This window comes from Arthrobacter sp. Ld5, assembly GCF_051172775.1.
Lineage (GTDB): Bacteria > Actinomycetota > Actinomycetes > Actinomycetales > Micrococcaceae > Arthrobacter_D.
In genome coordinates this window covers 1-57,532 of the sequence record NZ_JBPKBO010000019.1, presented here as the reverse complement: position 1 = coordinate 57,532, position 57,532 = coordinate 1, and the positions used below count along the sequence as shown (strand labels likewise).

The window sequence follows — 57,532 nt, the reverse complement described above, 5'->3', positions numbered from 1 at the left end:
GCCACGGCCACCGGCGTGGACTGGCAGGATCTCGCCGCCGATCAGATCGCCCTGTTCCGCGAGGACATGGAGGCCCTCAACGTCCTGCCACCGGACCACTACGTCGGAGCCGTCGAGTCGATCGACCTGATCGTCCCGATCGTCGAGAAGCTGGTGGGGCGCGACCTCGCCTACACCGTGCCGGGGCAGGGCGGGGAGCCCGACGGGGACGTCTACTTCTCCCTCGACGCGGCGGCCGCCCTCGACCGGGACGACGCCGCCCGCTGGTTCCTCGGGCAGGTCTCCCAGCTCGACGTCGACACGATGCTCGCATTGTCGGCCGAGCGCGGCGGCGACCCCGGGCGGCCCTCCAAGCGCAACGCCCTCGACCCGCTCCTCTGGCGCGTCGCACGGCCGGGCGAGCCGAGCTGGCCCGCCGGCTCGCTCGGCGAGGGCAGGCCGGGCTGGCACATCGAGTGTGCCGTGATCGCCCAGCAGTTCCTGCCGTCCCCGTTCACCGTGCAGGGCGGCGGCTCGGACCTCGTCTTCCCCCACCACGAGATGAGCGCGTCCCACGCGTGGGCCGCCAGCGGGACGCCCCTCGCCCGGCACTACGCCCACGCCGGGATGGTCGGCTACGACGGGGAGAAGATGAGCAAGTCGCGGGGGAACCTGGTCCTCGTGTCGAAGCTGCGCCAGGCGGGCGTCGACCCTGCGGCCATCAGGCTCGCGATCCTCGCCCACCACTACCGGGCGGACTGGTCCTGGACGGACGGTGTCCTCGACGAGGCAGTCCGCCGGCTCGCTGCGTGGCGCGACGCCGCGCGGTCCGCGACGGACGACGACGTCGCCGGGCTCCGTGACCAGGTGCGGGCGCATCTGGCGGACGACCTCGACGCGCCGTCCGCGCTTGCCGCGGTCGACGCGTGGGTGGCGTCGCCGCGCCCCGCCGGGACCGGCGGGCGGGCGCTGGCCGACGTCGTCGACGCCCTGCTCGGCGTCCGCCTCTAGGGCAGGGGCAGCCGGGCTACTGCTCGCGCCGGCGCTTCTTCAGGTACCGCTCGAACTCCCGCGCGATCGATTCGCCGCTGGCCTCCGGGAGGTCCACGGTGTCCTTCGCCTCCTCGAGCTGGCGGACGTAGGCGGCCACCTCGGGGTCCTCCGTGGCGAGCTCGTCCACCCCGCGTTCCCAGGCCTCCGACTCCTCCGTGAGCACGTGCGTGTCCACGGCGATCTGCAGGATCTCCTCGAGCTTGTTCAGGAGCGCGAGCTGCGCCTTCGGGGAGGGCGACTGCCCCACGTAGTGCGGCACGGCCGCCCAGAGTGACATCGTCGGAATGTCCGCGAGGAGCCCCATCTCGGCCAGCACCCCCACGATCCCGATCGGGCCCTCGTACGTGGACGGCTCGACGTCGAGGCTCTGCCGGACGACGTCGTCGTCCGACGTGACCGTCACCGGGATGGGGCGCGAGTGTGGCACATCGGCCAGCAGCGCGCCGACCAGGACGATGCAGTCGACGTCGAGCTCCTTCGCCAGCGCGACCAGCTCCGCGGTGTAGGCGCGCCACTTGTAGGACGGTTCGACGCCGTTGACGAGGATCAGGTCGACGTTCGAGTGGGGCACGACGGTCTTGCTGATGCGGGTGTTCGGCCACTTGATCCGGCGCTGTCCCGCCGCGTTCCGCTTGATCATGGGTCGCGTGAACTGGAAGTCGTAGAACTCGTCGGCGTCGATCGTGGAGATGCGCTCACTGCCGAAGAAGCGCCCCATGTACTTCAGCGCGTCGCTGGCCGCCTCGCCGGCGTCGTTCCAGCCCTCGAAGGCCGCGAGCATGATCGTGATCCTGCGCTCGGGCTCGTCGGCGTCCTGGAACAGGTCCTGCACGCCGGTCGGCTGGTTGTCCTCGAAGCTCTTCACGCTCTCACCCTAAACCCCGCTGCGCGGCCATGTCAGGCGGACCCCCGCCGCCGCCGGGGGCCACGGCGGGCAGGCCGGCCCGGGCGCCACCGTAGACTTGGAGGCATGGCGACCCACCCCACCGGCAGCATGCACCTCCTTGCCCGCGACGCGATCGACGACGCGCGATCCGCCGGGAACTCCGGCGGCCTGCGGGGCGTGCTCTGGGACATGGACGGAACCATCGTGGACACCGAGCCCTACTGGATCCGGGCCGAGACGGAACTCGTCGAAGCGCACGGCGGGACGTGGACGGACGAGCAGGCCACCATGCTCGTCGGCCAGGCCCTCGAGTTCTCCGCGGGGCAGCTCCAGCAGGCCGGGGTGGACCTCGGGATCCGCGACATCATCGACCACCTGATCGGGCGCGTGGCGGCCGACGTGAGCAGGGCCGTCCCCTGGCGTCCGGGGGCGCGGGAACTGCTCGCCGCGCTGCACGCCGAGGGGGTTCCCTGCGCGATGGTCACCATGTCCGAGACGCTCCTCGCCGAGGCGGTCGCAGGCCACCTGCCCGAGGGGACGTTCTCCCACCTCGTCACCGGAGACCGCGTGAGCGCGGGCAAACCCGACCCGGAGGCCTACCAGCTGGGGTTCGACCTGCTGGCCGCGGACCACCCGGGACTGGACAAGGACGGCGTGGTCGCGATCGAGGACTCCCTGCCCGGGGTGACCGCCGCCCTCGCCGCCGGGCTGACCACCCTCGCCGTACCGCACTTCGTCCCGCTCCCTCCCGATGCGCGCCGCACCGACTGGGACACGCTCGCCGGGCGCACGCCCGCGGATCTCGCGGCCCTGCTGCCCGGGGCCGCCGGCGACGCGCTGGACGCCTTCGACGACGGCGAGAACGTCGCGTGAGCGCTCCCAACGACGCACCGCAGCGGGAGACCACCCCCGGCCTGCCGCTCGGCAGGATCGCCGGGGTCCCCGTGGTCCTCGCCTGGTCCTGGTTCGTGATCACCGCGTTCATCGTGCTGGTCTTCGGGCCGCGCGTGGGCCAGGTGATCCCCGGGATCGGCGTCGGCGCGTACGTCGTGGCGCTCGGCTACGCCCTGCTCCTCGCGGTGTCCGTGCTCATCCACGAGCTGGCACACGCCCTCACCGCCCGCGCCTTCGGCTGGCCCACCACGCGGATCGTGCTCAACCTGTGGGGCGGGCACACGCAGTTCGCGAGCTTCAGCGCGTCCCCGGGACGGTCCCTCCTCGTCGCTCTCGCGGGACCCGCCGCCAACTTCGTGCTCGCCGGCCTCGGCTGGGTGATCCTGCAGGCGGTGGAGCCGGGCGGCGTCGCCTTCCTCCTGACGACCATCCTCGTCTGGGCCAACCTGCTCGTCGCGGTCTTCAACGTCCTGCCGGGGCTGCCCCTGGACGGCGGCCGCCTCGTGGAGAGCGCCGTCTGGCGGGCCACCGGGAGCCAGGAGAAGGGCACCGTCGCGGCGGGCTGGGCCGGCCGCGCCCTCGTCGTCGTGCTGCTGGGCCTCGTGGTGGCGGTGCCGCTGGTCCAGGGCCGCGGCCCCGACCTGACGTTCATCGTCATCGCCGTGATCATGGGCGCCTTCCTGTGGATGGGCGCGACGTCCGCCATCACGAACGCCCGGATGCGCCTACGCCTTCCCGCGATCAGCGCGGGGCGCCTGCAGAGGCCGGCGGTCGGCCTGCCCGCGGGCACGAGCGTCCTCGCCGTGCGCCGCATCCTCCGGGAGAATCCGGACGCCGCCGTCATCCTGACCGGACCGTCCGGCGTCCCCGAGGCCGTGGTGGACGAGGGTGCGCTGCTGGCCGTCCCGGAGGACGCCGCGGCCGCCACGACGGCCGACGCCACCGCACGGCGCCTCGGCGCCGGCGCGTACGTCCCGGAGTGGGCGGAGGGCCAGGAACTCGTGCAGTTCCTCGCACGGCTGGCGGGCAACGAGTACGCCGTCGTGAACCGCTCCGGCGCGGTCACCGGCCTGCTCCACCAGCGGACGGTGGTGCAGGCCATCACGGGCAAGGGCGCCGCGCCGACCCCGCCCGACGCCTGACCGACGGCCGCGTCCCGTGCGGCCCACCTCCTCCCGCTCCCTCCCGCCTCATTCATGCCGGCACCGCCGGCCCACGCCGAAGGACCACCCATGAGCACCACCCCCACACCCGAAGCACCCGCCGCGCCGCACGGCGCCGCAGCCCGTCGGGGCCCGTTCCGCGCCGGCGAACGCGTCCAGCTGACCGACGAGAAGGGCCGGATGAACACCATCACCCTCACGCCCGGCGGCGCCTTCCACACCCACAAGGGCTTCCTCCAGCACGACTCGCTCATCGGCGCCACCGAGGGCACCATCCTCGAGAACACCACCGGTCAGCTCTACCAGGCCCTGCGGCCCCTCCTGTCCGACTTCGTCCTGTCCATGCCGCGCGGCGCGGCCGTGGTGTACCCGAAGGACGCCGGGCAGATCGTGACGATGGCCGACATCTACCCGGGGTCGCGCGTCGTCGAGGCCGGCGTGGGCTCCGGGGCGCTGTCCATCTCGCTGCTGCGGGCCGTCGGCGACAACGGATACCTGCACTCCTTCGAGCGCCGCGAGGAGTTCGCGGACATCGCCCGCGGCAACGTCGAGACGATCTTCGGCGGCCCGCACCCGGCCTGGCAGATCACCCTGGGCGATTTCCAGGAGCAGGTCCTCGCCCAGGAAGCGCCCGGTTCCGTGGACCGCGTGGTCCTGGACATGCTCGCGCCCTGGGAGTGCCTCGACGCCGTCGCGACGGTCCTGGCCCCGGGGGGCGTGTGGATCAGCTACGTGGCCACGGTCACGCAGCTCTCCCGCATCGCCGAGGCCATCCGCGCGGACGGCCGCTTCACCGAGCCCGAGGCCTGGGAGTCCATGGTGCGCGGCTGGCACCTCGAGGGCCTCGCCGTGCGTCCGGACCACCGCATGGTCGCCCACACCGGGTTCCTGCTCACCACCCGCCGGCTGGCCGAAGGGGCCACCGGCTTCACCCCGAAGCGGCGCCCGTCCAAGACAGGGTTCAGCGAGGAGGACCTCAACGCCTGGACGCCGCAGGCGGTGGGGGAGCGCGACGTCTCCGACAAGCGGCTGCGCCGCGTCGCGCGGGACGCGGCGTCGACCATCCAGCGCGGCTCCCTGCCCGCCGAGGAGGCCCAGGCGCGCCGGGACGCGATCGCCGACGGCGGCACCGTCGAGTAGGTCGGCGGACCCCCGCCGACGGGAAGAGGTCGGCGGCCCCCGGGCGTTAACACAGGGCAGCACCAGTGCGTAAAGCGGACGGACGTCTGCGCTAAGGTCGAAAGACAGCCGAAGGTCGAACCGAAGGTGGCGAACCGAAATGCCGGAACCCGATGACCACGCTCCCGCCGCCGGATCGCGCGAGCCGACGTCCCCGCTCGTCGACAATTCCGCCGCGCAGCGCCAGCTGAACGTCCTGCGGGACAAGCTGCGCCACATCGACCGCCAGCTGGGGGCGGCCACGCAGAACAACGGCAAGCTCGTCGCCGCCCTCGAAGCCGCGCGCACCGAGATCGTGCGGCTGAAGGCCGCCCTTGAGAAGGAGGGCGCGGCCCCGTTCAGCTTCGCCACGGTCATGCAGGTCAACCCGAGACGCCCGTCCGAGCCCGGCGTCACCACCGATGCCACCGTGCAGGACACCGCGGACATCCTGCAGTCCGGCCGGAAGCTGCGCGTCACCGTCAGCCCGCTCATCAACGTCCGCCAGCTCGCCCCCGGCCAGGAGGTGCTCCTCAACGAGTCCCTGACCATCGTGGCCGCCCTCGGCTACGAGCGGGCCGGGGAGATCGTCACCGTCAAGGAACTCCTGGGCAGCGATCGCGCCCTGGTGGTGGGCCGCACGGACGACGAACGCGTCATCAGGCTCAGCGGGCCCCTGCAGGCCGACAGGATCCGGGTGGGCGACGCCCTCGCCGTCGACACGAAGTCCGGCTACGGCCTCGAGAAGGTGCCGCGCAGCGAGGTGGAGAACCTCGTGCTCGAGGAGGTCCCGGACATCGCGTACGGGGACATCGGCGGGCTCGGCCCGCAGATCGAGCAGATCCGCGACGCCGTCGAGCTGCCCTTCCTGCACCCCGACCTCTACCGGGAGCACGGGCTCAAGCCGCCCAAGGGCATCCTCCTGTACGGGCCGCCGGGCTGCGGCAAGACCCTCATCGCCAAGGCCGTCGCCAACTCGCTGGCCGCCCGCGCAGCCGAACGCGCCGGCGTGGAACAGATCCGCAGCTACTTCCTCAACATCAAGGGCCCGGAACTGCTCGACAAGTACGTGGGGGAGACCGAGCGCCACATCCGGCTCATCTTCGCCCGCGCACGGGAGAAGGCCTCGGACGGGAGCCCCGTCGTCGTGTTCTTCGACGAGATGGACTCCCTGTTCCGAACCCGTGGCACCGGCGTCTCCTCGGACGTCGAGACGACGATCGTGCCGCAGCTGCTCAGCGAGATCGACGGCGTTGAGAAGCTCGAGAACGTGATCGTCATCGGCGCGTCCAACCGCGAGGACATGATCGACCCCGCCATCCTGCGGCCGGGCCGGCTGGACGTGAAGATCAAGATCCAGCGGCCCGACGCCGAGGGCGCCGCCGAGATCTTCGCGAAGTACGTCACGGCGGATCTGCCCCTGCACGCGGACGACCTCGCCGAGAACGGCAACGACCCGCAGACCACCATCGCCGAGATGATCCGGCGCACGGTCGAGCAGATGTACTCGACGGACAAGTCCAACGAGTACCTGGAGGTGACCTACGCCAACGGGGACACCGAGATGCTCTACTTCAAAGACTTCAACTCCGGCGCGGTCATCCAGAACGTGGTGGACCGGGCGAAGAAGTACGCCATCAAGGACCTCCTCCTCGACGGCAGCAAGGGCCTGCGCATCGAGCACCTGATGCGCGCGGTGGTGGACGAGTTCCGCGAGCACGAGGACATGCCCAACACCACGAATCCCGACGACTGGGCACGGATCTCCGGGAAGAAGGGTGAGCGCATCACGTACATCCGCACCATCGTGCAGGGCAAGGCCGGCCAGGAACCGGGCAAGTCGATCGAGACGACGGCGAACACGGGCCAGTATCTGTGATCGCCACGGGGGGAACACCGGCCGGCCGGCCGGGGGCGCTGCCCCCCGTCGGTGAGGGGATCTCCGTCCACCGCGTCATGGGGACGGAGACCGAGTACGGCATCATCGCGCCGGCCCTGCCGTCCGCGAATCCCACACTGCTGTCCTCGCAGGTGGTCAACGCCTACGCCGCCACGCTGCGCGAGGGGCTGGGCAACCTCGCCGGCACCCGCTGGGACTACACCGACGAGACGCCCCTCACCGACGCGCGCGGCTTCAGGATGGACCGCGCCGTCGCCCACCCGAGCCAGCTGACGGACGAGCCGGTGGAACTCACCGCCGAGCAGATCGCACTCGAGCGCGGGGAGCCCGCCGAAGCCGCGGTGCTCATGAACCTCGTCCTCACCAACGGCGCCCGGCTCTACGTGGACCACGCCCACCCCGAGTACTCCTCGCCCGAGGTCACCAGCCCCCTCGACGCCGTGCTCTGGGACCGCGCCGGGGACCACGTGGCCGTCGCCGCTATGGACCGCATCGGCAGCACGCCCGGCTTCTCACCCGTGATCCTCTACAAGAACAACACGGACAACAAGAGCGTCTCCTACGGCTCCCACGAGAACTACCTCGTTCCCCGGAGCGTGCCCTTCTCGAAGCTCGCAGAGGCGCTCATCCCCTTCTTCGTCTCGCGCCAGGTCATCTGCGGTGCCGGGCGCGTGGGCCGCGGACCCCTCAACCAGGACCCCGGCTTCCAGATCAGCCAGCGGGCCGACTTCTTCGAGAACGAGATCGGCCTCGAGACGACGGTCCGCCGCCCCATCATCAACACGCGCGACGAGCCCCACGCCGTCGCGGAGAAGTACCGGCGGCTGCACGTCATCATCGGCGACGCCAACCTGAACGAGGTGTCGAACTACCTGAAGGTGGGCACCACCGCCCTCGTCCTCTCCCTCATCGAGCAGGGCCGCGCCCCCGTGCCCGAACTCGAGGACCCGGTCGAGGCGCTCCGCGCCATCAGCCACGACCCCTCGCTGACGGTGGAGGTCCGGCTGAGGGACGGGCGGAGCCTGACCGGGCTCCAGCTGCAGGAACTCTACTGCGGCGCGGTCCTGGCCGCGCTGCCGGCCGACGCCGACCCGCAGACCCGCGACGTCGTCGACCGCTGGCAGTCGCTGCTGGCCACCCTGCGGCGCGATCCGATGGCGGCGGCCCGCGAGGTCGACTGGGTGGCGAAGCTCAAGGTCCTGGAGGCGTACCGGGCACGCGACGGCCTCGCGTGGACGGATCCCCGGCTCGCCCTCGTGGATCTGCAGTACGCCGACCTGCGGCCCGAGAAGGGCATCTACCAGCGACTGGCCCGCCGGGGCGACGTCGAGCTGCTCGTCGATCCCGCGGACGTCGCGCGGGCGGCCGTCGAACCGCCACGCGACACACGCGCCTACTTCCGCGGCCGGTGCATCGCCGAGTACCCCGCCGAAGTGGTGGGCGCGAGCTGGGACTCGCTGATCTTCGAGCTCCCCGGGGAACGCAGGCTGCAGCGTGTCCAGACACGCGAACCGCTGCGGGGCACCGCGGCGCTCACCGGAGCGTTGTTCGATGCAGCCACGGACGCCGAGGATTTCCTTGCCCGATTGTTGAGTGACCCGGATCGGCGCGTGGCACCATAGGAACCGGATCCCCACACTGATCACGACGACGGAAAGGGTGGACACCGTGGCGACACAGGACCGCAGAAACACCGGTGGCTCGTCCTCCGCGGAGGACGAGGAACTCCCCGATCCGGCCCCCGCAGCCCCCGCGGCCGCGCAGGACTCCGGCCAGACCGAGGGCGTCGACGACCTGCTCGACGAGATCGACGGCGTCCTCGAGTCGAACGCCGAGGAATTCGTCCGCGGCTTCGTGCAGAAGGGCGGCCAGTAGCGGATGCTCCCGGATGATGCCGCGGCAGCGGTCCCACGGGCCGCCTCGACGTCCTTCGCCGACTACCTGGGCGCGCACCATCCGCACATGCTGCCGTCGAACCGGACGCTCGGGCCGGTCACGGCCGCCTCCGACGCGTCCCGTCTCGCCCCGCACGCGACGACGATCGTCGCGCTCACCTTCCCCGGCGGCGTGCTCATGGCGGGCGACCGCCGGGCCACGATGGGCAACGTGATCGCCAGCCGACACATCGAGAAGGTGTTCCCCGCGGATCACTCCTCGGTGCTGGGGATCGCCGGCAGCGCCGGCATCGGCGTCGACCTGGCTCGGCTCTTCCAGGTGGAGCTGGAGCACTACGAGAAGATCGAGGCGACCATGATGAGCCTGGACGGCAAGGCCAACCGTCTTGCCGCGATGGTCCGGCAGAACCTCCCGATGGCCATGCAGGGACTCGCCGTCGTGCCGCTCTTCGCCGGATTCGACACCGACCGGCATCTCGGGCGCCTGTTCTCGTTCGACGTCACGGGAGGCCGCTACGAGGAACACGAACACCACTCCGTCGGATCCGGTTCGGTCTTCGCCCGGGGCTCCCTGAAGAAGCTCTGGAACCCCGGCCTCGACGAGGCGTCCGCCGTCCGCGTGGCCGTCGAGGCCCTCTACGACGCGGCCGACGACGACTCCGCGACCGGCGGGCCGGATACCGTACGCGCCCTGTGGCCCGTGGTCTACGTCGTGGACGCGGCCGGCACGCGCCGCATCCCCGAGCGGGACCTCGAAGCCGTGGCCCACACCATCATCGACGCCCGATCGTCCGCGGGCCGGGAGGCATAGGCCATGACCCAGCAGTTCTACGTCTCGCCCGAGCAGCTGATGAAGGATCGCGCCGACTTCGCGCGCAAGGGCATCGGGCGCGGCCGGTCGGTGGTGGTGATGAGCTGCCGCGACGGCATCGCCCTCGTGGCCCAGAACGCGTCGCCCTCCCTCCACAAGCTCGGTGAGATCTACGACCGCATCGCGTTCGCGGCGGTCGGCAAGTACAACGAGTTCGAGAGCCTCCGCCAGGCCGGGGTCCGCTACGCCGACGTCCGCGGCTACTCCTACGCACGCGAGGACGTCACGGCGCGCGGCCTGGCCAGCGTGTACGCCCAGAGCCTCGGCGCCGTGTTCACGGCCGAGAGCAAGCCCTTCGAGGTGGAGCTCGTCGTGGCCGAGGTGGGCCGCGTCCAGGACGCCGACCACCTGTACCGGCTCACCTTCGACGGCTCCATCGCCGACGAGGCCGGCTTCGTGGTCATGGGCGGGGCCGCCGACGCCGTCGTCGGCGCCCTCTGCGGCAGCTGGTCCGCGGACGTCAGCCTGACCGGGGGCGTCCGGGCCGCGGCGCGGGCCCTCGCGAGCGCCGCCACCCCGGCGGCGGCCGACGGCGACCGGCCGGAGACGCCCGCCCTCGACCCCTCCGTCCTCGAGGTCGCGTTCCTGGAGCGGGACCCGGACATCCTGCGCGGGAGCCACCGCGCGTTCCGCCGGATCGGCGGACCCGAACTCGAGACCATGCTCCAGGGCGGACAGGACAGCTGATGGACCGGCGCATCTTCGGTGTCGAGACCGAGTTCGGGATCTCCTACTCGGGGCCCGACTCCCGCCCGCTGTCCCCCGAGGAGGTCGCCCGCTACCTCTTCCGGAAGGTCGTGAGCTGGGGCAGGTCCTCCAACGTCTTCCTCACCAACGGGTCGCGGCTGTACCTCGATGTCGGGTCCCACCCCGAGTACGCGACGGCGGAGTGCGACGACCTCGCGCAGCTCGTCGCCCACGACCGCGCCGGCGAGCTGATCCTGGAGGACCTCGTCTCCGAGGCGCAGCGCAAGCTGTCGCAGGAGGGCTACGACGGCCGGATCTACCTGTTCAAGAACAACACCGACTCCGCAGGCAACTCCTACGGCAGCCACGAGAACTACCTCATCCCGCGCAGGCTCGAGTTCGCCCGGCTCGCCGACATCCTCATCCCCTTCCTCGTGACGCGCCAGCTGCTGGTGGGTGCCGGCAAGGTCCTCAAGACGCAGACCGGGTCCATCTACGCCTTCTCCCAGCGCGCGGACCACCTGTGGGAGGGCATCTCCTCCGCTACCACCCGCTCCCGCCCCATCATCAACACCAGGGACGAACCGCACGCCGACGCCGAGCACTACCGCCGGCTCCACGTCATCGCCGGGGACTCGAACATGTCCGAGACCACCACGCTGCTCAAGATCGGCTCGGTGGACCTGCTGCTGCGGATGGTCGAGGCGGGCGAGCTGATGCGCGACTACCGCCTCGAGAACCCCATCCGCAGCATCCGTGAGATCTCCCACGACCTCACGGGCCGCCACCTCCTCAAGCTCGCCAACGGCCGCCACATCACGGCGCTGGAGATGCAGCGCGAGTACCTGGCGAAGGCGACGGCGTTCGTCCAGCAGCACGGCGCCCACAACCGGCACGTACCCGCCATCCTGGACCTGTGGGAGCGCGTACTCGACGCGGTGGAGACGGGGGACACCTCGCAGATCGACCGGGAGGTCGACTGGGCGATCAAGAAGAAGCTGATCGACCGCTACCTCGCCCGGTCGGGGGGCGACCTCGACTCGGCGAAGGCGGCCCAGCTCGACCTCACCTACCACGACATCTCCCGCACGCGGGGACTGTTCTTCCTCCTGCAGGCCAGGGGCGAGGCCGCGCGCGTCATCGACGAGACGGCGGTCAAGGAGGCGGTGGACGTGCCGCCGCAGACCACGCGGGCGAGGCTCCGCGGCGAGTTCGTGCGGCGGGCCAAGGAGGCCAACCGCGACTACACGGTCGACTGGGTGCACCTCAAACTCAACGACAGGGCGCAGCAGACCATCCTCTGCAAGGACCCCTTCGCGTCCGTCGACGAGCGGGTCGAGGCGCTCCTGCAGCAGCTGTGACGGGGACTGCGGTCCCGGATGCCGTTACGCTGGTCGGGGCCCATTGTTCAGCGGGCACCCTGGACCGGACACCGAACCGAAAGTAGCTTCGTGCGAAAAGTACTCACAACCTCCGTAGCGCTCACGCTGTTCGTCTCAGCCTGTGGCGGGCCCATGACGGACGACCTGACCGGGGATCCGGCCGGGACGTCGGCGGGCGCCGCCGAGATCCTCGAGTCCGTGGAGGTGTCGGGCGGCACCGACGAGGAGGCACCCACGGTCGAGTTCGACGAGCCGCTCGACATCACCGGCGTGGCCGCGAAGACCGTCGTGGAGGGCGAAGGGGACGCCATCGAAGCCGGCGAGCAGGTCCGCTACCAGCTCGTGTCGCTCAACGCGGAGGACGGCGAGGTCCTCGGGGACACCTACAGCCAGGGCGAGCCCCAGGTCCTCCCGGTCGACGACATGCTCAAGGAGCAGGACGCCGAACTCTACGAGGTCCTCACCGGGTCGAAGGTCGGCGCGCAGGTGGCCTACACCCGCCCCGCACCCGAACCCACCGAGGGCCAGCAGGCCATCCCCGAGCAGCTGATCGTCCTGAAGGTCATCTCCGCCGAGCAGCCTCCGCCCGAGCCGGAGGTGCTCTCGCCCGAGGAGGTCGAGAAGCTCGACGAGGCGGGCGAACTGCCCACGTTCACCTTCGGTGAGGAGGGCGCCCCCGAGGTCACCATCCCCGACAACGAGCCCTCCGACGATCTCGTGGTGAAGGTGCTCAAGGAGGGCACCGGCGAGGAAGTCACCGAAGCCGACACCATCACGGCCAAGTACGCCGGCTGGCGCTGGGAGGACGGCGAGCAGTTCGACTCCAGCTACGAGCGCGGCGAACCCGCCGAGTTCCCGCTCACCGGTGTGATCGAGGGTTGGACCAAGGGCCTCGCCGGCCAGAAGGTCGGATCCCAGGTGCTCCTCGTCATCCCGGGCCAGATGGGTTACGGGGACCCGGCGCCCGAGGGGCGTCCCTCCGGCACCCTCGTGTTCTTCGTCGAGATCACCGGCAAGACCGCCGCCGAGTAGTCCCGGCCGGCCCACTACCAATCCACCGATCCCAAGGAGTACCCATGTCATTCGGACACCGCGAATTCGACCGCCAGAAGCCGGAGATCGACTTCCCCGCCCACGACGTCCCCACCGACCTCGTCATCGAGGACATCATCACGGGCACCGGCGACGAGGCGAAGCCGGGCAACACCGTCTCCACCCACTACGTGGGTGTCGCGTTCTCGACGGGCGAGGAGTTCGACGCCTCCTGGAACCGGGGCACCCCGCTCGACTTCAAGGTCGGCGTCGGCCAGGTCATCCAGGGCTGGGACCAGGGGCTCCTCGGCATGAAGGTCGGCGGCCGCCGACGCCTCGAGATCCCGTCCCACCTCGCCTACGGCCCGAGCGGTGCCGGCTCGGCGATCGGCCCGAACGAGGCGCTGATCTTCGTCGTCGACCTGCTCGGGGTCCGCTAGGACCACCCGGCCGGCCGCGGCTCCGCGGCTGCCCACGCACCGCAGCACGGAGGGGACGTACGTCGACCACGGTCGGTGTGCGTCCCTTCCGTCACCCCCGTGAAGGTAGGGTTTCACCGTGTCCGCAAAACGTACCGAACGCCTCCTCACCCTCGTGATCATGCTCCTGTCGAGTCGCCGCGGGTTCACGAAGGAGGAACTGTTCGAGGAGATCGACCTGTACCGCGAGGCGACGTCCGTCGCGGCCCGCGAGAAGCTCTTCGACCGCGACAAGGCGGCCCTGCGCGAGCAGGGCATCCCGCTGGAGGCCTTCAGCGAGGACGCCCTGTTCGACAACGACAACACCGTGCAGCGGTACCGCATCAGCGCCGAGGACTACCGGCTCGGCGGCGTGAGCTTCCAGCCCGAGGAGTACGCCGTCCTGAACCTCGCCGCAGGCGTCTGGGACCAGGGCTCGCTCGACTCCGCGGCGTCCCGCGCCCTGCGCAAGCTCAGCTCCCGCAGCACCGACGGCGGGATCGAACTCACGCCGCTCATCCAGCCCCGCATCACCACGGACGCACCCTACTGGGACACCGTGTGGCAGGCCCTGACCTCCCGCACCCCCCTCCGCTTCCCGTACCGGGCCGCGAGCACCGGCCGCGAGGAGGTGCGCACGGTCCACCCCTGGGGCATGGGCGCGCGCTTCGGCCACTGGTACCTGGTCGGCTTCGACACCACACGCCAGGCCGAGCGGTTCTTCCGCCTCTCGCGCATGACCGGCGAGCCGGTCATCCTGCAGGGGACCGTCGAGGTCCCGCCGGCCTTCGACATGAACCGGACGCTCTCCTCCCTGTCCCGCAGCGAGCCCGACCGGACCGCCGTCGTCGCGGCACGTCCCGGCTCCTGCCAGGTGCTGCGCGTCCGGAAGGACGCCGAGATCCTGCAGACGGGGGAGGAGTGGGACGTCCTCCGGGTGCCGTACGCGGCGTCGAGCCCCATGGCAGCGACCATCGCGGGCCTGGGCACCAATGCCAGGGTCGAGGAGCCGCCGGAGCTGGCCGCGGAGGTCGTCCGGCTCCTCGACGAGGCCCACAGCGCGGCCCTCGCCGCACCCGACCACCTGGAGATCACCGGGCGCGCGCGCCCCGCGCCCCGGCGCAAGTCCTCCTCCCAGGACCACCTGCTGCGGCTGCTCGATCTCGTCCCGTACCTCCTCGCGCATCCCGGGGCGGACGTGGGGGAGACGGCCCGCCGCTTCGACGTCACCGAGAGCCAGCTCACCAAGGACCTCGACCTGCTGTTCGTCAGTGGACCGCGTCACTACCCCGACGGCCTGATGGACGTGAACATCGAGGACGACAGGATCTACCTCACGAACGCGCGCGACCTCGCGGAGCCCGTGAAGCTCAGCATGGACGAGGCCTGCTCCCTGATCCTGGGGCTGCAGGCCCTCCGGGAACTGCCGGGCATGAGGAACAACGAGGCGATCGTCAGCGCGCAGACCAAGCTGACCGCCGCGACCGGCGACGCGGCGCGCATCGGGACGGCGGTGGCCACCAAGCTCACCGAGGACGACGTCGACCCGACGCTCGAGGTGCTGCAGGCCGCCCTGCACTCGAAGGTGCGCGTGGACGTGGACTACTTCGTGCCGACACGCGACGAGATCACGCGCCGCCTCCTCGAACCGGTCCGCATCTTCCTGCACCAGGACACGTGGTACCTGGAGGCCTGGAGCGTCGACTCCGACGGGCTGCGGAACTTCCGGCTGGACCGCATCCAGCGCGCCACCCTGACGGACCAGCCGGCTTCCGCGGACCTGGACGAGGACGCGCTCGCCCGGGACCGGCAGAGTGTCCTGCCGTACCGGTCCGGGGCGACCGATCTTGCCGTCACGCTCCTGCTCGAGCCGCGTGCCCGGTGGATCGCGGCGCAGTACAACGCCGATGCCGTCGAGGAGCTGGGCGAGGACCGGCTGGCGGCCCGGCTCAAGGTGGCGTCCAGCACCTGGATCCCGGGGCTGGTGGCCGGCCTCGGAGGGTCGGCGGCGGTCGTGGCGCCGGCCGGTCTGCGCGAGGAGACCCTCCGCTGGCTCGAGGCGGCCCGTGCCCACCAGGCACTGGCCTAGACTGGGATCATGCTCTGGTGGATGTGGATCGTGCTGTGGGTCGCGCTGGTGGCCGTCAGCGTCATCTTCCTCGTCGTCGTCGGCTTCCGCGTCTTCCGGCGCGGAATGCGAACACTCGGTGAATTCGGGGCGGCGATGGACCGCCTCCAGGTGGACGTCCCCGCCGCCGGCAGCGAGGACGACGCCGCGGGAGCCGCCCGCTCCGGAGCGCCGGGAATTCCCGTCCCGGCCGTGTTCTCGCCTCCGGCCACGGTCCGCGCGGCCCGTGACCTGGCACGGACCCGCCGCATCGACGACCGGCGGGCGCGCCGCATCGCGAAGCGCGCCGAGCGGGAACAGCCGCAGCTCCTGCAGGACATGCCCCACCTGTGAACTAAACTCGAGGGTGAACCAACGAGAGGAAATGGGCATGAGGCTCGAAGGCTGGCACATCGTCATCATCATCGTTCTTGCGATCGTCCTGTTCGGTGCGCCGAAGCTGCCCGGGCTCGCCCGCAGCGTGGGACAGTCCCTGCGGATCTTCAAGTCCGAGGTGAAGCAGATGAAGGACGAGAACAACACGGGTGAGGCCGGCGCCGATCCTGTGGAGGGCCGGGTCGTGAACACTTCGGCGCCCCAGACGTACACGCCGACCTACCAGTCGCCGGTGCCGTCGCAAGGCTCGGCGCAGCAGCCCCACGGCACCTCCCCGGGCGCCGGGACGCCCGTCCCGGGCGCAGACGACCGGGGTTCCACCGGTCCGTCGGGGCAGAGCGGTAGCTCGCACACCAGCCAGTAGGCAGGATCTCCTCCGTGTCACCCGCATCGGCGCGCAAGCGCGGCAGGAAGGCCAACCCCGAGGGGCGCATGGCCCTGAAGGAGCATCTGCGCGAGGCCCGGAACCGCCTGTTCAAGTCCGCGATCGCGGTCATCGCCGCGACCGTGGTCGGCTTCTTCGTCTACGAGCCCGTCCTGCGCGCGCTGGCGGCGCCGATCATCGCCATCAACGAGCAGGACGGCCGCACGGCGTCGCTGAACTTCGACAGCGCGGCCTCCCCGTTCGACCTGCTGATCCAGGTCTCCGTGTTCCTGGGCCTGGTGCTCTCCAGCCCGGTCTGGCTGTACCAGTTGTGGGCGTTCATCACACCGGGGCTGAAGACCAAGGAGCGCCGGATCGCGCTGGCGTTCATCGCGGTCGCGTTCCCGCTGTTCCTCGCGGGCATCTGGCTGGCCTGGCTGATCCTGCCGAACGCGGTGCGGGTGCTGACCGAGTTCACCCCGGAGGACTTCTCCAACTACATCAGCGTGTCCGTGTACTTCGCGTTCGTGCTGCGGCTGATGCTGGCCTTCGGGATCGCCTTCCTGCTCCCCGTGGTCCTCGTGGGGCTGAACATGGTCGGGCTGGTCACCGGCCGGCAGATCCTCAAGGCCTGGCGCATCACCGTGTTCCTGGTGTGCCTGTTCGCCGCGATGGCGGCGCCGGGCGGGGACGCCCTGAGCATGTTCTACCTCGCGGTTCCCCTCCTGCTGCTCTTCTTCGTCGCGATCGGGCTGTGCCTGCTCAACGACCGGCGCCGCGCCCGCCGCACCGCGGCCCGCGAGGCCGCCGTCGACGCCACCGCCGGCGCCGCCACCCCCCTCGACGCCATCTGACCGGAGGCACGTCGCGACGCCGTCCCGCAAGGGCGGACCGCACCCGGGCCCGCCGCGGCCCGGCCGTGTGCCGGGCACCGGCGAAGCGTCTAGGGTGGAACGATGACCACCCCCGCGGAGAGATACGCCGCTGCACGGGCCCGCACGAACCACTCCCGGACCCAGCTGTCCCATTTCGAGCAGACCCTCGAGTTCGAGCTCGATCCCTTCCAGCGGGAAGCGTGTACCGCCCTCGAAGGCGGCAGGGGAGTGCTCGTCGCAGCACCCACCGGGGCCGGCAAGACGGTGGTCGGCGAGTTCGCGGTCTTCCTGGCGCTGCAGCACGGCCTCAAGGCCTTCTACACCACGCCCATCAAGGCGCTCAGCAACCAGAAGTACTCCGAGCTGGCCGCCGTGCACGGCAGCGAGCGCGTCGGCCTCCTGACCGGTGACACGAGCATCAACGGCGACGCCGACGTGATCGTGATGACCACCGAGGTGCTGCGCAACATGCTCTACGCCAATTCGGACGCCCTCGACAACCTCGGGTACGTGGTGATGGACGAGGTGCACTACCTGGCCGACCGCTTCCGTGGCGCCGTCTGGGAGGAAGTGATCATCCACCTGCCCACCGAGGTGAAGCTGGTGTCCCTCAGCGCCACGGTGTCGAACGCGGAGGAGTTCGGCGCGTGGCTGGACACCGTGCGGGGGGACACCGACGTCGTCGTGTCGGAGCACCGGCCCGTGCCCCTGTGGCAGCACGTCATGGTGGGCCACGACCTGGTGGACCTGTTCGCGGGCGACGTCGCCTTCGACGAGGCCGCGCCCGCCGGCGCCGACGCCGGCGCCCGGGACCAGTACGACGTGAACCCCGAACTGCTCGAACTCGCCAGCAGCGAGATCCGGATGAACCAGCGGGCGGGCTGGGGTGCCGGCGGCCGGCGCGGCAAGCAGCGCAACGGGCGCGGCGGTCCGCCGCCGACGACGATGGTCCGTCGGGCCACGAGGCCCCAGGTGATCGCGGCGCTGGACCGCTCCGACCTGCTGCCGGCCATCACGTTCATCTTCTCGCGCGCCGGCTGCGAGGCCGCCGTCACCCAGTGCCTGCACGCCGGGCTGTGGCTCACCACGGAGGACGAGCGCGACGAGATCAGCGAGACCGTCGACGCCGCCACGATGGACATCCCCCGGGACGACCTCGAGATCCTCGGGTTCTGGACCTGGCGCGAGGGCCTCATCCGCGGGTTCACCGCCCACCACGCGGGCATGCTGCCCACGTTCAAGGAGATCGTCGAGAAGCTGTTCGCCGCCGGCCTGGTCAAGGCCGTGTTCGCCACCGAGACGCTCGCCCTGGGTGTGAACATGCCCGCCCGCACCGTGGTGCTGGAGAAGCTCGACAAGTTCAACGGCGAGGCCCACGTGAATGTCACCGCGGGGGAGTACACGCAGCTCACGGGCCGGGCGGGCCGCCGCGGGATCGACGTCGAGGGCCACGCCGTCGTGCTGTGGCAGCCCGGCACGGACCCGGGAGCGGTGGCGGGCCTGGCGTCCCGGCGCACCTATCCGCTGAATTCGAGCTTCCGCCCCACCTACAACATGAGCATCAACCTCATGGCCCAGTTCGGCCAGGCGCGGTCCCGGGAGATCCTCGAGACCTCCTTCGCGCAGTTCCAGGCGGACCGCTCCGTCGTGGGTCTCGCGAAGCAGGTGCGCAGCCGCGAGGACTCGCTCAGGGGCTACGAGAAATCCATGACCTGCCACCTCGGGGACTTCCGCGAGTACGCGAACCTGCGGCGCGAGCTGTCCGACGTCGAATCCCGGGCCTCCCGCGACCGGTCCCGCACGCTGCGCTCCGCGGCGGAGTCCTCCCTCGAATCCCTACGACCCGGGGACGTCATCGACGTGCCCGGCGGGCGGAGCCAGGGGTTCGCCGTCGTCCTGGACGGTGATACGTCCAGGGAGCCCCGGCCCACGGTCCTGACCCTCGAGACGCAGATCCGCCGCATCGGTGTGCAGGACCTCGACGGGCCCGTCGAGGTCCTCTCCCGCATCCGCATCCCGAAGAACTTCAGCGCACGCAGTCCGAAGGACCGGCGCGACCTCACCTCGTCCCTGCGGAACGCGCTGCAGGAGAACCGGCCGCCGCGCCCGGGTGCCGACCGGGTGTCGGCCGGGTACTCGGCGTCGGCGGCCGCGGAGGAACGCGCGATCACGGATCTGCGCCGCCGACTCCGCGCGCACCCCTGCCACGGCTGCAGCGAACGCGAACAGCATGCACGCTGGGCCGAACGGTGGGGGAAGCTGCGCCGTGAGACCGACCGGCTGGCCGGCCAGATCCGGGGTCGCACGAACACGATCGCCAAGACCTTCGACCGCGTCTCGGAGGTCCTCGGGCACTACGGCTACCTCGAGTACACCGACGACGGCGTCGCCGTCAGCGCCTCCGGTCAGAAGCTGCGGCGGATCTACGGGGAGAAGGACCTCCTGATCGCCCTCTGCATCGAGGAGGGTGCGTTCAGCGACCTCGACGCCGCCGAACTCGCCGCCGTCATCACCGTGCTCGTGTACCAGGCCAAGCGGGAGGAGCGGGGCCTGCGCCCGGTCATGCCGAGCGTGGCGCTGGAGGGTTCCGTCGAGGCGATCATCCGCCAGTGGTCGCAGCTCAACGACGTCGAGGAGCAGCACCGCCTGCCCGTCACCGGGGAGCCCGAGCTCTCGCTCGTGTGGCCGATGTTCAAGTGGGCCAACGGCCGGTCCCTCCAGGCCGCGCTGAGCGGGACCGACCTCGCAGCCGGGGACTTCGTGCGCTGGTCGAAGCAGGTCATCGACCTCCTCGACCAGCTCGCGAAGGTCCCCGACCTGCCCGGGAACCTGCAGCAGACCTGCAGGCGCGCGATCGCCCTGGTCCGTCGGGGCGTGGTGGCATACTCGAACATCAGCGAGTAAGCCCCGCCGTCGGACATCCCCTCCACAGAAAGCCACCCAGCGCCGCCATGCCATCCCCCGATCGCCCCCTGCCCGTCCTGTACCGCAACGGGTCCGTCTACAGCCCCGCCGATCCCTTCGCCACCGCCATGCTCGTGGACGGTGGGACGGTGGCCTGGGTGGGGACGGAGCACGCCGCCGCCAACCTCACCGGTCCCGGCGTCCGCACCGTGGACCTCGACGGCGCGCTCATCGCCCCGGGGTTCGTCGACGCGCACGCGCACACCACCGAGACGGGGATCGCCCTGGGCTCGATCGACCTCACCGCGTGCCGGTCGCTGCACGACCTGCTCGACGCGGTGGCGGCGGCGGCGAGCTCCGGCGCCTCCACGATCCTGGGATTCGGCTGGGACGAGTCCCAGTGGCCTGAGAAGCGGGTGCCGACCGCCGGGGAGCTCGACCGCGCGGGTGGCGGCGCCCTCGTCTACCTGGTGCGCGCCGACATCCACTCGGCCGCCGTCTCGGGCACGCTGGCGGCCGGCCTCGGTCTCGCGGCCACCGACGGCTGGGAGGACGGCTTCGTGGTCCGGGACGCCCACGAGGCGGCACGCCGGGCAACCCGGAGCCTGTCCGCGGACCAGCGCCGCACCTACCAGCAGGCGGCGCTGCTGCACGCGGCCTCCCGTGGCTACGTCGCGCTGACGGAGATGGCCGCCCCGCACATCGCGCCCCTCGAGGACCTGGAGACACTGCTGACGATCGACGGCCCGGCCGGGGGGCAGCCGCTGCCCGAGGTCATCCCCTACTGGGCACAGCTGACCTCCTCCCGGCAGGAGGTGCGCGACCTGATGCTGGGCTTCGGCGGGCGCCTGGTGGGCCTCGCCGGGGACCTCAACGTCGACGGGTCGATCGGCTCGCGCACCGCGGCGCTCCGCGAGCCCTACAGCGACGCCCCGGCCAGCCGGGGCACGCTCTACCTGGGTGCGGACGACGTCGCCGGTCACCTGCTGGCTACGACGGCCGAGACCGTGCAGGCCGGCTTCCATGTGATCGGGGACGCTGGGCTCGACGTCGTCCTGCAGGCCCTCGAGCGTACCGCGCGGGAACTGGGCATCGAGGAGGTCCGGCGTGCCCGCCACCGCCTGGAGCACGTCGAACTCGCCGACGACGCCGCGATCGCCGGCCTGGTGCACTACGGGGTCGCCGTCAGCGGCCAGCCGGCCTTCGACGCCCTCTGGGGCGCCGGGGACGGCCTGTACGCCCAGCGGCTGGGGGAGCGGCGTGCGGGCATGAACCGCTTCGCCTCGCTCCTGTCCGCCGGTGTGCTCGTGGCGCTGGGGTCGGACAGCCCGGTCACGCCGCTCGATCCGTGGGCCTCGGTACGCGCGTGCCTCCGCCACAGCAACGCCTCGGAGAACATCTCGGCGCGGGCGGCGTTCATCGCGCACACGCGCGCGGGCTGGCGGCTCGCCGGCCGCAGCCCGATGATGGGACAGCTCGCCCCGGGGACACCCGCGTCCTTCGCGGTCTGGAGGGTCGACGAACTCATGGTGCAGACCCCGGACAACCGGGTGCAGTCCTGGAGCACCGATCCCCGCGCGGGTACCCCGCTGCTGCCGGCGCTCGACACCGAGAACGCGCCCGAGTGCCTGGAAACCGTGCACGACGGGCACCGCCTCTTCGTCGCGGACGGCTTCGCCGGCGCCTGACCCGGCTCCCCGCGGTCTGCATCCGTTGGAGGACACCGACAACCCCCTGACCTGCAGGGACGGCCATCGCCGCAGGTCAGGGGGTTGTTGACACGTCCTCCACAGCACGTAAGCTCGAGGGAACGGGTTAGACGAACTCCTGCGGGAGGGAACCTGGCTGGTCTCCGCAAGCGCAACGCATCGGCCTCTTCATTGGCGCGCGTTGCCCATTTCCTCGGAGCCGGCATTCAAAGGGCAGGTCCACACGCCAGTAGAAAACGGTGGCCGCACGCGTGCGGGCACCGGTACGAAGGCGTGGGGGCCTGCCCGAGTGCTCTCCCCGGCGGCCCTGCCGCGTGGTCGCCTATACTGCAGACTGGCTCCTTCTGCGGAGCGGTCCGTGCGCGATGCGCATCCCGATGGAAAGGCCCCACCTGCGTGCGAGTCCTCACGATCATTCCCACCTACAACGAGATCGAGTCGCTGCCGGTCACCCTGGCCCGCCTGCGTGCCGCCGTCCCCGCATCCGACGTGCTGGTCGTCGACGACAACAGCCCGGACGGGACCGGTGACCTCGCCGACCGTGCCGCCGCAGCCGACGACCAGGTCCACGTGCTGCACCGCAGGGGCAAGGAGGGCCTGGGCGCGGCCTACATCGCAGGATTCCGGTGGGGCCTGGAGCGGGACTACGACGTCCTCGTCGAGATGGACGCGGACGGCTCCCACCGGCCCGAGCAGCTGCAGGGCCTGCTCGACGCGGTACACCGTGCGGACCTCGTGATCGGCAGCCGCTGGGTCCGCGGCGGCAGCGTCGTCAACTGGCCCCTGCACCGGAAGCTCCTCTCGCGCGGGGGCAGCACCTACTCACGGCTCATGCTGGGCCTGCCAGTCCACGACATCACCGCCGGGTTCCGGGCGTTCCGCCGCACCACGCTGGAGGCGCTCGACCTCTCGGCGGTCGATTCCGTGGGCTACGGTTTCCAGGTCGACATGACCTTCAGGGTCGCGCGCCTGGGCCTGACCATCGTCGAGGTCCCGATCACCTTCGTGGAACGGGAACTCGGGGTCTCGAAGATGAGCGGGAACATCGTCTTCGAGGCGATCGCCAATGTGACCCGCTGGGGACTCGGAGCACGCTGGGCCAAGCTCACCGGCAGGGCCTGAGACCGGCCATGACGACGAAGAAGGCACCCGCCGCGGCGGGTGCCTTCTTTGTCGGTGGAACGTGTCGGGCCTAGGCGGACCGGCGCTCACCGCGACGCTCGCGGAGGATCGTCAGGCGGTCCTGCAGGATCTGCTCGAGTTCCTCGACCGACCGGCGCTCGAGGAGCATGTCCCAGTGGGTCCGCACGGGCTTGTCGTTCGAGGTGTCGGGCTTCTCGCCGTCGACCAGGAGTGCTTCCTTGCCGGTCTTCGAGACCCAGGTCGGGGGGATGTCGGCCTCCGAGGAGAACGTCACGAAGACCCGCTCGCCGTCCTCGCACCGGTACTCCACACGCTGCCGGGGAGCGGGCTCGACGCCGGACTCCGTTTCCATCGACTGCGCCCCGAGGCGCATACCGCGCAGGCTGCGATCGCTCATGTTGTTCTCCTAGTCACCCTGGTGCCCGTCGCCGGGGACCGTTGCCGCTGTTGTCTCTTCCGGATGCATCGACCGGCGCGTGCCGCCGACACACACCGGGACCGCCGCCGCCGGGAGGCGACGGGGAAGCTGTCTGTCATAACACCGCATGCCCCAGGCTTGTTCCTGCACGACACACGGGTAAACACCTGAGTATACAGGGCACCGCCCTAGGTGCGGCTCCCGAGTTCCGGTCCGTCCGACGGCGCATCGGGCGTGGTCGTGCCCAGCACGTTGCCGATGCCCTTCAGCGCCTCACCGACCTCGCTCGGGATGATCCAGAGCTTGTTCGCGGAGCCGTCCGCGAGCTTCGGCAGGGTCTGCAGGTACTGGTAGGCGAGGAGCTTCTGTGTCGGGTTCCCCTTGTGGATGGCGTCGAAGACCTTGTGGATCGCCTGGGCCTCGCCGTCCGCACGGAGGATCGCCGCCTTCGCGTCACCCTCGGCCGCCAGGATCGCGGCCTGGCGCTGGCCCTCCGCGGTCAGGATCTGGGACTGCTTGGTGCCCTCGGCGGTGAGGATGGCCGCGCGGCGGTCACGCTCGGCGCGCATCTGCTTCTCCATGGAGTCCTGGATGGACAGGGGCGGGTCGATCGCCTTGAGCTCCACGCGTCCCACGCGGATGCCCCACCGCCCCGTCGCCTCGTCCAGGACGCCGCGGAGCTGGCCGTTGATCTGGTCGCGCGAGGTCAGGGCCTCCTCGAGGTTCAACCCGCCGACCACGTTCCGGAGGGTCGTCGTCGTCAGCTGCTCGACGGCCTGGATGTAGTTGGCGATCTCGTACGTCGCCGCACGCGGGTCGGTGACCTGGAAGTACACGACGGTGTCGATGGAGACCACCAGGTTGTCCTCGGTGATCACCGGCTGGGGCGGAAAGGACACGACCTGCTCACGGAGGTCGAGCAGCGGCAGCAGCCGGTCGACGAACGGGATGAGGATGGTCAGCCCGGGATTCAGTGTCCGCTGGTACTTGCCGAGGCGCTCGACCACCCCGGCGCGCGCCTGCGGGATGATCCGCACGGACTTCACGAGGATGACCAGGACGAAGATGACGAGGACGATCAGTACGAGGGTGACCCCGATCGTTCCTGCGGAGGCGTTCATAAATCCCCTTCGGTGTGGGTGGGTGCCCGTCCCGGCCGATCGGCCGCGGAGCGGGAGAACTAGCGGCGCGCGGTCACGGCTCGGCGACCGGAGGGGAGGGGCGCTCGTGCGCGGGCTCGACGACGGCGGTGGCCCCGTCGATCCTCGCGACGGCCAGGCGCGCCCCGGCGGGGAGGGAGGCGCCGTCGGCCGACCGGGCGGTCCACGTGTCGCCGCCGATCTTCACGGTGCCGGAGTGCGCGGTCACGGGTTCGAGGGCGACGGCCGCGGCGCCCACGAGGCGGTCGATGTTGTTCAGCTGGTCGGCCGGGCCCCTCTTGAGGTGACGGACCGCCACCGGCCGGACGAGCAGGATCATGAGGAGGGACACCACGGCGAAGACGACGATCTGGAGGACCAGCCCCGCGCCCATGAAGTCGGCCACGAGGGCGGCCATCGCCCCGACGGCGAGCATGATGAACAGCAGGTCGAGGGTGAGCGTCTCCACGACGGCGAGGCCCAGGAACAGGACCAGCCACAGGACCCAGCCGTTGGCGACTATCCAGTCCATCGAGCAACCCCCTCCTCGGCGCGCGCGTGACCCGAGCGCTACTCCCATCATGGCAAACGGGCGCGGCATAACCTAGGGATCGCCGGCCGGGATCGGGGAGTTGTTACCCTTCCGTGCCGTCCTCCGGGTCCTCGGGGACCCCGTCGCGGCGGGCCGTCGCGCCCGGTCGAGCGAGGACCTGCACGGTGAAGCGCGCGGCCACCTCGAGCGGGGCTGCCGGACCCGGCGACGGCGTCGCGCCTTCCGCGCCGTGGTGGCGGGCAGCGGGACCCATCACGAGCGCCGACCGGGCGAGGTCCGGCGGCAGGGTCATGGTGTAGTCGAGGTCGTCGCGCCCGGTTTCCACGAGGGCGCCCTCGAAGGACGCCAGGACGTCGTCGGCCTTCTGGGCCGGGACCGACAGCAGCGGGCCCACCTCCTCCAGGCCGGCCAGGTGGCCGGGCCGCGGGGTGACGACCACGAGGCGCCCGCCGGGTGCGAGCACCCGCACGAACTCCCCGGCGTTCCGCGGGGCGAAGACGTTGAGGAGCACGTCCACCGACGCGTCGGCCACGGGGAGCGGCCGCCAGACGTCCCAGACGATGCAGAGGCCCCCCGGCAGGCGCCGTGCCGCACGGCGGAGGGCGATCTTCGAGACGTCGAGCGCGACCGGGAAGAGGCCGGGCACCGCGGCGGCGAGGCCCTCCAGGTAGTACCCCGTCCCGGCGCCGGCGTCGAGCGCGATCGCCGGCGCCTCGGCGCCCCGTAGCGCGGCAGCGACCACCGACTCGCGCAGCGGCGCGTAGTGACCCGAACCCAGGAACGCTTCCCGCGCCTCGACCATCCCGGCCGTATCACCCTCGAACGGGGAGCCCCTGCCGGTCAGCAGGTTGACGTAGCCCTGACGTGCCGCATCGAAGCGATGTCCGCGTTCGCAGGCCAGGGCGCGGCCGACGTCCTGGAGCGCGAGCGTGCAGACCGGGCAGGTCAGGAGGTGCTGGGGGAGGACGGGCATCGTTCCATCCTAGGCAGGGGATCGGACCTCACCCGTTGACTCAGGCCACTATTTCGGGTCTGATCGGGAGGGTGAAACCTGACCAGATAGAACTCCTGACCACCGTCGACGCTCCGACCCTCCACCCCGACGGCACGCGCCTCGTGGTCTCCGCGACCCGCCCCGACCTCCGCGCCGACGCGTACGTCGGCCAACTGTGGGAGATCGCGCTCGATGGAGGGACCCGGCGACGCCTGACCCGCGGCTTCCGCGACACGGCGCCGCGCTACTCGCCCGACGGCGAGCTCCTCCTGTTCCTCCGGGCGGCGCCGGGCGGCAAGCCCCAGCTGTTCGCCGTCCGTGCCTCCGGCGGCGAACCCCTCCAGGTGACCGACCAGCCCCTGGGGGTGAGCCGGTTCGACATCTCGCCCGACTCGCGCACGGTGGTCTTCGCCGCGCGGGTACCCGAGCACGGGCGCTACGGGACGCTGGACGGCGTCGGTGCCGGGCTGGAGGATCCGCGCCTGGTCACGCAGTACAAGTACCGGATGAACGGCCTCGGCTACGTGACGGACAAGCGCTCGCAGCTCTTCACGGTGACCGTGCCCGATGTCGACGCGGAACCTTTCGTCGCAGCCGTCGGCCGCCTCAAGCAGCAGCACGCCGACGGACCGGGCGCCCTCGAGGCCGAGGGCGCCGTCCCGACAGCGACCCGGCTGACCACGGCCGACGCCGACCACACGGAGCCCGTCTTCTCCGCGGACGGCCGCCGGATCTTCTTCACCGCGGCACTCCAGCCGGATGCGGACTCCACGCTCGTGACCGACATCCACTCGATCGATCTGGCCGGCGGCGATCCTCGCCAGCTCACGAACCAGGGCGGGGACACGCGCCTCGGCTGCGGAGCACCACGGCTGAGCGCCGATGGATCCTCGCTGTTCTTCCTCGCCACGGACCTCTCGCCGTCGGGCCTGGACTTCGTCGCCCGCAACACGGCCCTGTACGTCCTGCCGCTCACCGGTCCGCAGGAGGTCCGGCGCCTGACGGATCCGGAGACCGTCGACTTCGGCGACGTCCAGGAGATCGTGGCGCACGGCCCCGACGCCGTGCTGGTGTTCAACCGCGCCCGCGGGATGGGCGAACTCCTCCGCGTGTCCGCCGGCGGGGAGTCCGCGACCCTCGTCACCGGGCCCACCGTCGTCACCGGGGCGGCGTCGACCGGGAGCACCGTCGTCGTCTCCTACACTGACCCGGAGACATCCGGCGACGTCGCCGTCGTCGAGGGTGGCGCCCTGCGCACCCTGTCCGACTTCTCGGCGGCCCTGCGCGCCGACACGCGCGTCGGGGAGCTGCAGGAACGCACCTACACCGCGCCCGACGGCACCCCCGTGCACGGATGGGTCGTCCTGCCCGAGGGCGAGGGGCCGCACCCGGTGCTCCTCGTCATCCACGGCGGTCCGTTCGCCCAGTACGGCTGGGGCTACTTCGACGAGGCCCAGGTGTACGCCGCGGCGGGCTACGCCGTCCTGCTGTGCAACCCGCGCGGTGCCTCCGGGTACGGCCAGGCGCACGCGCGCGTGATCAAGGAGGCCATGGGCACCGTGGACCTCGACGACGTCCTCGCCTACGTCGACGGCGCGCTCGCCGACGTCGACGCCCTGGACGGGGAGCGGCTCGGCGTCATGGGCGGCTCCTACGGCGGGTACCTGACCGCGTGGACCATCGCGAACGACCACCGCTTCCGGGCGGCCATCGTGGAGCGGGGCTACCTCGATCCGCCGTCGTTCGTCGGCTCGTCCGACATCGGCTGGTTCTTCTCCGAGGCGTACACCGGGACCGATCCGGCGCACGTCGCCGGACAGAACCCGTTCGCGAAGATCGCCGACGTGCGGACGCCCGCGTTCGTCATCCACTCGGAGGAGGACCTCCGCTGCCCGATCGAGCAGGCCCAGCGGTATTACACGGCCCTGAAGAAGCAGGGCGTGGAGACGGAACTGCTCGTGTTCCCGGGTGAGACGCACGAGCTGTCCCGGTCGGGGTCGCCGTGGCACCGGAGGCAGCGCTTCGAGCACATCCTTCGCTGGTGGTCGACGTACCTTCCCACGACGGCGAACCCCGCCGCCGGCTGAGGGCCGTGGGGCGGCGGGGTCAGAAGCCGAGGCCCCGCCGCGCCTCGTCGACCGTCGGCCGGGCCCACCGGTGGTGCTCCGCGTCCGCGGTGAGGGACCGCAGGATCGCGCGGTCGAGGTAGAGCGTCCCGTTCAGGTGATCCGTCTCGTGCTGGACGATCCTCGCCGGCCAGCCCGCGAATCCCGTGGTGACGATGCGGCCGTCCGGGCGCGCGTACGTCGCCTCGACGCGGTGGGGACGCTCGACGACAGCCTGGTAGCCCGGCACCGAGAGGCAGCCCTCGTAGAATGCGTCGACCTCCCCGGCCGTGGCGGTGTAGCGCGGATTGATGAGGACCGTGAAGGGCAGGGCCGGGCGGGACCGCGCGGCGGCGATCTCCGGATCCGCGGCTCCCGCATCCTCCAGGACGGCGATCCGCAGGGGAATGCCGATCTGCGGTGCGGCGAGGCCCACGCCCGGCGCTGCGTGCATGACCCTGCGCATCGTGTCGATCAGGCGGGCGAGGGTGGCGTCGTCAAGCTGCCCGTCGTAGTCCTGGGCGGCCCGGCGTAGGACCGGGTGGCCGGCGGCCACGATCGGCGGGAGCTCGTCGTCGAGGACGGACCGGACGTGGGCTGCGATCGCCTCCTGTGACAGTGGGACGGCGGGGAACGGGGCATCGGCGGTCATCCGTCCAGCAAAGCACAACCGCGGACACGACCGGGTGCCGGCCCGTTGCCGGGGGCGTCGGGAGGCACGACAATCAAAGGTGGCGCCCGGCAGACGATGGTCCGCCGTGCGCGGGGCCGCCCGCGGGCGCACGGACATTGGAGGCACCATGAGCACCACCAGCACCGACCTCGACCCGGCGGCAGCGCATGTGGCGGACAGCCATGACCTCATCCGCGTCCGGGGTGCACGGGAGAACAACCTGAAGGACATCACGATCGAGCTCCCGAAGCGCCGGCTCTCGGTCTTCACCGGGGTGTCCGGCTCCGGCAAGAGCTCCCTGGTCTTCGGGACCATCGCAGCCGAGTCGCAGCGGATGATCAACGAGACGTACAGCGCCTTCGTCCAGGGCTTCATGCCCACGCTGGCCCGGCCCGACGTGGACGTGCTCGAGGGCCTGACTACCGCGATCATCGTCGACCAGGAGCGGATGGGCGCCAATCCGCGCTCCACGGTGGGAACCGCCACCGACGTCAACGCGATGCTGCGCATCGTGTTCTCCCGGCTGGGCCGGCCGCAGATCGGCCCACCGCAGGCCTTCTCCTTCAACGTCGCCTCCATCAGCGGGGCCGGCGCCGTCACTTTCGAACGCGGCGGCACCACGGTCAAGGAGCGCCGCAGCTTCACCGTGACCGGCGGGATGTGCCCGCGCTGCGAGGGCATGGGATCGGTGACGGACGTGGACCTCACCCAGCTCTACGACGACACGAAGTCCCTCACCGGAGGAGCGCTGACCATCCCCGGATACAGCATGGAGGGCTGGTACGGGAGGATCTACGGCGGCTGCGGATTCTTCGAAGCGGACAAGCCCATCCGCGACTTCACCGACCGCGAACTGCAGGACCTGCTCTACCGGGAGCCGACCAAAATCAAGGTCGACGGCATCAACATCACCTACGAGGGCCTCGTCCCGAAGATCCAGAAGTCCATGCTGTCCAAGGATCGCGAGTCGATGCAGCCGCACATCCGCGCGTTCGTGGACCGGGCCATCACGTTCACCCCGTGCCCCGCGTGCCTCGGTACCCGACTGAACGACGCCGCACGGTCCTCGACGATCGACGGCATGAGCATCGCCGACGCGTGCGCCCTGCAGATCAGCGACCTCGCCGCCTGGGTACGGGGACTCGACGAACCGTCCGTCGCGCCGCTGCTGGCGGCGCTGGGGGAGACCCTCGACTCGTTCGTCGAGATCGGCCTCGGCTACCTCAGCCTCGACCGCTCGTCCGGCACGCTCTCCGGCGGCGAGTCCCAGCGGACCAAGATGATCCGCCACCTCGGCTCCTCGCTCACCGACGTCACCTACGTCTTCGACGAGCCGACCATCGGCCTGCATCCGCACGACATCCAGCGCATGAACGAGCTGCTGCTGCGCCTGCGGGACAAGGGCAACACCGTGCTGGTGGTCGAGCACAAGCCCGAGATAATCGCGATCGCCGACCACGTCGTCGACCTCGGCCCCGGTGCCGGCGCGGCCGGCGGGAGCGTCTGCTTCGAGGGGTCACTGGCGGACCTGCGCCGCAGCGGCACCCTCACGGGGCGGCACCTCGGCGACCGCGCCGCCCTGAAGGACGCGGTGAGGTCGCGGCACGGCGCGTTGGAGATCAGGGGAGCGACGGCGCACAACGTGCGCGACGTCGACGTCGACATCCCGTTGGGCGTCCTGTGCGTCGTCACCGGCGTGGCGGGCTCCGGCAAGAGCTCCCTCATCCACGGTTCGGTCTCCGTGCTGGACGGCGTGGTCGCGGTGGACCAGACGCCCATCAAGGGTTCGCGCCGCAGCAACCCGGCCACCTACACCGGGATGCTCGACCCCATCCGTAAGGCGTTCGCGAAGGCCAACGGAGTGAAACCGGCTCTGTTCAGTGCCAATTCGGCGGGCGCCTGCCCCGGTTGCAACGGCGCGGGCGTGATCTTCACGGACCTGGCCATGATGGCGGGCGTCGCGACGACCTGCGAGGTCTGCGACGGCAAGCGCTTCCTGGCCGAGGTGCTCGAGTACACCCTCGGCGGCAAGGACATCAGCGAGGTGCTGTCGATGCCCGTCGCGGCCGCCGCCGCGTTCTTCGGTGCGGGGGAGACGGGAGTACCCGCCGCCGCCGCGATCCTCGGCAGGTTGTCCGACGTCGGGCTGGGATACCTGAGCCTCGGGCAGCCGCTGACGACCCTGTCCGGTGGCGAGCGTCAGCGGCTGAAGCTCGCCACGCACATGGGGGAGAAGGGCGGTGTGCTGGTCCTGGACGAGCCGACCGCCGGGCTCCATCTCGCCGACGTCGAGAACCTGCTGGGCCTGCTGGACCGTCTGGTGGACGCCGGGAAGTCGGTCATCGTCATCGAGCACCACCAGGCCGTCATGGCCCACGCGGACTGGATCATCGACTTGGGACCCGGTGCCGGGCACGACGGTGGCGCGGTCGTCTTCGAGGGCACGCCCGCCGACCTCGTCGCCGCCCGCTCGACCCTGACCGGCAGGCATCTGGCGGACTACGTCGCAGGCTGACCGTTCGCGGCCCGCATCACCCTCGGGGAATGACACCCGGCGCATGCTCGAGGGCTACCCTCGACGTATGGTCGGCAACCCGCGGAGGGAAGGTCCCGTGTGCCGGCGTTCCCAGGACCGATCGGAGACGATGTGACGATCAGCACGGGGCGCCGGTTGCCCAGGCGTGCGGCGTCGGCACTGGCGGAACGCTGGACGAACATCGACGGCGTCGACGTCTTCTACCGGGAATCACCCGCCTGCCCCGATGCCCCCGTCATGATGCACGTGCACGGATTCGGCCTCTCGGGGCGTTACCTGCTGCCGACGGCGGAGCGCCTCCGCGACGAGTTCCACACCCTGGTCCCGGACCTTCCGGGCTTCGGTCGCAGCGGGCGGTCGACCGGACCTCTCGACGTCCCCGACCTCGCGCACGCGGCGGCGCGGTTCCTGGACGATCGGAACGTCACATCGGCCACCCTGGTCGGCAACTCGATGGGCTGCCCGATCATCTGCGAGTTCGCGTACCGCTATCCGGAGCGTCTCGACCGGGCCGTCCTCGTCTCGCCCGCCGGGGGAGCGTACAACCAGCCGCTCCTCCGCGCCGTCCGTCAACTGGCCCGCGACGGCACCCGGGAGCCGGTCGGGATGCTCCGCGTCGCAGCCCCGGACTACCTCCGATTCGGTGTTCCCAGCACCTTCAGGATGTTCCAGGCCCTCACCCGATACCCGTCACTCGAACGCCTGCTGGCCCTGAGGATCCCGACGCTGGTGGTCATCGGCGACCGCGATCCGCTCATGCCGAGCCCTGCACGGGTCCGCGAGGTGGCCGGCCGCACGGACAACCACGTTCTCGTGGTGATCATGGAAGGGGCTGCGCACGCCATCAACTTCAGCAACCCCGGCGAACTGGCCCATGTCATCCGCCAGTTCATGGCAGACGAGCCGATCGTCGACGATCCCGATGAGCCCGGTCGCTCACGCTCCTACGAGATCCACCGCGGGACGTTCCACCCGCCGCACAACCCGGCGGGTGGGCGACAGACCCCTTCCGGGCCATGACCTGAATCGCCGATGACTCATGTTTCGTCGAGTCGGCTGATGCAGCACTGCGGCCCCAGGGTGGGCATCGCGTGGCCGCTGCATGACCTCTGCGGACGGCCTGCGCCCACCATCGGGCCACTGCCGCACAGCGCGGGTTCACTTGACCGACCCCGGACAGGCCACCAGCTCGGCCCCCCGAATCGGGCCTGCGGCGGAACGGTGGATGACCACCGTCGCACACCGGCAACAATGGGATGAGGCCTTTACCGCCGGTGCAACGATGCTTTCCCCCTTCGTACCTCTCGAGGCAACCACTCGGATCATCTCCGTTCACTCGAGCGGGTGATCGCACTCTCTACGAGGGACACACCGCCTACTTCGACGACCTCGTGGACGAAGTGCAGCAACCCGATTACTACAGGACCGTCACCGCCGGAACGCGCGGGGACAAGATCACGGCGCACTTTTCCCCCAGTGCCACCGTGGACCCTATCGTCGACCGGCTTTCCGCACTCGACTGCAGGAAGAAAGGCCGAACCGAAGTGCGGATCGGTATGTCGGAATGGGACGAAACCAGGATCGGCATCGCCGATCGACTCGTCCAGATGGGGCAAGCCGGGTGCACGGTCCGCATCGTCCACGGCCCGCTGGGAAGAAGTCGGATCGCAACATCGTGATCACCGGAAGCCACAACTACAACTCGACGTCCTTGCACCGTAACGATGAAGCCATCGTGGAAACGGATGATCGCAGAATCTACTCGAAGTACCGCGAGAACTTCGAGCAAATGTGGACGGTGGCGACGTAACCCAGCTCGTCGGGCCGCAGCGACCACATCCAAGGTGCGTGTGTTCTGATCCTTGACCAGCCCTGAGCTATCGGGCAGGTGCTCGGCGAGTTGAAACGAGGCCCCTCGTTTCGTCAGTCGTTTTTCAGGGAAACCACAGGCTCGGAGAACTACTCTGTGGCATGACGCCCATCCGCAAGGCACTTCTCCTGGGAGGGTCGGCGTTGGCCGTGCTCCTGCTCGTCGTCGCCGCGATCGTGTTCAAGCCCTGGCTGCTGTTCGTCGACGTCCGCGTGGACGACGACATCCCCGCCGTCGCAGCAGCACCGACGACCGGGACGGACACCACCGTCCCGGAGCCGGTGGGCGCAGAAGGCGACGGCGGGCCGGCGACCACCCCGACCAGCCCGTCGATGCCGGAGCCGATGGAGAGTGTGGCAGGTCCGGTCCTGCTGAGCCGGGGCACATTTGTCGACCACGAGCATCCGACGTCGGGGACAGCCAGCATCATCGTTCAGCCCGACGGCTCACGGCTGCTGGCCATCGAAGGGCTCCAGACCACGAACGGGCCCGACGTCCATGTCTGGCTCAGCGCGGCCGACGTGGTCGAGGGTTTGGACGGGTGGTACACGGCCGGATCAGCGGAGCGCGTGGACCTCGGCCCGATCAAGGGCAACCAGGGAGACCAGGTCTACCCCATCCCGGATGACGTCGATCTCGACCGGTTCCCGGCCGTCGACCTCTGGTGTGTGCAGTTCGGGGTGTCCTTCGGCGCAGCGCAACTCTCGAACGTCTGAGCTAAGAACCGCCCCCGAACTCGGCCTGACGCCGGCCCTGGTCGGTTGTGCCCCCGGTCATCATGTACGAGCCAGGGGTAATAAGGAACCACCCACGGCCATCACCTGGTTGTTGCGCTCTGCTCCTCACGCCGCGCGGCTACCGGCACGAAACGCGTGAGCTGAGTGACATGTCTGGGCTCAAGTTCGCCGAGGTGTGAGACGCCGAGCAGGCGCATAGTCCGCTCGATCTCGTCCCGGAGGGTCGCGATGGTCCCGTCGACGCCCTCGCGACCGCCAGCCATGAGCCCTTAGAGGTAGACCCGTCCAATAAAGGGTGGGAGCACCCTGATCCCTGTGGATGCACGCTCGGTCAAAGGACGTGACTCCTCGGTGATGCTCATCCCTTCACCGATCCTGCCGGCAGGCCCTTCTGGATTTGCTGGTCGAAGAAGAAGCAGATCACAAGCATCCCGATTACATTGAGCGATGTGGCGGGGAAAAGTGGGCCGTACTGCACCGAGCCGAATCGACCGCTGAAATTGAGCAGTCCTACCTGGAGGGTGCGGAGCTCACCGAAGTTCGTGAAGGTCAGTGCGATCAGCAGGTCGTTCCAGAGAAAGAAGGGAGCCCCGTTGCCGTGTACGTGATCCGCAAAGGCCAGAGGGTGCCGGTGAGCCCGGTCTGGAAGTAGACCGTGAACAGGGGCAGCAGAATCATCCGGGTGGGAAGCTTGATTCCCGCGGGGAAGGGAGGACGGTGCATCCTTCCTTCCAGGCCGGTATCTCGAGGGCGAAACCTGCTGCTGCTCCGTGGATCAGCATGATGAACAGCGCGAGGAGCACCGTCACGGCACTGTTGAAGAGGTACTGGGTGAAGTTTCCCGTCGTCTTCCTGCATTTTTGGCCGTTTGGCAGTCGACTTTCGGTGGGATCCTAGTCAGTCGGTGGTGATCCCGGAGATCAGGGCGGGAACCCTGTGGCTGCGTGCGGTGGGTGGCTGCTGCGCGGGCTGGTTCTTCTGGAGCTCGTTGTGCAGTTCCTCCGATGTGGGAGGGTGGGCGCCCGCGCGGCGAACGGTGATGCCTGCCGCCGCGGATGCCCTACGGCCCAGCGAGTCGAGTGCGGAAGGTTCCAGCCCGTGGGCGTTGCGCGTGAGAAGGCCGTAGATCAGGGCGGACATGTAGGCGTCGCCGGCCCCGATGGTGTCGACGACCGTTGACTTGACCGGGGGCATATCTACCTTTGCGTCCTGCATGGTGAGCAGGGACCCCTGCTCACCTCTGGTGATCACGACGAGTCCGGGCCCAAGGTCAAGGATCAGTTGGGAGACCTGATCCGGAGCCAGTCGTGGATAGAGCCATGCTGCGTCCTCGTCACTGAGTTTGACCACGTCGGTGAAGGAAGCGAGTTCCTCGAAGATGGTTTTCGCTTCGGCGTGGCTGCCGAGCAGTGCCGGGCGGATGTTGGGGTCGTAGGTGACGATGCAGTGCTGGTGTGCCTGCTCGATGAGCTCACGCACGACGGCGGCTCCCGGTGCCAGGAACGTCGCGATCGAGCCGGTGTGAAGGATCTTCGGGATGCTCGATGGCGTGATCCGTGGGGGCTCCCATCGGATGGTGAAGTCGTACTGTGCCGACCCGTCGGGCGTCAGCACACCCGTTGCGGTGGAGGTGCCCCCGCGGCTCTTGGAGCCGGGCATCAGGTGGACACCTGCGCTGCGCAGATGCGTCTCGATGGTTGTGCCGTGGTGATCGTCCCCGATGGAGGTCAGCAACGCGGTGTGGACGCCCAGCCGCCCAAGACCGTAGGCAACGTTCGCTGGCGACCCTCCGGGATGTTTCGCGGTTCCTTGAGAAGAGACGACGATGTCGACGAGTGCTTCACCGATGACGAGGACATCAACGTTCGCACCGGAACCGTGGTCATTGCGCTGGTTTTGGGTCATTGCGGACCTTTCTGGACGTTGCCCCGCGCTGCGGGGGCGGAATCATGCATGACGGCGCCGGGGTGGGCCCCGATGAGTGTCTTGGGGCTGGCCCGGCCGGACGAAGGTGCCTAGGACCGGTCGATGGCGGCGGCCCTGGGGCCCTGCGTGGACGCGATCACCCGTGCTCGCCGGGTCAGGGACCCCACATGGCGTTGGCCAAAGGGGTGATCCGAAGGCTCTCCAGTCGGGCCGTGCCTCCGTCGCTGAACAACCCGATCTGTGTTGCACCTTGGGCGGGGAAGACCTGGTCGGTGATCGTGGTTGTCCCGCCTTGCGCGAAGACTTCCACGGAGGCTTTATCGACGTAGATGCGCACCGAAAGTCTGCCGTTGCTCAGTTGTACTGGCGCCTGGTCGAGGGAGGCGAAGGCGGGATGGAAGCCTTCGTTACCGGAATTCCTCCGGTCAACATAGAGCCGGCCGGTGGTGGTGTTGTAGCCGATGCGGGTCGCTTCCGTGGAGTTGCCCAGCACGGTCAGGCCGAAGTTCTCGGCGGTGCCGGGCGAGAATTCGGCGTCGATCTGCAGGCGGTCACCTGTGAAGGGGACCAGGCGTGATCCGGGTGGCAGGTCCTGGGCCGGCGCGACGTACTGGCCTGTGCTTGCGCGTAGGCTCGCGATTTCGGTGACCACTTGCTGCTTCAGGCGAGGGCCCTTGGGTGTCTGGGTGAGGGCCACTTCCCGGGGCAGTGCCATGGTGCCCCGCCAGGTGCTGGTGGGGGTGTCCTGGCCGTAGTCCCAGTTGTTCATCCAGCCGAGCATGATCCGCCGGTTGCTGGGTGCGTTGTTGAAGGACACGGTGGCGTAGTAGTCCTTGCCCCAGTCAAGCCAGTCGTGTTCCTCCATGCGAGGCAGGGCCGGGGTGGGGGAGAGGAAGAATTCGTCGGCGAGGATATGCCCCCATCCGCCGCTGTTGTTGTCGGTGACCAGGATCGTGGCTTGCTGTCCGCGAAATTGGCTGACGTTCCAGGACGCCCAATCCAGCTTTTCGGTGTTGGCGCCCGTCGAGGTCCTGACGGCCTGCCCGTTGACGAGCAGGGACACGGACGTCTCTGTGCTGCGGGGTTGGGCTGGCTGGGAGCCGAGGACCATGTTGTCCAGAGTCAGGTGGCCCCAGGGTCCGGTGGCGTTGTCGATGATCCGCAGGTAGGCGGACTTGCCGTAGTAGGCGCTGACGTCCCAGTTCTGCCAGTCGAGCGCCCCGCTGTTCTTGCCGGTTGCTGTTCTGACGACGTTCCCGTCGACGACGAGTTCGACCTGGAGCTTTCCGTCCGTCCGGCCGCCGCCGCCGAGGAGGAACCCGATGTTGGTGTTGGTGAGGTAGAACGACGGAGAAATGAGTGTTCCCTGATTGTCATCTCCGCTGGGGCCTCCTTCGAAGGTGTTGATGCGTTTGCCGATCGCGTAGTGCCCACCGATGGTGGAGGGGTTGCGGGCGGGGTCGAGGTTCCCGGTGACCTGCCATCCGGCTTGGGCGAGCGTTCCCGGATAGTCGAATCCGTCGAAGAGGAGATAGCCGGGTGGTGGTTGGTTGCCGGGCTGGGTCCCGGGCGCGCGTGTGTGGTTGCCGCCGCCGACGAGGAAGTTGAGGTAGTTGTCGGTGACGGTGAAGGCAGGGGATTCGATGGTTCCTGTCGGACCGTCACCGCCGGCGAAGCTGTTGAGCATACCCGCACCGATGGTGCCCGTGACGGGTGTCTGACCCGGGAGCGTGCCGTTGGCCGGTGCCGTGGGAAAGGGGGTGTCCTGAGCGCCGCTGCCGGTGCGTTTGACCCAGTTCTGGTAAGTGCCGTTGTTGAAGTTGCCGAGCGAGACTCCGGGCGGAGTCCCTTGGATCGGGTCGGTTGATTCGGAGGTGAACGTGGTGCCGTCGAAGGATCCGACGAAGTACTGTCCGCCGCTGCCGCCGGCGACAGCGCCCGGGTTGAGATTCACGACGAGGACCCATTTGGTGTTCGCGGTGTTGCCATCTACGGGGAGCGGGAAGAGGTCCGGGCATTCCCAGATGCCCTCTGTGGCGTTGGCTGGGCCGAACTCGCTGAGGTAGGTCCAGTTCTTCAAGTTGGTGCTCTTGTAGAGGACGACCTTGTGGTCGGTGGCTTCCACGGCGGTCATCACCCAGTAGGAGCCCGCGGGCCCGTCGTAGCGGAAGACTTTCGGGTCGCGGAAGTTCGCGGAGTTGCGATCCAGGACCGGGTTGCCGGAGTACTTGGTCCAGGTCGTCCCGTCGTCGGTGCTGTAGGCCAGGGACTGGGCCTGCTTGCCGGCCAGTGTGGGGTGCGCGCCGGTGTAGGTGCTGGTGTAGATCGCGACCAACGGTGGGTTCTGAGTCGTGCCGAACCCTGTGGCGTTGGCAGTGTCGACGACGATGGACCCCGAGAAGATGTCCTCGATGGACGCCCCACCGGTGCCGAGGGTCTGCGGTATCGCGACCGGCTTCTCCTGCCAGCGCAGCAGGTCCGTGGATGTGGCGTGCCCCCAGCTCATGTTGCCCCAGCGCGTCCCGAACGGGTTGTACTGGTAGTACATGTGATAGACGCCCTTGTGATAGACGAGCCCGTTGGGGTCGTTCATCCAGTTCTGCTGCGGCGTGTAGTGCAGGCGCGGTCTGTACTCCTCGGTCCCCGGCGTGACAGCGTGTCCCGGGGGCCCGACGAACAAAGCGATGACGCTCAAGGCAGCGACGCAGGCGGCGATGACTGCCCGGGCGCTGTGCGCGGGGCGGGAGAGTGCTGACATGCGGTGCCCTTCTGGTGATGCGCCGACAACCTCGTCGTTGGCGGTGCCGATGGAGAACCTATGGAATACCGATGGGGGATGGGACTGCCCCGCGCAGCCATTCTGTTGGGCGGGGCAGTTCGGTGTGCGGCGTGGGACTCCGATCAGGGGGTGGGCCGGAAGGTGTGGTTGGTCGTCAAGGGCTCGAATTGGCTGGCCGTCGCGCTGTCGAGGACCTTGGTTCTGATCGTCGACGCATCCAGCACTACGGCTTTGACGGGGATGCTGGCGATCGTGTTGTTCGTCGCGATGAAGTTGTCCTGCCCGCTGGCGACGAGCACGATCGTCGGGGCCCTGCCTGCCGGGGAGACAGCGGAGGACGGCACATCGTAGGAGAAGTGGTTCGACATCACGCTGTTGCCGTTGCCGCGCACATGGACGAGCCCGAAGAGGTCGTCCAGGCCGTTGTTGTAGGGCTTGAGCGGGATGAACGGTTCGACCTGGCGCAGGAAGTGGTTGCCGGTGATCAGGTTTTCGTTGCATGTGCCTTCGCAGACGATCATGCCCGGGTAGAACGCGTGGAACCGGTTGGCGGTGATGGACGACCGGCTCGTCGCCTTGAAATGCACCATGCTCTTGCCGCGGGGGAAAATGTTGTTGCCGGCGACCAGGAGTCCCCAGTGGTTCTCGGCGTAGATGGAGAACCCCACATACCCGGCGCCGAGAAGGTTGTCGGTGACCTTGGTGGCCTGGCCAGAGCCAATCAGCTCGACGCAGCTGCCGCATTCGGCAAGGAAGTTGCCGCTGACGCTCAAGGCATCCGCATCTCTCACCACGAGGCCGCGCTCAAGGTACACCATGCCCATGCCCTGGACGCGGAACGCGTCGTTTGCCGAGTCGACGAGGATGCCAGTCTTCCCGTTGCGGTAGGAGTTCTGGTTACCCGTGAAGCCCACCCCGTCGAGGCAGAAGTTCTCGAACACGATCGAGCTCAGCCGCGGGTCACCGCCGCGGAAGACACGGAATGCCTCGCTGCGGCCGTCGGTGTTCTCCACGCGGATCCGGCTGCCGCCGGGATTGATCTCGAACCACGAGCTGGTGTTCCCGGCGTTGTACCGGATACTCGAGGACGTAAATCCGTGACCTGAGCCCCGGATGGTCAGGTAGCTGACATCGACGTTGACCCGGGTCTTCAGTGAATAGTCGCCCGGCGGGATGTAGATCACCGCGCCCGGCTTGGAGGCTTGGTTCGTCTGCTGGGACTTGATGTCCGCGATGATGCTGTTGATCACCAGGCCGATGTCGGAGGCAGGGGTCGCCCCGGGGTTGCCTGGCACGGACCAGGTCGTCACGTCATAAACGGTGGGCATAGGTCTTCTTCCTTGAAGTGATGCCTATTACAGGAGGCCGATGATGGAATAGGCGGGTGTTGCAGCCGACGGGTCAGGGGAGGGCGGCGTCTGTTCACTGGGCATGGTTGCGTGAGCCGGCTTCTGAGCGACGAACGCCGCCGAGGTCAGGACGCCTCCAAGGAGGAGCCCTTTGAGCACGGAGCGTCGCTGCATGGATTCACGTTCTTCTGACACGGGCTCTCCTTCGAACACGACTGGTAAAACGTTTTGGCAGAGTTGTTGCAGATGAAACTTATGTGGTCGCTTCCGTCGCGTCAATGACTTTCGCGTAGGTCGGCGCGGGAGGGGAAATAGTCGCTACGTACCTCTGACTCCAAGGACCCGCTTGAAGGGGGTCTTCCGATGCTCGCACCTATGAACTTACAGAGTCCCTGAGTACGGATGTTGAACTTAGGGAGCCGACGCCGCAGTGGCGAGTCGCCCATGCCTGTAGAGCGCGGAGGAGCACTCTCTGGATCGAAAGCTGAACCGCCGAGGATGCTGCTTCATCGATGTGGCGGGTCAGGCGTGGCAGGCACCGGTAGGCGTTGAGTCCCGCGCTGGATACACGGCGCAGCGCATAGACCAGGCCGCTGGGCCTGACAAAGGGTAGGTCGGGCCCAACCGGTCTTCCGCAGCCCCATGAGAATGCCTGACCGCCGGGCTGGTGAAGGCAGCACCCGCCTGCTTGAGAAGATCAGGGCCGGCCTGCCGCGGTGTGAGACCTACAGCAACTCGACTTCAAGCGCTTCTCCTCCGATGTCCTGAAGGACTACCTCGTAGCTGAGCGCACTCTCCTGAACGAGCTCACCCCGGACGTCCCGGTCACCACTAACTTCATGGTGATGGGAGAGACGAAGGGAATGAACTACGCCGATTGGGCCTCCAAAGTGGATTTCGTCTCCAACGACCACTACGTGATCCCCGGTCCCCAGGACCTCGATGAGCTCTCCTTCTCCGCGAACCTCACGAGCAACATCGCCGGTGGGAAGCCGTGGTTCCTGATGGAGCATTCCACCTCCGCCGTGAACTGGCAGCCGATCAATACACCAAAGAAGCCGTGCGCCATGGTCAGGGACTCCCTGACCCACGTCGCCCACGGCGCCGACGCCGTCTGCTTCTTCCAATGGCGTCAATCCAAGGCCGGAGCCGAAAAATATCACTCGGGCATGGTGCCGCACACCGGCGAGAACAGCCGACTGTTCGACGCCGTGCAGCGGCTGGGCGGAACCCTGGCGGATCTCGCCCCCATCACAGGCAGCAACCGTAAGCCCGCCAACGCAGCAATACTCTTCGATTGGGAATCATGGTGGGCAAGCGAGCTGGACTCGCACCCCACCGACCAGCTGCGCTACCGGCAAGAAGCGCTCAACTGGTACTCAGCCTTCCTCGCCCTGGGTATCAGAGCCGACGTCATCCCAGTCACCAGTCGATTCGAGGACTACGCCCTGGTAATTGCACCGGTCCTGCACGTAGTTCCTCAGGAGCTGGCCAACCGCATCTCGCAATATGCGCAGGGCGGCGGGCACTTCGTCACCACCTATTTCTCCGGCGTTGTCGACAGCAATGACCACGTCTGGCTTGGAGGCTACCCAGGCGCGTTCAGAGAGCTGCTGGGCATCCGTATCGAAGAGTTCGGCCCCCTCGCCGACGGCACCGGCGTCGACTTGGACAACGGAACCACAGGGAAGCTCTGGGCCGACCGAATTGACCTCGCCGCTGACAACGTCGACGTCCTCGCCCGCTTCACGGGAGAGGACTACGACAGCGCTGCGGCCGTCACACAACGGCCGGTGGGCCGCGGATCGGCAGCATACGTCGGAACTCGGCTGAGCCCGGACGCCCTGCAACCGCTCCTTCGCACCTTCGCGGAGGCGGCAGGCGTCGAAGCGGAGCTACCAGCCGAACTGGCCGGCGCCGTCGAACTGGTACTGCGCGCCAAAGGCACTGAAGAGTTTGCCTTCCTCATCAACCGCAGTGACGCCGTCGTCGACGTCTCAGCGATACCGGGTGCCCCACTGGTGGGAAGCGGTGAATTTGGCTCTCTCAAGCTCGGCCCGCGCGATGTGGCTGTACTGCGCAGGCCTTTGTCCTAACTGCTCCAACCATGCAACAGGGCACTACACCGTCGTTCGTGAAGAGCCGGCACAGCCCCAAGGTGCGGCATTCGGGCCTTGGGGCTCTTTCACCTGCTGTATCAGAATCGATCCGGGCGAACACGGCCTTGGGCATGTAGAGCACCTTCGGTCAGATCGGTGTACCGAATTCGCGAATGGTGATGCCCGTGAATCTTGCCGCACCGCCATCTGAGTAGAACGAGATACCTCTGTCGGTGTCTGCGAAGTGAACCTGTTGTGAGATGACGGTGTGCCCTGCGTTGACGAACACCTCGACACTTTGGGTGTCGACGAAGATGCGTAGATGAACCGAGCGTGCGTTTGCGTCGATTGGTGCTGCTGCACGCGTGAACGGTGGCAGCGAGAAGCCGGTGAGGTTGGATGGCGAGCGGTCGACGTAGAGATCGGCTCCGTACTTGCCGATGTTGGTATGCCTGGAACCGTCTGGGGATCGTCCGACGGAGAGACCGACGTTGGTTGCAGTGTCCCAGGAAATGTCGAGTTCGATTTCATACGCACGGCCGCTCCAAGGCAGCACGGAGCTTCCGGTGACATATTGGTCAGGCAATGAGGTGGTCGCGGTTGCGTAGCTTGCCAGTGCGTCGACGGGTGAGCTGAGTAGGCTGTAGCGGCCACCGGGTTGCGCTTCGAGCCGCAACTCTCGGACGATGGAATTTTGTCCGTTGTACCCGTCGGTGGCGTCGGTCGGGACGTCTCGCGCGGCGTACTTCCAGTTGTTCATCCAGGCGATGGCCAGTCGCCGGTCATCTGGCGAGTCGGCTTTTGGCCAGGTGACCGCCGCGTACCAGTCCCAGCCCCAATCCAGCCATCGCGGGGTGAGGTCGTCGGCGGTGAATCGTGTTCCGTCCCATGTTCCCATCCAGTAGGCGTAGGTCATCGGTAGTCCGATGCTGTAGGCGTCCATGCTCGCGCCTAGCACCCAGTGCCACGTGCCGTCGTTGGCTCTCATTTCGAAAAGATCCGGGCATTCGATGCCCCCGAGAGCGGGGTTCGGGTAATCGAAGTTGAGTTTCAGGTGCCAGTCCCTGAGGTTCGGCGAAGTGTAGAAGGCGGCGTAGCGGGCTCGACCGATGACGCAAACCCATTCATTCCGTGCGCGGTCCCAGTGAATTTTCGGGTCGCGGAACCATTCCGCGTTTTCGATCTCGGCGGCGGTCACGGCTGTTCGGCCGTCGGTGTTGACGATGACCGGGTCGGGGAGCATCGAGAACGTGAAGCCGCCATCGGTCGACCAGTAGAGGTACTGCTCCTGGAACTTCCGGACACCGTCTGTCGGTTGAGTCGCTAGAGCGATGACCGCTCCTGCACCGAATCCCGCGGTGTTCGCGGTGTCGACGACGGCGGAACCGGACCAGACGGGAAAGTCGGGCTGCAGCGGCATGACGGTGCCGTGGTGTGTGAAGGCGACCCCGTCTCGGGTTGAGGCGTGATCCCAGCCACCGGGGCCGTTGTTCTGACCGGATTGCAGGTAGTACAGCTGGTAGGCCCCGTTCGTGAACACCGGCCGTTGAGGATCGCAAAGCCACCCGGTCGGCGGGGTCATGTGGAACACGGACCTGAGCGAAGTCTGGGCGTTGGCGGCGACGGGAGCGAAACTAGTCATGAAGAGAGCGAGCGAGCCGAGCCCGGCGCCTTGGAGCGCGCTGCGGCGGGAGAAATCAGGCGTCATTGCTGTTTTCCTTTCGAGAGTGCTGCGGGGCGGCGAAGCAGCCGTAGCAGCGATGCTGCAGTGGTGGTCGGGAGCGTTGGTCAGACGAGCGCAGGGTGAAGGTCTTCGGTTACGGTGGTCCCGGTTTCTGCGGGTGATCTGAGATCGACGGTCGCCATCGTGATCGAGCTGTGCCGCTCGGTCTCGACCGTCAACGACACGGTTCCCGAACCGAGCACGACCAGGTTCGAGGTGGTGGCCTGACCGCCGTCGATGAACACCTCAAGGAGTGGTCCGTCGAGGCTCAGCAGAAGCTGAGCCTTTCGGTTGGCAGCGAGCGGGACTGCGCTCGTTGAGGAAAAATCCGGGTGGATGGCATCTGCCGCGGTGCCGGATCTGGTGAGGCGGAGTATCTGCGACTCGGTGTCATGGACGAGTTCGACGATTGCGTCGGCGTCGCCCTGCAACCGGATCCGCAAGGGGCCTGTGGCAGCTGGGTCCCAGTGCAGATCGACGAGTGAATGGCCGCTGAGTGTAAACACGGACGGGTGAGGGGCAGTGGGCAGGGTTGCCGGTGTCAGGGATGCCAGGTGCTCGGTCACGAATGTTGGTGGCTCCTGGATGAGTCGTGCTTCGCCGTCGACTTCGAGCAGTGACAAGCGGCGTGGTAGGGACATCGCGCCCCGCCATGGTGATGAGGGGACGTCGCCGGCGTACCGCCAGTTACTCATCCAGGCGAGAATGGTGGCTGCACCATCTGGCGCGCTGTCGAAGCTGACTCCGGCGTAGAAATCGCGTCCGTGGTCCAGGCGCTGCAGTTCGGGGCTCTCCGTAGTGAACGCAGTCCCGTCGAACTCTCCGATGAGGAAGCTCATTGAGGACCCCTGGGGGTCGGCGTCCTCACCGATCGGGTTTGTGCTGAGGAGCAGCACCCAGCGGACGTCATCCGGGCGGCCGCCGACGGTCAGGGGGATCAGGTCCGGGCATTCCCAGACCACCCCTGCGGCCCCGATCGGTCCGAACGTGCTCAGATGCTCCCACGAGCGGAGATCGGTGGAGGAGAAGAACAGCACTTGCCGGTCGTCGGCCTCCACCGCGAGCATGATCCAGCGAAAACCGCCGTCACGGTTCTGGAAACGGATGATCTTCGGATCGCGGAACGCGGTAGTCCCGCGATCAAGTACCGGATTGGCGGCGTCGCGCTGCCAGGTGAGCCCGCCGTCGTCGCTGGTTGCTCGTGACTGCGCCTGCCGACCGTCGGCGAAAGCACTCGTGTAGTAGGCGGTCAGCTGGCCGTTCTCCTCGGGCGAGGAGGCGACGACGGACCCCGAGTACACCTGTTCGTCAGGTTGGTAGCGCAGCGCCACGGGAAGCTCTTCCCAGTGCTGCAGGTCGGCGCTGCTCGCGTGGCCCCAGCTCATGTTCCCCCAGTCAGCTCCCTCAGGGTTGTATTGGAAGAACGCATGCCATCGGCCGCGATGGAAGACGAGGCCGTTGGGATCGTTCATCCAGTTGCGTTGTGGGGTCAGGTGAAAGAGTGGTCGGGGCATAGAGCTGTTTGCGTCCTGCATGTCTGTCCCCTTAGATCGAGTGCCGCTGAATCGGTGGGCAGGCGATCAGCTGGGGACGGGGCGAGGGGGTCGTTTCCAGTCCGAGAAGTCGACGGACACCCGCCGCGCCGAGCTCATAGTGGGGGAGGGCGACGGTCGATAGCGGCGGTCGAAGATGGGCGGCGATGACGTCCTGGTTGTCGAATCCCATGACAGCCATATCCTCTGGGATGCGGAGCCCTCGCTCGCGGAGCCCATCGTAGAGTCCCATGGCGACTCGGTCGTTGTGGCAGAAGACGGCGGTCGCCTGCGAATCGATGACAGCTGTGGTTGCAGCGTATCCGCCCTCCTGCTCGGGTGATGCCGGGAACACCAGGGACTCGTCGAAGTCCAGACCGGCGGATTCGAGTGCCAACCGGTATCCGGCGAGGCGTCCGCTTTGCGCCGGGGATGTCGTTGTGGTGTTGATGAATGCGATACGGCGATGACCCGCTGCGAGCAATGCTTCTGTTGCGGTACGCCCGCCCTGTTTCTCATCGGGCACCACTGCGGGAAGTCCGCTGCCGGGCGCAAAGCAGTCCACGAGCACGGTGTCGGTCTGGTGCAACGCCTCGGGGACGGTGATCTCGTGGTGATACCAGGTTGAGTACAGGATTCCGCGTACCTGGTGCTCCAGCATCATCATGATGGCCTCCTCCTCGGCGGCGGTGTTGCCGTCGGTGTTGGCCACAAGCAGCACGTAGCCGTGCTTCCAGGCCTCATCCTGCGCGCCGTGAATGATCTGTCCGGCGAAAGGGGTGGTCGCGATTGCGTCGGCGACCAGCCCGATGAAACGGGAGGTGCCCTGCGAGAGGGTCTTCGCGAGGGCGTTGGGACGGTAACCGAGTTCGGCGACTGCTTCATGCACTCGACGCCTGGCATCGTCACCGATCCGGGCTCCCGGCTTGTCGTTGACGACGTGGGACACTGTCGCCACGGAGACGCCGGCAGCCTTGGCGACGTCCCGCATGGTGATACCGGAGGTACCCCGCCCGTGCCCTGTGCTGCTCATCCTTTGGTCGCTCCGCTCTCGAGGCCGCTGATCATTGCCTTGTTCAATACGAGGAACACGAGCAGCAATGGTGTGACCGTGACGCATACGGCGGCGAACGTCGCCGTCCAATCGGTGTTACCCATAGCGCCGATGTAGTTCTGCAGCCCAAGTGGGATGGTCTTCAATCCGTCCGAGAGCACGAAGGTGTTCGCGAAGATGAAGTCGTTCCAGATGAAAATGCTGTTGACGAGCACGACCGTGATGATGGTGTTCAGGGAGAGCGGAAACGTGATCTGAGTGAAGATTCGGTACGGTCCGGCGCCATCGAGCGACGCGGCCTCATACATTTCCCGCGGGATGTATTCGTAGAACGACGAAAACAGGTACACCGCCATCGGCAGCGCGAAGGCCGCCAGCGGGATGATCATCGAAAGATGCGTGTCCAGCAGCCCGACCTTCGAATAGTCGATGAACAGCGGGACGAGCGCGATCTGCACCGGCACGATGATGCCGAGGAGGAAAAGTGCCCGGACGACCCCGCTGAAGCGGAAACCGAGAACTTGCAGTGCAAAGGCCGCCATCATGCCCGCGACGACGATCAGCACGCTCGCTCCGAGGGTAACGATCAGGCTGTTGACGATGTTCAGGCCGAGGTTGCCTGTTGAGAACGCTCTGGTGTAGTTCTCGAGTGTCCATTCCGACGGCAGGGCGAAGGGGTTGCCACCGGCGAAGTCTGCTGCGGTGCGGAAACTGGTCAGCAGCAACCATACGAGTGGGTACACCTGCACGAGCACAATGGCGATGATCGTCAGGGTCAGGGCGGTGCGCTGCGCCCGCACTCGCGGGGAATGACGCGGCTTGCGCTTCTGTGGAGGTGGCGGTGGCGCGGATTGCTCTTGAGAGGGCGTGAGCAGTGATGCGGTCATGACTTGTCCTTCGGACGAAGCAGCAAAAAGATGAGGCCGACGGCGACCAGGCACTCGATGACGATGAACATGGAGATCGCGCTGGCGTACCCGTAGTCGGTGTGCACAAACGCTGTCTTGTACATGTACGTAGTGAGCAACTCGGACGATTGTCCAGGCCCGCCGTTGGTGAGCAGGTAGGGAATGTCGAACCCGCGCAGGGCGAAGGTCGTTGCCATGATCGTTGTCGTGATCCAGACCGGCCGGATGTAGGGGAAACGGATGCGCCAGAAGATCTGCCACCAGGAGGCGCCGTCCAGCCGGGCTGCTTCCTCGAGGTCACCGGGCACGGCCATGAGAGCGGCGTAGATGATGAGCATGTAGAGGCCGGTGAACCGCCAGCCTTCAGGAATCGAGACCGCGACGAGGACCGTCTGCACATTCGAAAGCCACGCCGTTTGCAGGTGACCGAGACCGACCCACTCAAGGAGTTGATTGATCAGTCCGACAGGCTCGAGCGCGTACAGTCGCTGAAACAGGAGCGCGATCGCGACCGTGGAGATGACCGCGGGCAGAAGATACAGGGTTTTGACGAGTTCGCGTGCGCGAGGAAGCGCCGTGAGCAGACCAGCGACGATCAGCGCGCCGCCAAGTTGCAGGACTAGGCAGATCACGAGGTAACCGAGAGCGTTACCGAAAGCCGTCCAGAAGACATCGTCCCGGGTCAGCATCTTCGTGTAGTTGTCGAGGCCGACGAATGCCATGTCCGTGATGCCGTCCCAGGAAAACAGGCTCAGGAACAGCGACTGGAGGATCGGCAGCAGGACGGCAACGCCGTAGAGCAGCAGTGGCGGAACGAGGAACACCACCACGGACAGCGTCGACCTGCGGGGGAGCATCGACGTTGACATCGGTTTCCGCCGGCGGGGCGGGCGGACGCGCGTCGCGCCCGCCCCGGCTCGGCCAGTCTCAGTCATCGGTATTTTCCTGCAGGGTCGCGTCCATCGTCGCGACGAACTCGTCCGGCGTGATGTTTCCTTGAACCAGCAGTGTCAGCTCCTGCTGCAGACGGGTATTCGTTGCCGGATCGAGCTGCGTATCCCACGGCATGGCGATTGCCTCGCCCGCCTCGTCGGCCTGGTCCACAGAGGTCGCGTACAGGTCGGTGGCATCAGCCGGGATCGTGGTCTGGGCCGTCGTGGTTGGAGAGAGCGCGCCCGTCGCAGCATAGATTTCGGGGTATTCCTCGAGCGCGAACGCGAGGAAGTCCCGGACCAGTGGGTCGTAGGTTTGTGCGTTGACGGCCATGCCGATACCGGACGGGGTGACGTACTCGTTGTCTGCTGTCACGGCGCCCTCAATGGTCGGTAGCGTGAAAGTGGAGACAGAATCACGAACAGCTGGGTCGAGCGCTTCAGTGGCAAGATTGCTGAGCTCCCACGTGCCGATGTTGTAGACGGCGGCCTTGCCGGAGGTAAACAGTGCCTGCGCATCCGCGTAGCCGGTCGAGGAGAAGCCCTCCTGGAAGCAGCCGGCCTGGCCGAGCTCGTACAGCCACTCGGCCGCGGCCTTGCCTGCCGGATCCGAGAAGGACGCGTCGCCGTTCTTCAGATCCTGGATGTACTCCGGACCTGCCATGCGGAACGGGTAGTACGCCATGTAGCGTTCGAGCGGCCACTGGTCCTGGCCGTCCAGTGCGATCGGTGTCACGCCCTGTTCGCGAAGCGCCGTACACATCGCCGGGAAGTCATCCAACGTCTTGGGAACTTCGACCCCTGCGCTCTGGAGCAGCGCCGTGTTGTACCAGAAGAACTCGAGCTGGAATTCGAAGGGCACCATGTATAGCGACCCGTCATCGAAACGCTGGTAGTTCAGAGCTGCCTCGCGATACGAGTCTGCCAGCCCGAGGTCCTCCAGAAGGACGTCGACGTCCATCATGCGGCCTTGGTCCGCGAGCTTCTGTGCGAAGGGCGTCGCATCCGTATCGAAGAGTTCCGGCAGTTTGTTCGCAGCAGCCAAGGTCTCGTACTTCTGAATGTACGAGGGACGATCAGGCGTTGTGATGAGATTGAGCGCGAAACCCGGGTGGTCCTTCGCGTAGTCCTCGGCAATCTGCTCCATCGCCGTGATGACGCCGCCGTCGGCGGGGCGGGAGAGCAACCACGAGATTTCGCGGGCAACAACCTCTCCCTCCGGATTGACGTCTGCCGGATCGGCACTGCTGGCTCCGCCACCGCAACCCGAGAGTGTGAGTGCGGACGCGGCTACGAAGGCCATGAAGGCGGTGGTTCGTTTGATTGTAGACATGGTCAGAATCTCCGTTGATCGATCATTGGTCAGGCGGGATGGGACGGGGTGGAGCGAAATCAGGTCGTGCTTGACGCGGCAAGCAAGTCGAGGGATGGGGACTCGGTACTGGTGTGCTCTGCGCTCCTCGAGAAGAGGGAGAGCTTTTCAACAGCGATGGAGCCTTCGCCGACGAATACCCCGACGCGACCGCTCGGTCGGTCGTAGAGACGAGTGCTCAGCACGACAGCGTCATCAACCGTCGCGATACAAAGGTCACCGTCGACGATCACCTCAAGCTCGTGGGGTCCAGGTGCAAGACGACAGGGGCGTTCGAGCTCGATCGCGAACGGCACGTCACCGGAGATCTGCCACTGCTCCGTCCCCGTGAGGCTGCGCGGCCACCGGTCGAAGACCAGCCGGTTGCGCTTCGGCTCCAAGCGCAGGACGTAGCTCTCGTCGCCATCAGCTGTCGCCCGGAGGAGGACGCCGCATTCGGTCGTGCCGGGGGCAATATCGAATCGAACGACCAATCGGAACGACGATGGGGCGTCCGAGGAGCTCAGTGCGTGTGCGTATCCGTCGGGAGCATCAAGAATCGTGCCGAACGGGATGGCATCTGTCGGGCCCTCGAAGGTTCTGCGCAGTTCTGCTGTCGGGTGGAAGACCAATGTTCCATCATTGCGTTGCTCAGCCTCGAGCACCGACATCGTTCCGGCCCACTGCCACGCACCGGCGTCGTGGGCGCCCTCGCGAGAAGCAATCCAGCCGAAGAAGAATCGACGAGCATCGCGGGCAGCCGACTTCGCAGCGTAGTAGGCGCGTCCATCGAGGCTGTCGTGCTCCGGGGCAATCCAGGGGCCGTGCAGGCTGCGGGACATCCGGTAGCGGGTCGTGAAGGACTCGCTGAACTCGGAGTACACGAGGTACCACCACTCGCCCCACTGGAACACTTCGGGGCATTCATGTGCGACATAGCGCCGGGGGTCCCAGAAGGGTTCGACCGGCTCCCAGCTCGTGAGATCGGTCGACACGCATTGGGCAATGACACCACGGCGCCGCTCAGGACCATTGGCGTGCCGGGCAGTTATAAGCATCCGCCAGACAGTGGCTTTCTCGTCCCAGAAGACAAAAGGGTCTCGCCAGTCAGCAGTTTCGTAGCCAGAAGTAGCACCGAAGGTATCGGCTTCGTGCCGGTCCCAGGTCTGCATTCCATCACTGCTGGTCGCGTGCATGACGACCTGCAGTGGCTGCCCGTCTGCGCCGCGTCGACCCGGATTCTGCCCGGTATAGAAGACATGGTGCGTGCCGTCGGCGTCCAGTACGACACTGCCGGTATACACGTTGAAGTCCGCGGCCGTCGGGCCGCCCGAGGCGAGCGATTCGCCAGCGTCATGGAAGTCGACGAGATTGTCGCTCGTAACCCGGTGCCACGGCATACCGACTTTCGGCACCTGGCGCGACTCATGCAGGTACAGCAGGTGAAAGGTGCCGTTTTCCTGCCACGGAATGACATCTCCGACCCACGCGCCATTTGGTTGGTGGAACCCTCGTTGGTTCATTGCGCCCTCTTCGTAAACTGGTTAAGCGGTTACGCAGTAACTTAGGGCGCTCGGCCGAGTTGGTCAAGCGGTTAAGCAAGATCAATTGAGATGGCTCCCGCGCGAGGATGCCGGTTGATGGAGCGCTCCCGACCCAGCCGACGAGTCCTACTCGCGAGGACCTGAAGTCTAAGCTTCCCTGCGCGAGCGGACGAACCTGTAGAGCATGCATGCCTTCGCCGCTGCATGGAACGGCGCGGAGCCGATTATCCAGACACCGTCTGGACAATTGAGTTGGGGCCGTAGCGTCACCCTCCTGAACAAAGCCGACGACCAGGAAGTGCGAACCTTGTCCGCAGTGCAGGCCGCCCACCACTGGTGGTCGGTGGCCGTCCTCGAATACCAAGTCCTCACCGACATTCACGCCCGGGTAGTCACTGCACCAAGGAATCTCGAAGCCCAAGCTCGTCGAGTGTGGCAGCAGTACTCCGTAGTCCGGCAATGACGTAGTCACAGACTTCCGCAGTTCGTGACTACTAGATGAAATTCGTCTTGTCTCGCCTGCGCTCGGGAATGACCCGTGCCCGTCGATTTCAGCCGCCCTAAGCTGTCATGACCGGAGAACGGCAGAACGAGCTCGCAGGCGCCATGGCCAGTGACCAAACCCTTGGGAAGGAACTGACTGCGATCAAGGCATGGCCACTCCTATAAGTTCAGTACAACCGAGTGGTTATGACGCACTGCTGGCCGGATTGAAAGATCGGGTCAAGGACCCGCGTTCGAGAGTCCTGCGGACGGTGAACACGCAACTGATCGAGCTGTACTGGTCAATGGGCCGTGAGGTGTTAAAGCAGCAGAGCAAGCAGGGGTGGGGGAGCGGGGTCGTTCGTCGGCTTGCCGAGGACCTGCGGGCGGAGTTTCCGGACATGAAGGACTTTTCACCGCAGAATCTGCAGTACATAACGGCGTTTGCCAGGCAGTGGCCTGCTGAGCCGATTGCGCAACAGGCTGTTGCGCAATTGCCGTAAGGGCACATAGCAGTCCTGCTCGACAAGGTCACCGACACGGCAGAACGTGACTGGTATGCGAACTCAGCTGTGGAGCACGGGTGGTCACGGAACGTCCTGCTGAACATGATCCTGAACCGGAGCTTCGTCCGGACGGGGGCGGCCCCGTCAAATTTCGCGCAACAGCTTGTTGTGCCCGACAGTGAGCTGGCCCAGCAGGTCGCGAAGGATCCCTACTCCTTTGAGTTCCTAGGCCTTAGTGGGGACGTCGCCGAGCGTGATCTCGAGCAGGCGCTCATGGATCGCATCACCGAGACACTCCGCGAACTCGGCCCAGGATTCGCGTTCGTTGGCCGGCAGGTGCACTTCGACGTCGGTGGTGACGACTTCTACATCGACCTGCTCTTCTTCCACGTCGAGCAGCTGCTTTACTACGTGATCGAGCTGAAGACCGGGAAGTTCCAGCCCGAGTACGCCTGCAAGCTAAACTTCTACATCGCCCTCGTGGACGACCGCTTGAGACGGGACGCCCACGCCGACACGGTCGGCATCCTCATCTGCGGCGACCGGAACGACCACACCGTCCGATACAGCCTCGCTCGCGCCACATCTCCCATGGCAGTTGCGACCTACACCTTCGACGCCCTCCCACCATCTCTGCAGCACGAGGTTCCCTCCGCCGCCACACTCGCATGAGCACTCGAGCTGAACGTCGCCGAAGACCTCCCTGAAACCGATGCGTAGAGCATCGACGACAGCAAACCGCCGCTAACTGGGCTGCTTTCCACCCGCACAGTTAGCCGGCGGCTGCGAAGTCGCGGGCAGCGGCTAATACTGCTGGTCCGGCGTCCTGGAGCTTTTCGTCACGCAGCAGTCGCGCCGGCGGCACCTTATTGAGCTGGCTGGTTGCCGGGGGAGTGGAGTCTCGTCGTCCGGCCAGGCGCAGCGGATCATCAATTTATGCGGCTTCTTTCTCGGTTCATCTGACGTCGTCCATGGTTGTTGTGATTGTTCGCATAGATTGACATCTCAGAACAATCTCGTAGGAGGGACGCCGCACAGATGTCCAGTGTGATCATGCCCGGTCTCGGGGTACGGCAGGACCCGGTGGAGTACCAGCGGCTGATGCTTGACGGGATGGCGTTCGCTGTTCTGCTCGTCGACCCGGGACGGCAGCGCATCACGGCGTCGAACGCGGCGGCGGAGCAGCTGTTCGGGTACGGGGAAGGCGCCTTGGCGGACGTTCCGTTGGGTACATGTCTTCCGTCCTGGAACGAGGACCTCAGCGTTCCACCGGCCACACCTCCTACCGCCGACGGCCTGCAGCGGCAGGTCTTCACGACCCGTGCGCAACGCTTCGGTGGCCGCAGCTTCGTGGTGGAGGTGCACGTCGCATCTCCTCCGCGGAGCGAGTTCTGGGTTGTCTCGGTGCGGACGGTCAATGACGACACGTCGGAACCTCCGTCTCAACTCCAGGAGCTCGTGTCCCTGCTCAATGCGACGCTCGAATCGACGGCCGATGGCCTTCTGGTGGTCGGCGCGGATGGGCGGATCACCGGGATCAATTCGCGCTTCGCGGAGCTGTGGCGGATACCGAGCAGCGTTCTGGCGACCCATGACGATGCAGCTGTCATGGGTCTGGTCCTGCAGCAGCTCAGCGACCCCGATGCCTTTTTCGCGAAGGTCCAGGAGTTGTATGCGGAGCCATGGGCGGAGAGCCTGGACGTCCTGCACTTCCTGGATGGGCGGGTCTTCGAACGATTCTCCCGCCCTCAACTTCTGGCCGACACCGTGGTGGGCCGGGTGTGGAGTTTTCGGGATATCACCACGAGGCGCCAGGCTGAACTCGAAGCCGAGCGGGCGTTGCGGAAACTCCGCAAGCGGGCCAGGGAACTGCGCAAGCTCGCTTACACGGACCCGTTGACCGGCCTGGGCAACAGGGCCCTGTTCAATGATGCGCTGGAGGCCGCTCACTCCGCCGCTGACGGAAAGGACCTGACCGTCCTCCTGCTGGATCTCGATGACTTCAAAGAGGTCAACGACATCCACGGACACCAGGCCGGTGACACGATGCTCGTCGAGGTCGCCCGACGACTGGGAGCCTGCGTGCGCAAGAGCGACATCATCGCCCGCATCGGCGGGGACGAATTCGTGGTCATCCTTCGATCGACCGAGGACGCGGACGAGGTGGCGCAACGAGTCGTGGACGCCCTCAAAGTACCCGTGGAGATCGACGGCGTCGCCCTGCGCCCCAGCATCAGTCTCGGCATCGCCAGCCGGTACGCGGACTGCTGCCCGGACAGCGGCGCATCGGACCTTTTCAGGCGCGCCGATATCGCCATGTACGAAGCCAAACGTACCGGCAAGAACCGCTTCGTCCGCTTCCAGCCGCCGATGATGGAGGCTCTCCTCCAGAAATCACAGTTGCAGGAGAGCCTCCGCCGCGCCGTCGACCACCACGACATCTACCCCGTCTACCAGTCCGTCCAGGACCGCGCGGGCACCATTGTCCAATACGAAGCTCTCGCCCGATGGACGTGGGAGGGCCGCCCATGCCCCCCGAGCGTCTTCATCCCCGAGGCGGAGAACAGCGGTCTGATCGTCGAACTGGGTCGACAGATCCTCACCCGCGCGTGCCGGGACACCGGAGCATGGCTCGCTGAGGACGCCGGACGCAGCCTCGCGGTCAACGTCTCCGGACTCCAGATCGCCCAGACCGACTTCGCGGCGAGCACGCTTGCGACGCTTCGACAGCAGGACGTCAGCCCCTGCCAACTGGTCCTCGAGGTCACCGAGCATCTGTTCCTGGAACCTGACGTCCACGTCGTCTCTGAACTCTCCGCCCTGCGCTCCGCCGGTGTGCGCATAGCGCTTGACGACTTCGGCACCGGGTACTCGTCCTTCGGTCAGCTCCAGGCGCTGCCCGTCGATGCCGTCAAGCTCGACAGGTCCTTCATCGACAAGATCCTCACACCGACGAACCGGTCGCCCATCGTGGAGTCGATGATCGCCCTCGCGCACACCCTGGGTCTCGAGGTCACTGCCGAAGGGGTCGAGAAGCAGGTCCAGGCCGATTATCTGCACGGACTAGGCTGCGACCGGACCCAGGGCTTTCTCTACGGGAACGTGGCCCCCGCGATTTAGCACAAGCCGCCTCGAAGGCAAAGAAGGACGTTACTCCACGCACACCCCAGACCCGAATAATCGGGCCCGATGGGTGTCGGCCCGTCCTATGCATTGTTTGCGCCTGCGGCGGCACTGTGGGCAGACACCGTTGCCCATCGGTCACAAAAAGTCGGGTGAGGCCTTCATCGAAAGCAAGACGCGGCTGTTTCCCCGTCGTACTACCCGGAGCAGGGACGTGGACCATCTCCGTTCACCCGGCACCATGATGATTGCCGGTGTAAACCACTTTTGACCGGTCCTGACGACGCGCCTCGCATTTCAGAGGGAAAGCCTCGATTGCGGTACCTCCCACCGCGGCGGCAGGGATCATCTGACCAGCAGGAAGAAGATCATGGCCTTGAATACACGAAACGTAGTGATTGCATCTTTAATGACCGGGCTGATGTCCCTCTCGACTGGTGCTGCGGCGCATGCCGAAGCGCCGAGTCTCCCCACTAACGACGCTCCCTGCATGGATGCGCCGGTCACCCCCGTGACCACGACAGCAACCTTCAACAACCCCAGCGCGGGCAGAGCAACAGAGGTCGTGAAGCACATCTGCGGCCTCGTCAAGCAGGCCACACCCGGTTCCACGATCCAGATTGCCAACTTCGTCATCTCGGGCACAGCTGGCATGGACTTCGCCGACACCCTCCTCGCCGCGTACCAGCGCGGCGTCGACGTCCAGTTGGTCATCGATGGTTGGCAGATCGACAAGCCCGCCGCAGCGAAGCTTCTTCACGAGCTCGGGGTCGACGAGAACGCCCGCTCTTGGGTCCACGTATGCAGTCACGAGTCCCCCGAGGGCAATACGTCCTCCTGCATCGGCACCAAGGGCCAGCACAACAAGTTCTACCTCTTCTCCCACACAGGGAAGAAGCGGGACGTCGTCGTCCAGTCGTCCGCGAACTTCACGGACGTGAATTCACGGACGTACTGGAACAACGCCCTGACAGTCGTAGGTGATCACAAACTCCACGAAGGATACGCCGCCTACTTCGACGACCTCGTAGACGAGGTACAGCACCCTGATTACTACAGAACCGTCACCGCCGGAACGCGCGGGGACAAGATCACGGCGCACTTCTTTCCCAGTGCCACCGTGGACCCTATCGTCGACCGGCTTTCCGCCCTTGACTGTAAGAGGAAAGGACGAACCGAAGTGCGGATTGGCATGTCGGAATGGGACGAAACCAGGATCGGCATCGCCGATCGACTCGTCCAGATGGGGCAAGCCGGGTGCACGGTCCGCATCGTCCACGGCCCGATGGATGACGCCGTCATGGAACGACTCTCGGGTCACCCCGGGATCGAGGTCCGCGCATTGGACTCAAGTGCCTTACCCGGCAGGATCCACTCGAAATACCTGATTGTCGAAAACGCTGGCGGGAAGAAAACGGATCGCAACATTGTGCTGACCGGAAGCCACAACTACAACTCGACGTCCCTGTACCGTAACGATGAAGCCATCGTGGAAACGGACGATCGCAAAATCTACTCGAAGTACCGCGAGAACTTCGAGCAAATGTGGACCGTGGCGAAGTAGCCCACTTGGTGCGTTCGCCGCAACCAAGTTCGAGTTGCGCATGTTCCGATCGTTGACCAGCACGTAGTTATCGGGCAGGTCCTCGGCGAGTCGGCCGTGGCAGGCGACTGCGTGAGACGTGGGCTGGGGATTGCACACCAGCCGGGCTATAAGGCCCGGTGACGCAGACATCCGCTTCGTCGGATACTTTGGGGGAAATCACAGGCTGAGAGGTCTACTCTGTGGCATGACGCCCGCCCGTACGGCACTCATCCTCGGAGGCTCAGCGCTGGCCGTGCTCCTGCTCGTCGTCGCCGCGATCGTCTTCAAGCCCTGGCTGCTGTTCGTCGACGTCCGCGTGAACGACGACATCCCCGCCGTCGCAGCAGCACCGACAACCGGAACGAACACCACCGCCCCGGACCTGGCGGACACGGGAGGCGACGGCGGACCAGCCCCCACGACCGGCCCGTCGACACCCCAACCCACCGACAGCGCGGCCGGTCCGGCCCTGCTGAGCCGGGGACCGTTCATCGACCACGAGCATCCGACGTCCGGGACCGCCAGCATCATCGTTCAGCCCGACGGCTCACGGCTGCTGGCCATCGAAGGGCTCCAGACCACGAACGGGCCCGACGTCCATGTCTGGCTCAGCGCGGCCGACGTGGTCGAGGGTTTGGACGGGTGGTACACGGCCGGATCAGCGGAGCGCGTGGATCTCGGCCCGATCAAGGGCAACCAGGGGGACCAGGTCTACCCCATCCCGGATGACGTCGATCTCGACCGGTTCCCGGCCGTC

At 67.5% G+C, this 57,532-nt stretch carries 49 protein-coding genes and 2 pseudogenes (1 of these 51 cut by a window edge); 34 read left to right on the top strand and 17 right to left on the bottom strand.

All coding sequences use genetic code 11. The features are described 5' to 3' along the window. Positions 1 to 990, top strand: the 3' portion of a protein-coding gene (mshC, locus tag ACSGDB_RS09405; protein ID WP_434994342.1) for a cysteine--1-D-myo-inosityl 2-amino-2-deoxy-alpha-D-glucopyranoside ligase. The gene continues 276 nt to the left of window position 1, outside the view; 990 of the gene's 1,266 nt are visible here — the last part of the coding sequence; its start codon lies beyond the left edge, outside the window; the stop codon is at positions 988 to 990. Positions 991 to 1,006: 16 nt separating this feature from the next. On the opposite strand, the gene ACSGDB_RS09400 is transcribed toward mshC, so the two are convergent. Continuing rightward, complete coding sequence (locus ACSGDB_RS09400; protein WP_434994340.1) at positions 1,007 to 1,897, bottom strand: PAC2 family protein; 891 nt, start codon at positions 1,895 to 1,897, stop codon at positions 1,007 to 1,009. 105 nt (positions 1,898 to 2,002) lie between these two features. Between ACSGDB_RS09400 and ACSGDB_RS09395 the strand changes: the two genes are divergently transcribed. The 18 genes from ACSGDB_RS09395 to ACSGDB_RS09310 all read left to right on the top strand — a co-directional run bounded on the left by ACSGDB_RS09395 (position 2,003) and on the right by ACSGDB_RS09310 (position 22,835). Beyond that, on the top strand, positions 2,003 to 2,791 hold the full coding sequence (locus ACSGDB_RS09395) for an HAD family hydrolase (RefSeq protein WP_434994339.1): 789 nt from the start codon (positions 2,003 to 2,005) through the stop codon (positions 2,789 to 2,791). Next, on the top strand, positions 2,788 to 3,954 hold the full coding sequence (locus tag ACSGDB_RS09390; protein ID WP_434994337.1) for a site-2 protease family protein: 1,167 nt from the start codon (positions 2,788 to 2,790) through the stop codon (positions 3,952 to 3,954). The genes ACSGDB_RS09395 and ACSGDB_RS09390 overlap by 4 nt, the downstream gene beginning before the upstream one ends. Before the next feature lie 90 nt (positions 3,955 to 4,044). Next, a complete protein-coding gene (locus tag ACSGDB_RS09385; RefSeq protein WP_434994336.1) occupies positions 4,045 to 5,115 on the top strand; it encodes a tRNA (adenine-N1)-methyltransferase in 1,071 nt (356 codons plus the stop codon). Positions 5,116 to 5,254: 139 nt separating this feature from the next. Further along, positions 5,255 to 7,012, top strand: a complete 1,758-nt coding sequence (gene arc, locus ACSGDB_RS09380; RefSeq protein ID WP_434994335.1) for a proteasome ATPase — start codon at positions 5,255 to 5,257, stop codon at positions 7,010 to 7,012. Positions 7,013 to 7,089: 77 nt separating this feature from the next. Then, positions 7,090 to 8,655, top strand: a complete 1,566-nt coding sequence (gene dop, locus ACSGDB_RS09375; protein WP_434994485.1) for a depupylase/deamidase Dop — start codon at positions 7,090 to 7,092, stop codon at positions 8,653 to 8,655. 46 nt (positions 8,656 to 8,701) lie between these two features. Next, positions 8,702 to 8,908, top strand: a complete 207-nt coding sequence (locus ACSGDB_RS09370) for a ubiquitin-like protein Pup (RefSeq protein WP_434994334.1) — start codon at positions 8,702 to 8,704, stop codon at positions 8,906 to 8,908. 3 nt (positions 8,909 to 8,911) lie between these two features. Beyond that, entirely contained in the window at positions 8,912 to 9,739 is an 828-nt protein-coding gene (prcB, locus tag ACSGDB_RS09365; protein WP_434994333.1) for a proteasome subunit beta, read from the top strand. A gap of 3 nt (positions 9,740 to 9,742) precedes the next feature. After that, positions 9,743 to 10,486: a proteasome subunit alpha gene (prcA, locus tag ACSGDB_RS09360; protein WP_434994332.1), complete on the top strand. Its 744-nt coding sequence runs from the start codon at positions 9,743 to 9,745 to the stop codon at positions 10,484 to 10,486. After that, positions 10,486 to 11,847, top strand: coding sequence for a Pup--protein ligase (pafA, locus tag ACSGDB_RS09355; protein WP_434994331.1), 1,362 nt, complete (start codon positions 10,486 to 10,488; stop codon positions 11,845 to 11,847). Before prcA ends, pafA begins: the two co-directional genes overlap by 1 nt. A gap of 153 nt (positions 11,848 to 12,000) precedes the next feature. Then, positions 12,001 to 12,900, top strand: a complete 900-nt coding sequence (locus ACSGDB_RS09350) for an FKBP-type peptidyl-prolyl cis-trans isomerase (RefSeq protein ID WP_434994330.1) — start codon at positions 12,001 to 12,003, stop codon at positions 12,898 to 12,900. Between the two features lie 44 nt (positions 12,901 to 12,944). Then, positions 12,945 to 13,340, top strand: coding sequence for an FKBP-type peptidyl-prolyl cis-trans isomerase (locus ACSGDB_RS09345; protein WP_434994329.1), 396 nt, complete (start codon positions 12,945 to 12,947; stop codon positions 13,338 to 13,340). A gap of 118 nt (positions 13,341 to 13,458) precedes the next feature. Continuing rightward, positions 13,459 to 15,447 (top strand): helix-turn-helix transcriptional regulator, encoded by a 1,989-nt coding sequence (locus ACSGDB_RS09340; RefSeq protein WP_434994328.1) that lies wholly within the window; start codon positions 13,459 to 13,461, stop codon positions 15,445 to 15,447. 9 nt (positions 15,448 to 15,456) lie between these two features. Next, on the top strand, positions 15,457 to 15,819 hold the full coding sequence (locus ACSGDB_RS09335) for a hypothetical protein (protein ID WP_434994326.1): 363 nt from the start codon (positions 15,457 to 15,459) through the stop codon (positions 15,817 to 15,819). A 37-nt stretch (positions 15,820 to 15,856) separates the two neighbouring features. Next, complete coding sequence (gene tatA / locus ACSGDB_RS09330) at positions 15,857 to 16,225, top strand: Sec-independent protein translocase subunit TatA (protein ID WP_434994325.1); 369 nt, start codon at positions 15,857 to 15,859, stop codon at positions 16,223 to 16,225. A 68-nt stretch (positions 16,226 to 16,293) separates the two neighbouring features. Continuing rightward, positions 16,294 to 17,079, top strand: a complete 786-nt coding sequence (tatC, locus tag ACSGDB_RS09325; RefSeq protein WP_434994484.1) for a twin-arginine translocase subunit TatC — start codon at positions 16,294 to 16,296, stop codon at positions 17,077 to 17,079. 102 nt (positions 17,080 to 17,181) lie between these two features. Then, the gene (locus ACSGDB_RS09320; protein ID WP_434994324.1) at positions 17,182 to 20,004 is read left to right on the top strand and encodes a DEAD/DEAH box helicase; all 2,823 of its coding nucleotides are present in this window, start codon (positions 17,182 to 17,184) and stop codon (positions 20,002 to 20,004) included. 47 nt (positions 20,005 to 20,051) lie between these two features. Beyond that, on the top strand, positions 20,052 to 21,692 hold the full coding sequence (locus tag ACSGDB_RS09315) for an amidohydrolase (protein ID WP_434994323.1): 1,641 nt from the start codon (positions 20,052 to 20,054) through the stop codon (positions 21,690 to 21,692). A gap of 417 nt (positions 21,693 to 22,109) precedes the next feature. After that, entirely contained in the window at positions 22,110 to 22,835 is a 726-nt protein-coding gene (locus ACSGDB_RS09310; RefSeq protein ID WP_434994322.1) for a polyprenol monophosphomannose synthase, read from the top strand. 70 nt (positions 22,836 to 22,905) lie between these two features. On the opposite strand, the gene ACSGDB_RS09305 is transcribed toward ACSGDB_RS09310, so the two are convergent. The 4 genes from ACSGDB_RS09305 to ACSGDB_RS09290 form a co-directional block, all read right to left on the bottom strand. After that, positions 22,906 to 23,253 carry an RNA polymerase-binding protein RbpA gene (locus tag ACSGDB_RS09305; protein ID WP_434994321.1) on the bottom strand — a complete coding sequence of 116 codons (348 nt, stop codon included), beginning with the start codon at positions 23,251 to 23,253 and terminating at the stop codon, positions 22,906 to 22,908. A 209-nt stretch (positions 23,254 to 23,462) separates the two neighbouring features. Beyond that, complete coding sequence (locus ACSGDB_RS09300; protein WP_434994320.1) at positions 23,463 to 24,395, bottom strand: SPFH domain-containing protein; 933 nt, start codon at positions 24,393 to 24,395, stop codon at positions 23,463 to 23,465. 73 nt (positions 24,396 to 24,468) lie between these two features. Continuing rightward, positions 24,469 to 24,945 (bottom strand): NfeD family protein, encoded by a 477-nt coding sequence (locus ACSGDB_RS09295; RefSeq protein ID WP_434994319.1) that lies wholly within the window; start codon positions 24,943 to 24,945, stop codon positions 24,469 to 24,471. A gap of 103 nt (positions 24,946 to 25,048) precedes the next feature. Continuing rightward, positions 25,049 to 25,939, bottom strand: coding sequence for a putative RNA methyltransferase (locus tag ACSGDB_RS09290; RefSeq protein WP_434994318.1), 891 nt, complete (start codon positions 25,937 to 25,939; stop codon positions 25,049 to 25,051). Between the two features lie 71 nt (positions 25,940 to 26,010). On the opposite strand from ACSGDB_RS09290, the gene ACSGDB_RS09285 reads away from it, so the two are divergent. After that, positions 26,011 to 28,047 carry a S9 family peptidase gene (locus ACSGDB_RS09285; protein ID WP_434994317.1) on the top strand — a complete coding sequence of 679 codons (2,037 nt, stop codon included), beginning with the start codon at positions 26,011 to 26,013 and terminating at the stop codon, positions 28,045 to 28,047. 19 nt (positions 28,048 to 28,066) lie between these two features. On the opposite strand, the gene ACSGDB_RS09280 is transcribed toward ACSGDB_RS09285, so the two are convergent. Then, complete coding sequence (locus ACSGDB_RS09280) at positions 28,067 to 28,717, bottom strand: peptide deformylase (RefSeq protein ID WP_434994316.1); 651 nt, start codon at positions 28,715 to 28,717, stop codon at positions 28,067 to 28,069. A 148-nt stretch (positions 28,718 to 28,865) separates the two neighbouring features. Here ACSGDB_RS09280 and ACSGDB_RS09275 point away from each other — a divergent pair, with 148 nt between their 5' ends. The 5 genes from ACSGDB_RS09275 (at position 28,866) to ACSGDB_RS09255 (ending at position 33,860) form a co-directional block, all read left to right on the top strand. Then, positions 28,866 to 31,253 (top strand): ATP-binding cassette domain-containing protein, encoded by a 2,388-nt coding sequence (locus ACSGDB_RS09275; RefSeq protein WP_434994315.1) that lies wholly within the window; start codon positions 28,866 to 28,868, stop codon positions 31,251 to 31,253. A 132-nt stretch (positions 31,254 to 31,385) separates the two neighbouring features. Next, positions 31,386 to 32,294 carry an alpha/beta fold hydrolase gene (locus ACSGDB_RS09270; RefSeq protein ID WP_434994314.1) on the top strand — a complete coding sequence of 303 codons (909 nt, stop codon included), beginning with the start codon at positions 31,386 to 31,388 and terminating at the stop codon, positions 32,292 to 32,294. A 371-nt stretch (positions 32,295 to 32,665) separates the two neighbouring features. Continuing rightward, complete coding sequence (locus ACSGDB_RS09265) at positions 32,666 to 32,953, top strand: hypothetical protein (RefSeq protein ID WP_434994493.1); 288 nt, start codon at positions 32,666 to 32,668, stop codon at positions 32,951 to 32,953. Further along, complete coding sequence (locus ACSGDB_RS09260) at positions 32,839 to 33,084, top strand: phospholipase D-like domain-containing protein (RefSeq protein WP_434994313.1); 246 nt, start codon at positions 32,839 to 32,841, stop codon at positions 33,082 to 33,084. The genes ACSGDB_RS09265 and ACSGDB_RS09260 overlap by 115 nt, the downstream gene beginning before the upstream one ends. Positions 33,085 to 33,245: 161 nt before the next feature. After that, complete coding sequence (locus ACSGDB_RS09255) at positions 33,246 to 33,860, top strand: DM13 domain-containing protein (RefSeq protein ID WP_434994312.1); 615 nt, start codon at positions 33,246 to 33,248, stop codon at positions 33,858 to 33,860. A gap of 101 nt (positions 33,861 to 33,961) precedes the next feature. Here ACSGDB_RS09255 and ACSGDB_RS09250 read toward each other — a convergent pair. Beyond that, a pseudogene (locus tag ACSGDB_RS09250) lies at positions 33,962 to 34,171 on the bottom strand (alpha-hydroxy-acid oxidizing protein); the annotation flags it as partial. Positions 34,172 to 34,278: 107 nt separating this feature from the next. Between ACSGDB_RS09250 and ACSGDB_RS09245 the strand changes: the two are divergent. Further along, complete coding sequence (locus tag ACSGDB_RS09245; protein WP_434994310.1) at positions 34,279 to 34,533, top strand: hypothetical protein; 255 nt, start codon at positions 34,279 to 34,281, stop codon at positions 34,531 to 34,533. Between the two features lie 245 nt (positions 34,534 to 34,778). Here the strand turns inward: ACSGDB_RS09245 and ACSGDB_RS09240 are convergent, their stop codons facing one another. From ACSGDB_RS09240 to ACSGDB_RS09230, 3 genes are all read right to left on the bottom strand, one after another. Then, positions 34,779 to 35,786 carry a carbohydrate kinase family protein gene (locus ACSGDB_RS09240; RefSeq protein ID WP_434994309.1) on the bottom strand — a complete coding sequence of 336 codons (1,008 nt, stop codon included), beginning with the start codon at positions 35,784 to 35,786 and terminating at the stop codon, positions 34,779 to 34,781. A gap of 175 nt (positions 35,787 to 35,961) precedes the next feature. Next, the gene (locus ACSGDB_RS09235; protein WP_434994308.1) at positions 35,962 to 38,565 is read right to left on the bottom strand and encodes a GH32 C-terminal domain-containing protein; all 2,604 of its coding nucleotides are present in this window, start codon (positions 38,563 to 38,565) and stop codon (positions 35,962 to 35,964) included. Between the two features lie 143 nt (positions 38,566 to 38,708). Then, a complete protein-coding gene (locus ACSGDB_RS09230) occupies positions 38,709 to 39,914 on the bottom strand; it encodes a NosD domain-containing protein (protein ID WP_434994307.1) in 1,206 nt (401 codons plus the stop codon). 761 nt (positions 39,915 to 40,675) lie between these two features. On the opposite strand from ACSGDB_RS09230, the pseudogene ACSGDB_RS09225 reads away from it, so the two are divergent. Then, positions 40,676 to 41,164: pseudogene (locus ACSGDB_RS09225) on the top strand (beta-galactosidase); the annotation flags it as partial. Then, entirely contained in the window at positions 41,147 to 42,031 is an 885-nt protein-coding gene (locus ACSGDB_RS09220; protein ID WP_434994482.1) for a beta-galactosidase, read from the top strand. The pseudogene ACSGDB_RS09225 and the gene ACSGDB_RS09220, both read left to right, overlap by 18 nt. A gap of 151 nt (positions 42,032 to 42,182) precedes the next feature. Here ACSGDB_RS09220 and ACSGDB_RS09215 read toward each other — a convergent pair whose 3' ends face one another. The 7 genes from ACSGDB_RS09215 to ACSGDB_RS09185 form a co-directional block, all read right to left on the bottom strand. Continuing rightward, positions 42,183 to 43,742 (bottom strand): glycoside hydrolase family 32 protein, encoded by a 1,560-nt coding sequence (locus ACSGDB_RS09215; protein ID WP_434994306.1) that lies wholly within the window; start codon positions 43,740 to 43,742, stop codon positions 42,183 to 42,185. An 80-nt stretch (positions 43,743 to 43,822) separates the two neighbouring features. After that, a complete protein-coding gene (locus ACSGDB_RS09210) occupies positions 43,823 to 45,292 on the bottom strand; it encodes a glycoside hydrolase family 32 protein (RefSeq protein ID WP_434994305.1) in 1,470 nt (489 codons plus the stop codon). Between the two features lie 10 nt (positions 45,293 to 45,302). Next, complete coding sequence (locus ACSGDB_RS09205; RefSeq protein WP_434994304.1) at positions 45,303 to 46,322, bottom strand: LacI family DNA-binding transcriptional regulator; 1,020 nt, start codon at positions 46,320 to 46,322, stop codon at positions 45,303 to 45,305. Then, positions 46,319 to 47,230: a carbohydrate ABC transporter permease gene (locus ACSGDB_RS09200; protein ID WP_434994303.1), complete on the bottom strand. Its 912-nt coding sequence runs from the start codon at positions 47,228 to 47,230 to the stop codon at positions 46,319 to 46,321. Before ACSGDB_RS09200 ends, ACSGDB_RS09205 begins: the two co-directional genes overlap by 4 nt. Continuing rightward, the gene (locus ACSGDB_RS09195; protein ID WP_434994481.1) at positions 47,227 to 48,108 is read right to left on the bottom strand and encodes a carbohydrate ABC transporter permease; all 882 of its coding nucleotides are present in this window, start codon (positions 48,106 to 48,108) and stop codon (positions 47,227 to 47,229) included. Before ACSGDB_RS09195 ends, ACSGDB_RS09200 begins: the two co-directional genes overlap by 4 nt. Positions 48,109 to 48,178: 70 nt before the next feature. Beyond that, positions 48,179 to 49,516: an ABC transporter substrate-binding protein gene (locus ACSGDB_RS09190; RefSeq protein ID WP_434994302.1), complete on the bottom strand. Its 1,338-nt coding sequence runs from the start codon at positions 49,514 to 49,516 to the stop codon at positions 48,179 to 48,181. A gap of 59 nt (positions 49,517 to 49,575) precedes the next feature. Next, positions 49,576 to 51,057, bottom strand: coding sequence for a GH32 C-terminal domain-containing protein (locus ACSGDB_RS09185; protein WP_434994301.1), 1,482 nt, complete (start codon positions 51,055 to 51,057; stop codon positions 49,576 to 49,578). Between the two features lie 205 nt (positions 51,058 to 51,262). Between ACSGDB_RS09185 and ACSGDB_RS09180 the strand changes: the two genes are divergently transcribed. From ACSGDB_RS09180 to ACSGDB_RS09155, 6 genes are all read left to right on the top strand, one after another. Beyond that, positions 51,263 to 51,541 (top strand): DUF1016 N-terminal domain-containing protein, encoded by a 279-nt coding sequence (locus tag ACSGDB_RS09180; RefSeq protein ID WP_434994300.1) that lies wholly within the window; start codon positions 51,263 to 51,265, stop codon positions 51,539 to 51,541. Between the two features lie 190 nt (positions 51,542 to 51,731). After that, positions 51,732 to 52,064 carry a DUF1016 N-terminal domain-containing protein gene (locus tag ACSGDB_RS09175; protein ID WP_434994299.1) on the top strand — a complete coding sequence of 111 codons (333 nt, stop codon included), beginning with the start codon at positions 51,732 to 51,734 and terminating at the stop codon, positions 52,062 to 52,064. 105 nt (positions 52,065 to 52,169) lie between these two features. After that, a complete protein-coding gene (locus tag ACSGDB_RS09170; RefSeq protein WP_434994298.1) occupies positions 52,170 to 52,739 on the top strand; it encodes a PDDEXK nuclease domain-containing protein in 570 nt (189 codons plus the stop codon). Between the two features lie 366 nt (positions 52,740 to 53,105). Then, complete coding sequence (locus ACSGDB_RS09165) at positions 53,106 to 55,187, top strand: putative bifunctional diguanylate cyclase/phosphodiesterase (protein ID WP_434994297.1); 2,082 nt, start codon at positions 53,106 to 53,108, stop codon at positions 55,185 to 55,187. A gap of 373 nt (positions 55,188 to 55,560) precedes the next feature. Next, a complete protein-coding gene (locus ACSGDB_RS09160; protein WP_434994296.1) occupies positions 55,561 to 56,754 on the top strand; it encodes a phospholipase D-like domain-containing protein in 1,194 nt (397 codons plus the stop codon). Positions 56,755 to 56,980: 226 nt separating this feature from the next. Then, a partial coding sequence (locus tag ACSGDB_RS09155; protein WP_434994295.1) for a DM13 domain-containing protein occupies positions 56,981 to 57,532 on the top strand: 552 nt, incomplete at its 3' end.

What these genes read in the sequence shown, in the direction of transcription:
- ACSGDB_RS09395 (WP_434994339.1), top strand. Translation starts at nt 2,003, where the DNA reads ATGGCGACCCACCCCACCGGCAGCATGCACCTCCTTGCCCGCGACGCG.
- ACSGDB_RS09385 (WP_434994336.1), top strand. Translation starts at nt 4,045, where the DNA reads ATGAGCACCACCCCCACACCCGAAGCACCCGCCGCGCCGCACGGCGCC.
- arc (WP_434994335.1), top strand. Translation starts at nt 5,255, where the DNA reads ATGCCGGAACCCGATGACCACGCTCCCGCCGCCGGATCGCGCGAGCCG.
- dop (WP_434994485.1), top strand. Translation starts at nt 7,090, where the DNA reads ATGGGGACGGAGACCGAGTACGGCATCATCGCGCCGGCCCTGCCGTCC.
- prcB (WP_434994333.1), top strand. Translation starts at nt 8,912, where the DNA reads ATGCTCCCGGATGATGCCGCGGCAGCGGTCCCACGGGCCGCCTCGACG.
- prcA (WP_434994332.1), top strand. Translation starts at nt 9,743, where the DNA reads ATGACCCAGCAGTTCTACGTCTCGCCCGAGCAGCTGATGAAGGATCGC.
- pafA (WP_434994331.1), top strand. Translation starts at nt 10,486, where the DNA reads ATGGACCGGCGCATCTTCGGTGTCGAGACCGAGTTCGGGATCTCCTAC.
- ACSGDB_RS09350 (WP_434994330.1), top strand. Translation starts at nt 12,001, where the DNA reads ATGACGGACGACCTGACCGGGGATCCGGCCGGGACGTCGGCGGGCGCC.
- ACSGDB_RS09345 (WP_434994329.1), top strand. Translation starts at nt 12,945, where the DNA reads ATGTCATTCGGACACCGCGAATTCGACCGCCAGAAGCCGGAGATCGAC.
- ACSGDB_RS09335 (WP_434994326.1), top strand. Translation starts at nt 15,457, where the DNA reads ATGCTCTGGTGGATGTGGATCGTGCTGTGGGTCGCGCTGGTGGCCGTC.
- tatA (WP_434994325.1), top strand. Translation starts at nt 15,857, where the DNA reads ATGAGGCTCGAAGGCTGGCACATCGTCATCATCATCGTTCTTGCGATC.
- tatC (WP_434994484.1), top strand. Translation starts at nt 16,294, where the DNA reads ATGGCCCTGAAGGAGCATCTGCGCGAGGCCCGGAACCGCCTGTTCAAG.
- ACSGDB_RS09320 (WP_434994324.1), top strand. Translation starts at nt 17,182, where the DNA reads ATGACCACCCCCGCGGAGAGATACGCCGCTGCACGGGCCCGCACGAAC.
- ACSGDB_RS09315 (WP_434994323.1), top strand. Translation starts at nt 20,052, where the DNA reads ATGCCATCCCCCGATCGCCCCCTGCCCGTCCTGTACCGCAACGGGTCC.
- ACSGDB_RS09305 (WP_434994321.1), bottom strand. Translation starts at nt 23,253, where the DNA reads ATGAGCGATCGCAGCCTGCGCGGTATGCGCCTCGGGGCGCAGTCGATG.
- ACSGDB_RS09300 (WP_434994320.1), bottom strand. Translation starts at nt 24,395, where the DNA reads ATGAACGCCTCCGCAGGAACGATCGGGGTCACCCTCGTACTGATCGTC.
- ACSGDB_RS09295 (WP_434994319.1), bottom strand. Translation starts at nt 24,945, where the DNA reads ATGGACTGGATAGTCGCCAACGGCTGGGTCCTGTGGCTGGTCCTGTTC.
- ACSGDB_RS09290 (WP_434994318.1), bottom strand. Translation starts at nt 25,939, where the DNA reads ATGCCCGTCCTCCCCCAGCACCTCCTGACCTGCCCGGTCTGCACGCTC.
- ACSGDB_RS09280 (WP_434994316.1), bottom strand. Translation starts at nt 28,717, where the DNA reads ATGACCGCCGATGCCCCGTTCCCCGCCGTCCCACTGTCACAGGAGGCG.
- ACSGDB_RS09275 (WP_434994315.1), top strand. Translation starts at nt 28,866, where the DNA reads ATGAGCACCACCAGCACCGACCTCGACCCGGCGGCAGCGCATGTGGCG.
- ACSGDB_RS09260 (WP_434994313.1), top strand. Translation starts at nt 32,839, where the DNA reads ATGGGACGAAACCAGGATCGGCATCGCCGATCGACTCGTCCAGATGGG.
- ACSGDB_RS09255 (WP_434994312.1), top strand. Translation starts at nt 33,246, where the DNA reads ATGACGCCCATCCGCAAGGCACTTCTCCTGGGAGGGTCGGCGTTGGCC.
- ACSGDB_RS09240 (WP_434994309.1), bottom strand. Translation starts at nt 35,786, where the DNA reads ATGACCCAAAACCAGCGCAATGACCACGGTTCCGGTGCGAACGTTGAT.
- ACSGDB_RS09235 (WP_434994308.1), bottom strand. Translation starts at nt 38,565, where the DNA reads ATGTCAGCACTCTCCCGCCCCGCGCACAGCGCCCGGGCAGTCATCGCC.
- ACSGDB_RS09230 (WP_434994307.1), bottom strand. Translation starts at nt 39,914, where the DNA reads ATGCCCACCGTTTATGACGTGACGACCTGGTCCGTGCCAGGCAACCCC.
- ACSGDB_RS09215 (WP_434994306.1), bottom strand. Translation starts at nt 43,742, where the DNA reads ATGACGCCTGATTTCTCCCGCCGCAGCGCGCTCCAAGGCGCCGGGCTC.
- ACSGDB_RS09210 (WP_434994305.1), bottom strand. Translation starts at nt 45,292, where the DNA reads ATGCAGGACGCAAACAGCTCTATGCCCCGACCACTCTTTCACCTGACC.
- ACSGDB_RS09205 (WP_434994304.1), bottom strand. Translation starts at nt 46,322, where the DNA reads ATGAGCAGCACAGGGCACGGGCGGGGTACCTCCGGTATCACCATGCGG.
- ACSGDB_RS09200 (WP_434994303.1), bottom strand. Translation starts at nt 47,230, where the DNA reads ATGACCGCATCACTGCTCACGCCCTCTCAAGAGCAATCCGCGCCACCG.
- ACSGDB_RS09195 (WP_434994481.1), bottom strand. Translation starts at nt 48,108, where the DNA reads ATGCTCCCCCGCAGGTCGACGCTGTCCGTGGTGGTGTTCCTCGTTCCG.
- ACSGDB_RS09190 (WP_434994302.1), bottom strand. Translation starts at nt 49,516, where the DNA reads ATGTCTACAATCAAACGAACCACCGCCTTCATGGCCTTCGTAGCCGCG.
- ACSGDB_RS09185 (WP_434994301.1), bottom strand. Translation starts at nt 51,057, where the DNA reads ATGAACCAACGAGGGTTCCACCAACCAAATGGCGCGTGGGTCGGAGAT.
- ACSGDB_RS09180 (WP_434994300.1), top strand. Translation starts at nt 51,263, where the DNA reads ATGCATGCCTTCGCCGCTGCATGGAACGGCGCGGAGCCGATTATCCAG.
- ACSGDB_RS09175 (WP_434994299.1), top strand. Translation starts at nt 51,732, where the DNA reads ATGGCCACTCCTATAAGTTCAGTACAACCGAGTGGTTATGACGCACTG.
- ACSGDB_RS09170 (WP_434994298.1), top strand. Translation starts at nt 52,170, where the DNA reads ATGATCCTGAACCGGAGCTTCGTCCGGACGGGGGCGGCCCCGTCAAAT.
- ACSGDB_RS09165 (WP_434994297.1), top strand. Translation starts at nt 53,106, where the DNA reads ATGTCCAGTGTGATCATGCCCGGTCTCGGGGTACGGCAGGACCCGGTG.
- ACSGDB_RS09160 (WP_434994296.1), top strand. Translation starts at nt 55,561, where the DNA reads ATGGCCTTGAATACACGAAACGTAGTGATTGCATCTTTAATGACCGGG.